The 56,457-nt window shown below is 67.2% G+C and carries 56 protein-coding genes and 1 tRNA gene (1 of these 57 only partly in view); 21 read left to right on the top strand and 36 right to left on the bottom strand.

Features of this window, described 5'->3' with window-relative positions; translation table 11 throughout:
• Positions 1-35 carry the start of an alpha/beta hydrolase gene (locus ACFWUR_RS25905; protein ID WP_378910228.1) on the bottom strand. It extends 1,696 nt beyond the left edge of the window, so the window shows 35 of its 1,731 coding nt (coding positions 1-35); the start codon lies at positions 33-35; its stop codon lies off the left edge, out of view.
• Positions 36-163: 128 nt separating this feature from the next.
• Here ACFWUR_RS25905 and ACFWUR_RS25900 point away from each other — a divergent pair, with 128 nt between their 5' ends.
• On the top strand, positions 164-451 hold the full coding sequence (locus ACFWUR_RS25900; RefSeq protein ID WP_056818759.1) for a YiaA/YiaB family inner membrane protein: 288 nt from the start codon (positions 164-166) through the stop codon (positions 449-451).
• Between the two features lie 47 nt (positions 452-498).
• Here the strand turns inward: ACFWUR_RS25900 and ACFWUR_RS25895 are convergent, their stop codons facing one another.
• Both ACFWUR_RS25895 and purL read right to left on the bottom strand, forming a co-directional pair.
• The gene (locus ACFWUR_RS25895) at positions 499-2,283 is read right to left on the bottom strand and encodes an alpha/beta hydrolase (protein WP_378910227.1); all 1,785 of its coding nucleotides are present in this window, start codon (positions 2,281-2,283) and stop codon (positions 499-501) included.
• A gap of 23 nt (positions 2,284-2,306) precedes the next feature.
• Positions 2,307-4,601 (bottom strand): phosphoribosylformylglycinamidine synthase subunit PurL, encoded by a 2,295-nt coding sequence (purL, locus tag ACFWUR_RS25890; RefSeq protein ID WP_378910226.1) that lies wholly within the window; start codon positions 4,599-4,601, stop codon positions 2,307-2,309.
• A 163-nt stretch (positions 4,602-4,764) separates the two neighbouring features.
• Between purL and ACFWUR_RS25885 the strand changes: the two genes are divergently transcribed.
• A complete protein-coding gene (locus tag ACFWUR_RS25885) occupies positions 4,765-6,054 on the top strand; it encodes a glycosyltransferase 87 family protein (RefSeq protein WP_378910225.1) in 1,290 nt (429 codons plus the stop codon).
• A 123-nt stretch (positions 6,055-6,177) separates the two neighbouring features.
• Here ACFWUR_RS25885 and ACFWUR_RS25880 read toward each other — a convergent pair whose 3' ends face one another.
• Together ACFWUR_RS25880 and ACFWUR_RS25875 are read right to left on the bottom strand one after the other, a co-directional pair.
• Positions 6,178-7,470, bottom strand: a complete 1,293-nt coding sequence (locus ACFWUR_RS25880) for a M18 family aminopeptidase (protein ID WP_378910224.1) — start codon at positions 7,468-7,470, stop codon at positions 6,178-6,180.
• Positions 7,471-7,531: 61 nt separating this feature from the next.
• Complete coding sequence (locus ACFWUR_RS25875) at positions 7,532-7,969, bottom strand: MarR family winged helix-turn-helix transcriptional regulator (protein WP_378910300.1); 438 nt, start codon at positions 7,967-7,969, stop codon at positions 7,532-7,534.
• Positions 7,970-8,029: 60 nt separating this feature from the next.
• On the opposite strand from ACFWUR_RS25875, the gene ACFWUR_RS25870 reads away from it, so the two are divergent.
• Positions 8,030-9,103, top strand: coding sequence for a substrate-binding domain-containing protein (locus ACFWUR_RS25870; protein WP_378910223.1), 1,074 nt, complete (start codon positions 8,030-8,032; stop codon positions 9,101-9,103).
• Between the two features lie 25 nt (positions 9,104-9,128).
• Here ACFWUR_RS25870 and purQ read toward each other — a convergent pair whose 3' ends face one another.
• Together purQ and purS are read right to left on the bottom strand one after the other, a co-directional pair.
• On the bottom strand, positions 9,129-9,806 hold the full coding sequence (gene purQ, locus ACFWUR_RS25865; RefSeq protein WP_378910222.1) for a phosphoribosylformylglycinamidine synthase subunit PurQ: 678 nt from the start codon (positions 9,804-9,806) through the stop codon (positions 9,129-9,131).
• A gap of 76 nt (positions 9,807-9,882) precedes the next feature.
• Positions 9,883-10,119 (bottom strand): phosphoribosylformylglycinamidine synthase subunit PurS, encoded by a 237-nt coding sequence (gene purS, locus ACFWUR_RS25860; protein ID WP_056818769.1) that lies wholly within the window; start codon positions 10,117-10,119, stop codon positions 9,883-9,885.
• A 97-nt stretch (positions 10,120-10,216) separates the two neighbouring features.
• Here purS and ACFWUR_RS25855 point away from each other — a divergent pair, with 97 nt between their 5' ends.
• A complete protein-coding gene (locus ACFWUR_RS25855) occupies positions 10,217-10,861 on the top strand; it encodes an MBL fold metallo-hydrolase (protein ID WP_378910221.1) in 645 nt (214 codons plus the stop codon).
• A 1-nt stretch (position 10,862) separates the two neighbouring features.
• Here ACFWUR_RS25855 and ACFWUR_RS25850 read toward each other — a convergent pair whose 3' ends face one another.
• From ACFWUR_RS25850 to ACFWUR_RS25830, 5 genes are all read right to left on the bottom strand, one after another.
• The gene (locus ACFWUR_RS25850) at positions 10,863-12,209 is read right to left on the bottom strand and encodes a dipeptidase (RefSeq protein ID WP_378910220.1); all 1,347 of its coding nucleotides are present in this window, start codon (positions 12,207-12,209) and stop codon (positions 10,863-10,865) included.
• A gap of 11 nt (positions 12,210-12,220) precedes the next feature.
• Positions 12,221-12,658: a hypothetical protein gene (locus tag ACFWUR_RS25845; RefSeq protein WP_378910219.1), complete on the bottom strand. Its 438-nt coding sequence runs from the start codon at positions 12,656-12,658 to the stop codon at positions 12,221-12,223.
• Positions 12,655-14,079: an APC family permease gene (locus ACFWUR_RS25840; RefSeq protein WP_378910218.1), complete on the bottom strand. Its 1,425-nt coding sequence runs from the start codon at positions 14,077-14,079 to the stop codon at positions 12,655-12,657. Before ACFWUR_RS25840 ends, ACFWUR_RS25845 begins: the two co-directional genes overlap by 4 nt.
• Positions 14,080-14,272: 193 nt before the next feature.
• Complete coding sequence (locus ACFWUR_RS25835; RefSeq protein ID WP_378910217.1) at positions 14,273-14,974, bottom strand: DUF2334 domain-containing protein; 702 nt, start codon at positions 14,972-14,974, stop codon at positions 14,273-14,275.
• A gap of 310 nt (positions 14,975-15,284) precedes the next feature.
• Positions 15,285-17,510, bottom strand: a complete 2,226-nt coding sequence (locus ACFWUR_RS25830) for a S9 family peptidase (RefSeq protein ID WP_378910216.1) — start codon at positions 17,508-17,510, stop codon at positions 15,285-15,287.
• Between the two features lie 146 nt (positions 17,511-17,656).
• Here ACFWUR_RS25830 and ACFWUR_RS25825 point away from each other — a divergent pair, with 146 nt between their 5' ends.
• Positions 17,657-18,694: a DUF2330 domain-containing protein gene (locus ACFWUR_RS25825; protein WP_378910215.1), complete on the top strand. Its 1,038-nt coding sequence runs from the start codon at positions 17,657-17,659 to the stop codon at positions 18,692-18,694.
• A 128-nt stretch (positions 18,695-18,822) separates the two neighbouring features.
• On the opposite strand, the gene ACFWUR_RS25820 is transcribed toward ACFWUR_RS25825, so the two are convergent.
• The 5 genes from ACFWUR_RS25820 to ACFWUR_RS25800 form a co-directional block, all read right to left on the bottom strand.
• Positions 18,823-19,782 (bottom strand): alpha/beta hydrolase, encoded by a 960-nt coding sequence (locus ACFWUR_RS25820; RefSeq protein WP_378910214.1) that lies wholly within the window; start codon positions 19,780-19,782, stop codon positions 18,823-18,825.
• Between the two features lie 136 nt (positions 19,783-19,918).
• Positions 19,919-20,341, bottom strand: a complete 423-nt coding sequence (locus ACFWUR_RS25815) for an HIT family protein (protein ID WP_056818792.1) — start codon at positions 20,339-20,341, stop codon at positions 19,919-19,921.
• An 81-nt stretch (positions 20,342-20,422) separates the two neighbouring features.
• Complete coding sequence (gene purB / locus ACFWUR_RS25810; RefSeq protein ID WP_378910213.1) at positions 20,423-21,844, bottom strand: adenylosuccinate lyase; 1,422 nt, start codon at positions 21,842-21,844, stop codon at positions 20,423-20,425.
• Between the two features lie 6 nt (positions 21,845-21,850).
• On the bottom strand, positions 21,851-22,504 hold the full coding sequence (locus ACFWUR_RS25805; protein ID WP_378910212.1) for a TetR/AcrR family transcriptional regulator: 654 nt from the start codon (positions 22,502-22,504) through the stop codon (positions 21,851-21,853).
• A 157-nt stretch (positions 22,505-22,661) separates the two neighbouring features.
• Complete coding sequence (locus ACFWUR_RS25800) at positions 22,662-23,825, bottom strand: pyridoxal phosphate-dependent aminotransferase (protein ID WP_378910211.1); 1,164 nt, start codon at positions 23,823-23,825, stop codon at positions 22,662-22,664.
• 127 nt (positions 23,826-23,952) lie between these two features.
• Between ACFWUR_RS25800 and ACFWUR_RS25795 the strand changes: the two genes are divergently transcribed.
• Positions 23,953-25,092 (top strand): M23 family metallopeptidase, encoded by a 1,140-nt coding sequence (locus ACFWUR_RS25795; protein ID WP_378910210.1) that lies wholly within the window; start codon positions 23,953-23,955, stop codon positions 25,090-25,092.
• A 34-nt stretch (positions 25,093-25,126) separates the two neighbouring features.
• Here the strand turns inward: ACFWUR_RS25795 and purD are convergent, their stop codons facing one another.
• The gene (purD, locus tag ACFWUR_RS25790) at positions 25,127-26,410 is read right to left on the bottom strand and encodes a phosphoribosylamine--glycine ligase (RefSeq protein WP_378910209.1); all 1,284 of its coding nucleotides are present in this window, start codon (positions 26,408-26,410) and stop codon (positions 25,127-25,129) included.
• A gap of 200 nt (positions 26,411-26,610) precedes the next feature.
• Here purD and ACFWUR_RS25785 point away from each other — a divergent pair, with 200 nt between their 5' ends.
• The 6 genes from ACFWUR_RS25785 (at position 26,611) to ACFWUR_RS25760 (ending at position 30,625) form a co-directional block, all read left to right on the top strand.
• Complete coding sequence (locus tag ACFWUR_RS25785; protein ID WP_378910208.1) at positions 26,611-26,988, top strand: PH domain-containing protein; 378 nt, start codon at positions 26,611-26,613, stop codon at positions 26,986-26,988.
• A 13-nt stretch (positions 26,989-27,001) separates the two neighbouring features.
• Positions 27,002-27,427 (top strand): HIT family protein, encoded by a 426-nt coding sequence (locus ACFWUR_RS25780; protein WP_378910207.1) that lies wholly within the window; start codon positions 27,002-27,004, stop codon positions 27,425-27,427.
• A gap of 80 nt (positions 27,428-27,507) precedes the next feature.
• Positions 27,508-28,029 (top strand): DUF3558 domain-containing protein, encoded by a 522-nt coding sequence (locus ACFWUR_RS25775; protein ID WP_378910206.1) that lies wholly within the window; start codon positions 27,508-27,510, stop codon positions 28,027-28,029.
• 32 nt (positions 28,030-28,061) lie between these two features.
• On the top strand, positions 28,062-28,451 hold the full coding sequence (locus tag ACFWUR_RS25770; RefSeq protein ID WP_378910205.1) for a hypothetical protein: 390 nt from the start codon (positions 28,062-28,064) through the stop codon (positions 28,449-28,451).
• Positions 28,452-28,466: 15 nt separating this feature from the next.
• Positions 28,467-29,873: a hypothetical protein gene (locus tag ACFWUR_RS25765; protein ID WP_378910204.1), complete on the top strand. Its 1,407-nt coding sequence runs from the start codon at positions 28,467-28,469 to the stop codon at positions 29,871-29,873.
• Entirely contained in the window at positions 29,870-30,625 is a 756-nt protein-coding gene (locus ACFWUR_RS25760; protein WP_378910203.1) for an ESX secretion-associated protein EspG, read from the top strand. Before ACFWUR_RS25765 ends, ACFWUR_RS25760 begins: the two co-directional genes overlap by 4 nt.
• Before the next feature lie 182 nt (positions 30,626-30,807).
• Here the strand turns inward: ACFWUR_RS25760 and ACFWUR_RS25755 are convergent, their stop codons facing one another.
• The 5 genes from ACFWUR_RS25755 to ACFWUR_RS25735 form a co-directional block, all read right to left on the bottom strand.
• Positions 30,808-32,070 carry an RNA polymerase sigma factor gene (locus ACFWUR_RS25755; protein WP_378910202.1) on the bottom strand — a complete coding sequence of 421 codons (1,263 nt, stop codon included), beginning with the start codon at positions 32,068-32,070 and terminating at the stop codon, positions 30,808-30,810.
• Entirely contained in the window at positions 32,067-32,414 is a 348-nt protein-coding gene (locus tag ACFWUR_RS25750; protein WP_378910201.1) for a YciI family protein, read from the bottom strand. Before ACFWUR_RS25750 ends, ACFWUR_RS25755 begins: the two co-directional genes overlap by 4 nt.
• Before the next feature lie 207 nt (positions 32,415-32,621).
• Positions 32,622-32,693, bottom strand: a tRNA-Thr gene (locus ACFWUR_RS25745).
• A 76-nt stretch (positions 32,694-32,769) separates the two neighbouring features.
• The gene (locus ACFWUR_RS25740; protein ID WP_022565839.1) at positions 32,770-33,006 is read right to left on the bottom strand and encodes an MbtH family protein; all 237 of its coding nucleotides are present in this window, start codon (positions 33,004-33,006) and stop codon (positions 32,770-32,772) included.
• A 130-nt stretch (positions 33,007-33,136) separates the two neighbouring features.
• Complete coding sequence (locus ACFWUR_RS25735; RefSeq protein ID WP_378910200.1) at positions 33,137-33,970, bottom strand: alpha/beta fold hydrolase; 834 nt, start codon at positions 33,968-33,970, stop codon at positions 33,137-33,139.
• Positions 33,971-34,144: 174 nt separating this feature from the next.
• Here ACFWUR_RS25735 and ACFWUR_RS25730 point away from each other — a divergent pair, with 174 nt between their 5' ends.
• The 4 genes from ACFWUR_RS25730 (at position 34,145) to ACFWUR_RS25715 (ending at position 38,138) form a co-directional block, all read left to right on the top strand.
• Positions 34,145-34,303 (top strand): hypothetical protein, encoded by a 159-nt coding sequence (locus ACFWUR_RS25730; RefSeq protein WP_165610244.1) that lies wholly within the window; start codon positions 34,145-34,147, stop codon positions 34,301-34,303.
• A 45-nt stretch (positions 34,304-34,348) separates the two neighbouring features.
• The gene (locus tag ACFWUR_RS25725; protein ID WP_378910299.1) at positions 34,349-35,881 is read left to right on the top strand and encodes a trehalose-6-phosphate synthase; all 1,533 of its coding nucleotides are present in this window, start codon (positions 34,349-34,351) and stop codon (positions 35,879-35,881) included.
• 134 nt (positions 35,882-36,015) lie between these two features.
• Positions 36,016-36,717, top strand: a complete 702-nt coding sequence (locus tag ACFWUR_RS25720) for a response regulator transcription factor (RefSeq protein WP_378910199.1) — start codon at positions 36,016-36,018, stop codon at positions 36,715-36,717.
• 32 nt (positions 36,718-36,749) lie between these two features.
• Positions 36,750-38,138: a sensor histidine kinase gene (locus ACFWUR_RS25715; protein ID WP_378910297.1), complete on the top strand. Its 1,389-nt coding sequence runs from the start codon at positions 36,750-36,752 to the stop codon at positions 38,136-38,138.
• Between the two features lie 113 nt (positions 38,139-38,251).
• Here ACFWUR_RS25715 and ACFWUR_RS25710 read toward each other — a convergent pair whose 3' ends face one another.
• The 12 genes from ACFWUR_RS25710 to ACFWUR_RS25655 form a co-directional block, all read right to left on the bottom strand.
• A complete protein-coding gene (locus ACFWUR_RS25710) occupies positions 38,252-38,737 on the bottom strand; it encodes a h domain protein (RefSeq protein ID WP_378910197.1) in 486 nt (161 codons plus the stop codon).
• Positions 38,734-39,618 (bottom strand): hypothetical protein, encoded by an 885-nt coding sequence (locus ACFWUR_RS25705; RefSeq protein ID WP_378910196.1) that lies wholly within the window; start codon positions 39,616-39,618, stop codon positions 38,734-38,736. Before ACFWUR_RS25705 ends, ACFWUR_RS25710 begins: the two co-directional genes overlap by 4 nt.
• Positions 39,615-41,018, bottom strand: coding sequence for an MCE family protein (locus ACFWUR_RS25700; RefSeq protein ID WP_378910194.1), 1,404 nt, complete (start codon positions 41,016-41,018; stop codon positions 39,615-39,617). Before ACFWUR_RS25700 ends, ACFWUR_RS25705 begins: the two co-directional genes overlap by 4 nt.
• Positions 41,015-42,247, bottom strand: coding sequence for an MCE family protein (locus tag ACFWUR_RS25695; protein ID WP_378910193.1), 1,233 nt, complete (start codon positions 42,245-42,247; stop codon positions 41,015-41,017). The genes ACFWUR_RS25700 and ACFWUR_RS25695 overlap by 4 nt, the downstream gene beginning before the upstream one ends.
• Positions 42,248-42,297: 50 nt before the next feature.
• Positions 42,298-43,560, bottom strand: coding sequence for an MCE family protein (locus tag ACFWUR_RS25690; RefSeq protein WP_378910191.1), 1,263 nt, complete (start codon positions 43,558-43,560; stop codon positions 42,298-42,300).
• Positions 43,557-44,624, bottom strand: a complete 1,068-nt coding sequence (locus ACFWUR_RS25685; protein WP_378910190.1) for an MCE family protein — start codon at positions 44,622-44,624, stop codon at positions 43,557-43,559. Before ACFWUR_RS25685 ends, ACFWUR_RS25690 begins: the two co-directional genes overlap by 4 nt.
• Positions 44,617-45,645 carry an MCE family protein gene (locus ACFWUR_RS25680; RefSeq protein ID WP_378910189.1) on the bottom strand — a complete coding sequence of 343 codons (1,029 nt, stop codon included), beginning with the start codon at positions 45,643-45,645 and terminating at the stop codon, positions 44,617-44,619. Before ACFWUR_RS25680 ends, ACFWUR_RS25685 begins: the two co-directional genes overlap by 8 nt.
• Complete coding sequence (locus ACFWUR_RS25675; RefSeq protein WP_378910188.1) at positions 45,642-46,841, bottom strand: MCE family protein; 1,200 nt, start codon at positions 46,839-46,841, stop codon at positions 45,642-45,644. Before ACFWUR_RS25675 ends, ACFWUR_RS25680 begins: the two co-directional genes overlap by 4 nt.
• A 4-nt stretch (positions 46,842-46,845) precedes the next feature.
• Positions 46,846-47,643: an MlaE family ABC transporter permease gene (locus ACFWUR_RS25670; RefSeq protein ID WP_378910296.1), complete on the bottom strand. Its 798-nt coding sequence runs from the start codon at positions 47,641-47,643 to the stop codon at positions 46,846-46,848.
• Between the two features lie 58 nt (positions 47,644-47,701).
• Positions 47,702-48,466 (bottom strand): MlaE family ABC transporter permease, encoded by a 765-nt coding sequence (locus ACFWUR_RS25665; protein ID WP_378910187.1) that lies wholly within the window; start codon positions 48,464-48,466, stop codon positions 47,702-47,704.
• Positions 48,467-48,790: 324 nt separating this feature from the next.
• Positions 48,791-49,693, bottom strand: coding sequence for a 3-oxoacyl-ACP reductase (locus ACFWUR_RS25660; RefSeq protein ID WP_378910184.1), 903 nt, complete (start codon positions 49,691-49,693; stop codon positions 48,791-48,793).
• A gap of 43 nt (positions 49,694-49,736) precedes the next feature.
• The gene (locus ACFWUR_RS25655; protein WP_056819344.1) at positions 49,737-49,925 is read right to left on the bottom strand and encodes a ferredoxin; all 189 of its coding nucleotides are present in this window, start codon (positions 49,923-49,925) and stop codon (positions 49,737-49,739) included.
• 186 nt (positions 49,926-50,111) lie between these two features.
• Between ACFWUR_RS25655 and ACFWUR_RS25650 the strand changes: the two genes are divergently transcribed.
• The 4 genes from ACFWUR_RS25650 (at position 50,112) to ACFWUR_RS25635 (ending at position 53,158) form a co-directional block, all read left to right on the top strand.
• Positions 50,112-51,305: an acyl-CoA dehydrogenase family protein gene (locus tag ACFWUR_RS25650; RefSeq protein WP_378910183.1), complete on the top strand. Its 1,194-nt coding sequence runs from the start codon at positions 50,112-50,114 to the stop codon at positions 51,303-51,305.
• A 21-nt stretch (positions 51,306-51,326) separates the two neighbouring features.
• A complete protein-coding gene (locus ACFWUR_RS25645; protein ID WP_378910180.1) occupies positions 51,327-52,424 on the top strand; it encodes an acyl-CoA dehydrogenase family protein in 1,098 nt (365 codons plus the stop codon).
• Positions 52,425-52,538: 114 nt separating this feature from the next.
• Positions 52,539-52,778: a type II toxin-antitoxin system Phd/YefM family antitoxin gene (locus ACFWUR_RS25640; RefSeq protein ID WP_378910179.1), complete on the top strand. Its 240-nt coding sequence runs from the start codon at positions 52,539-52,541 to the stop codon at positions 52,776-52,778.
• Positions 52,775-53,158 carry a type II toxin-antitoxin system death-on-curing family toxin gene (locus tag ACFWUR_RS25635; RefSeq protein ID WP_378910178.1) on the top strand — a complete coding sequence of 128 codons (384 nt, stop codon included), beginning with the start codon at positions 52,775-52,777 and terminating at the stop codon, positions 53,156-53,158. The genes ACFWUR_RS25640 and ACFWUR_RS25635 overlap by 4 nt, the downstream gene beginning before the upstream one ends.
• Before the next feature lie 543 nt (positions 53,159-53,701).
• Here the strand turns inward: ACFWUR_RS25635 and ACFWUR_RS25630 are convergent.
• Entirely contained in the window at positions 53,702-55,345 is a 1,644-nt protein-coding gene (locus ACFWUR_RS25630; RefSeq protein WP_378910177.1) for an acyl-CoA synthetase, read from the bottom strand.
• A 61-nt stretch (positions 55,346-55,406) separates the two neighbouring features.
• Between ACFWUR_RS25630 and ACFWUR_RS25625 the strand changes: the two genes are divergently transcribed.
• Entirely contained in the window at positions 55,407-56,189 is a 783-nt protein-coding gene (locus ACFWUR_RS25625; RefSeq protein ID WP_378910176.1) for a crotonase/enoyl-CoA hydratase family protein, read from the top strand.
• The last annotated feature ends 268 nt before the right edge of the window (positions 56,190-56,457 follow it).

Here is a 56,457-nt window from a genome sequence, read left to right as displayed (position 1 = left end):
CGCAGCGTCGCCACGGTAAAAGCGCGCTCCGACATCGCCCCAGTATGGCCGCCGGGTCCGACAATCACCGGATTTGCGACTGCGGCACCGCTCACAAACTACGTACCGCACTCGAGTAGTTGTACGCGCGATCACGACGCCGCAGATCAGCACACTGAGAACCATGAGCACAAACACCAAGCCGAAGAACACCTCGGCCTACATGGCCCAGGCCGCGATCGCGTTCGCTGTCAGCCTGTTCGGGACCGGCGCCGGAATCGCCTACCTGCCGTTGGACGGCTGGCAGCGCGCGTTCCTGGCGATGTCGGGCCTGTTCCTGGTGACCAGCTGCTTCACCCTCGCCAAGGTCGTGCGCGACCAGCAGGAGACCCAGTCACTGATCGGCCGGATCGACGAGGCGCGGCTGGAACAGCTGATCGCCGAACACAATCCGTTCAAATCGGTGTCGTGAGCCGGACCGTTCGGCGCCGATCGAGGGGTTCGGCGCCGGACGGTTCGTCACTTCAACTGGCGCTCGGTGGCCATCGACTCTTCGAGGAACACCGCGATCCGGGCGGCCAATTCCGGCGTGTAGTCGGGTGGTCGGGCCACCGCGGCCCACGCCTCGGGCACCAGGTTGCCGTAGTTGTGGCCGTGTCCGTCCGAAACTGTCTGCGCGCGGGGAAGATCCGCGGCGACCTGCCAGAACGTCACGATCGGATACCACGCCATCGTCGGTGACACGTCGGGTCCACGCTTCTCCCGCAACCAATCCGGTTTGCCGAACAGCAGATCCGGCGACCACCACACCACCGGGTCGGAGGCGTGCTGCAGGTAGACGATGCGTGGGTCGTTCCACATCGGCGACGGCTCGGTGAGTTGTTCGGCGTTCGCGGCGAACCGCACCGACATTCCGTCGGCGTAGATCGGGGTGATCTCCTCGGTACCGGGGTCGCGCCTGGCCACGAACTCCGCCCACAGCCGGTTGGAGTTGGGCGGTCCCACCCACAGCACGCCGTCGGTGCGGTTGCGGATATCGGCCAGCCCGGAGAACGCGCCCTCCGATCCTTGCGAACCGAGGCTCTCGCCGTACACCAGCAGCTTCGGCCTGGCGTCTTCGGGCAGCGCCGACCAGCGGTCGTACACCTTGTCGAACAGCGTGCGCCCCATGGCCGTCGACTTGTCCCGGTCGGACAGGAACGACAGCGCGCTGGGCAGATACGAGTACTGCGTGGCCACCAGCGCGGTGTCTCCGCCGAACATCAACTCGATCGCCTCGGCACTGGTCGTATCGACCCAGCCGGTGCCGGTGGTACTGATCACCACGAGCACCTTGCGCTCGAAAGCCTTGGTGCGCTCGAGTTCGGCGATGGCCACGTCGGTCTGCGCCTCGACTCCGTCGGCTGATTCCAACCCCGCGTAGACCCGAATCGGTTCACGCGCAGGCTTGCCGGTGACCTGACCGATCGCCAGTGCCGTCGGCGCGTTCGACACGAACCACCGGCCTTCCGACCCCAGTGTGTCCCACGCGGCCAAAGAGCCGGGGCTACCGGAACGTTCGGGCAGCGTCGGCTGGATCGCGTTCGGCGAGGTATGGCTGTTGCGCGCGCTGAACGCCGAATTGGCCACGGCGAAGAAGCCTTTGGCCAGCACACCGTTGAACAGCAGCGCCGCCGCCACGACCACCACGATCACCCCGAGCGGCCGGGCGAAGGCAGTCGGAATCCGCACCCACTGGTTCAGCGCACGAGTCACCGCGCGCACCACCCGAACCACCAGCCGGGAGATCCAGATCAGCAGGCCGACCACCACCGCGCCGAGCACCACCGTGCGCGGATATCCCGCGTCGGACACCGGTTCCATCCCCATCAGATCGGTGATCTCGCGCTGCCAGGTCGAGGACTTGATGCTCATCAGCACCGCGAAGACCAGGCACGCGGCCACGATCGCGCTCTTCACCGCCACCAGCAGCCAGCCGGGCCGCCGCGCCCAGGCCGAGGCCACCTGGTCGGGCCAGGTGATCCGGGGTGCGACCCACTTGCGCCAGGCCCAGGCCAGCGCACAGCCGAGCCCGTAGCCGATCGTCGCGTTGATCCCGCTGACCAATCCTTGGAAGAACCAGTCACGGGGCAGCAGCGAGGGTGTCAGCGACAGCCCGAAGAACATCGTCGCCACGACCAGGCCGACGTAATTGGGATGAAAAAACCTCTCCACCAGGTGCATTCCCCGGACGAAGAGGTTGTTGTGCGCGTCGTTCTCGCGCACCGCGGACAGAGAAGTCGAGCCCGTTTCCTCGGTGGTCAAGCTCGACTCCTCATCCGGTCAGATCACGCGGTGTGTGCTCCGAACAGCTTAGGCAGCGTGGCTTCGAACGCCTCGCGCAATTCGGCGAGTGTCACCGAGAACTGTCCCTGCACCTCGACCGAATCCGAACCCTGGTCGACCACGCCGATGCGCACCCACGGCAGCTGCCGCGCGTCGCACATCTTGGTGAAACGGGTCTCCTCCGAGCGCGGCACCGCCACGAGCACGCGCCCGGCCGACTCGGAGAACAACTGCACGAACGGGTCCGAACCCTCGGGAAGCACGATGCGGCAACCGGTTTCGCCTGCCAGTGCCGCCTCGATGACGGTCTGTGCCAGACCGCCCTCCGACAGGTCGTGCGCAGCCGAGATCATGCCGTCACGCGAACCCGAGGTGAGCACCTCCGAGAGCAGCTGCTCGCGGGCGAAGTCGACCCGCGGCGGCACGCCACCGAGGTGATCGTGGACCACCTGCGACCAGATCGAGCCGTCCAGCTCGTCGTGGGTCTCGCCGAGCAGGATCAGCGACTCACCCGGCTCGAGGCCCAGACCGGTCGGGATGCGGCGGTGCACATCGTCGATCACGCCGAGCACGCCGACCACCGGGGTGGGCAGGATGGCGTCCTTGCCGGTCTGGTTGTAGAAGCTCACGTTGCCGCCGGTGACGGGAATGCCGAGGGCGGCGCAACCGTCCGCGAGACCGCGCACGGCCTGCTGGAACTGCCACATCACGCCCGGATCCTCCGGCGAACCGAAGTTCAGGCAGTTGGTGACGGCCTTGGGGGTGGCGCCGGTGGTGGCGACATTGCGGAAGGCCTCGGCCAGCGCCAGCTGCGCACCGGTGTACGGGTCGAGCAAGGTGTAGCGCCCCGACGCGTCGGTGGCCAGGGCGATACCGCGGCCCGAGGACTCGTCGATGCGCACGACACCGGCGTCGGCGTGTTCGGCCAGCACGGTGTTGCCGCGCACGTAGCGGTCGTACTGCTCGGTGATCCACTTGCGGCTGCACAGCTGCGGGCTGGCGATCATCGTCAGCAGGGTTTCGCGCAGCTCGTCGCCGGTCTTGGGCCGGTTCAGGGCGGCGGTGGTGTCGGCGATCAGCGCGTCCTGGGTGTCGGGACGCTGCACCGGGCGCTCGTACACCGGACCCTCGTGGGCGACGGTGCGCGGCGGCACGTCCACCACGGTCTCGCCGTGCCAGGTGATGACCAGGTGGTCGCCGTCGGTGACCTCACCGATGTCGGTGGCCAGCACGTCCCACTTCTTGCACACGGCCATGAACGCGTCCACGTTCTCCGGCGTGACGACCGCGCACATGCGCTCCTGCGATTCGCTCGACAGGATCTCCGCGGGGGTCATGTGCGCTGCGCGCAGCGGGACCTTGGTCAGGTCGATGTGCATGCCGCCGTCGCCCGCCGCGGCGAGTTCGGAGGTGGCACAGGACAGCCCGGCACCGCCGAGGTCCTGGATGCCGACGACCAGCCCGGCCGCGTACAGGTCGAGGCAGCACTCGATGAGCACCTTCTCGGTGAACGGGTCGCCCACCTGCACGGCGGGCAGCTTCTTGCGGCCGGTGCCGGATTCGTCACCGGAGAAGGAGTCCGAGGCGAGCACCGAGACGCCGCCGATGCCGTCGAGGCCGGTGCGCGCACCGAACAGGATGATCCGGTTGCCGTTGCCCGAGGCGAAGGCCAGGTGCAGGTCTTCCACGCGCATCGCGCCCGCGCACAGCGCGTTCACGAGGGGGTTGCCCTGGTAGGAAGCGTCGAAGACGGTCTCGCCGCCGACATTGGGCAGGCCGAGCGAGTTGCCGTAACCGCCGACGCCGCGCACCACACCGTCGACCACGCGACGGGTGTCGGGGGCGTCCGCCGCGCCGAAGCGCAGCTGGTCCATCACCGCGATCGGGCGCGCGCCCATGGCCATGATGTCGCGCACGATGCCGCCGACGCCGGTGGCCGCGCCCTGGTACGGCTCCACGTACGAGGGGTGGTTGTGGCTTTCCACCTTGAAGGTGACGGCCCAGCCGTCGCCGATGTCGACCACGCCGGCGTTCTCGCCGATGCCCGCCAGCATCGAGGCCTTCATCTCGTCGGTGGTGGTTTCACCGAAGTAGCGAAGGTGCACCTTGGAGGACTTGTAGGAGCAGTGCTCGCTCCACATCACCGAGTACATCGCCAGCTCGGCGTCGGTGGGCCGACGGCCCAGAATTTCCTTGATGCGGGCGTACTCGTCGTCTTTGAGACCGAGTTCCTTGTACGGCTGCGGAGCATCCGGGGTGGCTGCGGCGGTAGCGACGGTGTCGACCTGCAGTGTCACGGGAGACCAGGGTCCTTTCGGCCGGGGGGAACTTAGTCTGCAGAGTCTAATGGTTGCGGGCAGGCGGCCCGCCGCCCGTCCTGCCTCACGCTGGGGAGGTGGCCGGATTCGGTCTGGTCACACTTGCGGTTGGGCCACCGGGGTACCCGTTACTCTGACGGCCGTGAACGAAAGTCAGGGGGTTACCGAGCAACCGAGCGTTCCCGCGCGGGACGCGAAACCGAGCTCCACCTCGCTCGAACAGAATGCCGGCCACTCGGACCGCCAACGGCGATGGTTGACCATCGCCGTCGGATTGTTCGTGGTCTCCGCCGCGGTCGCGCTGCTCGCGCACTGGTGGCACGGGTTCATCGACCTGCAGGTCTACCGCAACGGCGCGCGCGTGTGGCTCGACGGCGGCGACCTGTACGGCCCGATGCCGCCGGTCTACGGGCTCGGCCTGCCGTTCACCTATCCCCCGCTGGCCGCGATGTTCTTCGTGCCGCTGGCCTTGATGCCGCTGGTGGTGGCCGAGGTCGTCGTGCTCTTGTCCTCGCTGGCGAGCCTGGGAATCGTGCTGTGGCTGGTGCTGGTTCGGGTGCGCCCTGAGCTCGACCGCATCTCGGTACTGACGGTGGTGATCGCCGGGCTCGGCCTGGCCCAGTTCCTCGAACCGGTTCGCCAGACCTTCAACTTCGGCCAGATCAACCTGATCCTGATGGCCGCGGTCACCATCGACATTCTCGCGCGCAAGCCGTTCTGGCCGCGCGGGATGCTGATCGGCATCACGGTGTCGATCAAGCTGATCCCGGCCGGGTATCTGCTGTACTTCCTGCTGCGCCGGGACTGGAAGGGCGCGGCCACCATGGTGGTCTCGGCCGCGGGCGCGGTGGGCGTGGGCTTCCTGCTGTTCCCGAACGACTCGGTCGAGTACTGGTTCCACACCGTTTCCGACACCGGCCGCATCGGCACGCCGTACTTCGCGGGCAACCAGTCGATCAAGGGCACGCTGTTCCGTCTCGGCATGGACGAATCGCTGGCGACGGGCCTGTGGATCGGGCTGTCGGTGCTGACGATCGCGCTGGCCTCGGTGTGGATGTACCGCTTGATCGGTGCGGGCAACGATGTCGGCGCGCTGCTGGTGAACGCGGCGGCGGTGTTGTTGATCTCACCGGTGTCGTGGTCGCATCACTGGGTTTGGGTGGCGCCCGCCCTGGTCGTCGCCGTCAGTCTGGCCGACCGCCGCCGCTCCCTGGCCTTCAGCGCTGTCGTCGCCTTGTTCACGGTGATGTTCATCGTGGGCCCGCAGTGGGTGCTGCCGCATTCGGGCGACAAGGAACTCGCCTGGGCGTGGTGGCAGCAGATCATCGGCAGCAGTTATGTGTGGGCCACGTTCGCTGTGATCACCTATGCCGCGATCACCTACCGACCGGCCCGAAAGTCCTCGGCTACGCCGGAACTCGCGAGCACCTGAGCACCGCGATCGGCGAGGAGCGCGGACCGCGCGACTTCGCGGTCGACCCACAGCCCGGACTTCGGCCCGGAACAGCGTTCCCGCCGAACTGAGCACCCCGGTCGTCGACGCCGCCGAATCGGGTCAGTCCGTGCTTTCCGGGGTCAGGAAGGCCGCGAGGGCCGAGGCGTAGGCGGGCACGTCGGCGGCGCCCATCAGTTCACGGCACGAGTGCATGGCGAGCTGGGGCGCGCCGACGTCGACGGTCGACATCCCCGTGCGGGCGGCCGTCATCGGGCCGATGGTCGATCCACACGGCAGGTCGGCGCGGTGGACGTAGCGCTGCAGCGGTACCTCCGCCTGCGCGCACGCCAGCGCGAACGCGCCCGCGCCCGCCGCGTCGGTGGCGTAGCGCAGATTCTGATTCACCTTGAGCACCGGTCCACCGCCGACCTCGATGCGGTGCGCGGGCTCGTGGCGGTCCGGGTAGTTCGGGTGCGTCGCGTGCGCCATGTCACCGGAGGCGACCACCGAACCGGCGAGGGCGGCAAGGTAGTCCGCACGCCCGCCGCCGCGGGCCAGCACGATCCGTTCCAGCACCGCGGGCAGCAGATCCGATTGCGCTCCCCGATCGGACTGGCTCCCGACCTCCTCGTGATCGAACATCACCAGCACCGCCGTCGCGGCCCCCGGCTCGTCGGCGGCGGCGAGGAACGCCTGCAGCCCGGCGTAGCAGGTGCCCTGGTTGTCGAGTCGCGGCGCGCTCACCAGATCGAGATCGCGGCCGACGATCGTGCTCGCCGCGAGGTCGTGGGTCATGAGTTCCCAGCCGAGCACATCGGCGCCGTCGACCTCGGCCCGCTCGGCGACGAAGTCGAGGAACGAGCCAGGCGCGTCACCGATTCCCCAGACCGCGTTGACGTGCCGCTGCGGGTCGAGGGTGACGCCGCGCCGGTCCTCGGACAGGTGGATCGCCAACTGCGGCACCCGCAGGATCGGCTCGTCGATCCGCACCAGAACCTCGCGCATCCGCGCGCCCTCACGCACACTGAGTCGCCCCGACAGACCCAGCTCACGGTCGAGCCAGGAGTTCAGCCACGCCCCGCCGTACGGCTCCAGCCCGACCAGCTGCCACCCGGCCCCCGCCAGATCGGGATGCTGCTTCACGCGCAGGTTGGGACTGTCGGTGTGCGCGCCGACCACCCGGAACGGAGCGGCGGGCACCGCGTCGTAATCAGCCCACGCGATCAGCGAACCACCGCGCACCACATAGTGTTTCCCGCCCGCGTCGTCCCACGCCGACGCCTCGGTCAACGGCGTGAACCCGTTGCCGTCGAGCTCGGCCGCCACCGTCGCACACACATGGAACGGGGAGGGTGAGGCATCGATGAAGGCACATAATCCGCTGGCCGTGGCCGCTGTCAGAGAAACCGGCATCCTGCGATCCTAGGCACGATGGATCGGCCCGGCACTCCGCCCCGGAATACCGGTGCCCGGATCAGTCGTCTCGTTCGGCGATCACCGCGAGCGCGGCCAGCAGGTCGCCGTAGCGGCGGATCCCGAGGCGCGATCGCAGTTCTTCCTCCGCGAGCTTCTCCTGCGCGCGGATTCGCGCGGCCAGCTTGGACCCGAGGCTGCTCAAGCCGATCAGGATCCGACGACGATCGTCGGTGGCGGCGACCCGGAAGATCAGCCCGCGTTCGGCCAGGTTGTCCGCGTGGCGGGTGGCCGAGGACGGTGCCAGCCGCGCCTGGGCGGCCAGTTCCGACATCGTCATCCCGTCGTCGGTGGACAACTGCGACAGGATCGCCCAGTGGTCGGCCGTGAGGTTGTCAGCCGACAGCGCCGATTCGAGCCGACCTACCCAGTTGCGCTCCGCGGAGCGCAGGGCGCCGTGCAGCGTGGAATACCCACTTGTGATGGCCACCGATTGCATTCCCACCTGCCGAGAAATTCATTCGAACAATCCTGTTCGCACTGGGCGATAGAGTACAGAATGCCTTTATACGGCCAGAGCCGGGATGAAACGATCGAGATTCTTTCGATCGTTCCCACGCAGGGCCCTGGTGGCATCTTCGCACCATCGTGTACCGCCGCCATTTCCCTGGCCGTAGACGAAATCAATAGCGGCACAGGAATTCTCGGCCGCGAAATCAAGCTCACCACCATCGACGGCGGCCGCGAGCCGGGCGAAGTCGCCACCGAAGTAGCGGCCTTCCTGGCCACCGGGATGGTCGGCGCGATCACCGGGTGGCACACCTCGGCCGTGCGCCGAGCGGTCGCCGAAGCGGTGGACGCCCGCGTCCCCTACCTCTATGCCACCGACCACGAGGGACTTCGCGACGAACGCCCCGGCGTGCTGTTGGTCGGCGAACATCCCGACCATCAAACGGTGCCCGCGGCCGCCTGGATGGGCCGCGAACTGGGCGTGCGCCGCTGGGCGATCATCGGCAACGACTACATCTGGCCCCGCCGAACGGCCCACGCCCTGCGGCGTTCGCTGCCCGACCGGGCCGATATCGTCGTCGAGCACTACGTGCCCCTCGGCACCACCGTCTTCGACGACTTCCTGCGCAACCCGGCGCTGCTGCTGGCCGACGCGGTCCTGATCCTGATGGTCGGCGCCGACACCGCCCGCTTCAATCGGCAATTCGCCGCCACCGGCCTGCCCGCCGTGATGGCACGCCTGAGCCCGGCGGTCGACGAAAACGTGCTGCTCAGCGCGGGCCCGGCCGCCAACACCAACCTCTACGTGGCCTCGAGTTTCTTCATCGACAGCCACACCGCGGAGGGCCGATCCCGGCGTGCCCGCTACCAGCAACACCAGGGCCGATTCGCCCCGGCGCTCACCACTTTCAGCAACTCCACCTACGAGGCGATCCACCTGTTGAACGCCCTGGCCGATGCCACCGGCACCCTCGACGTGAAAACCATCACCGCCGCCGCGGAAACCGGGCTGGTGCTCGACGGCCCGGCCACCCGCCGGGGTTTCCTGGGCAATCAAGCAGTCGGCCCCGCCCACCTGGCACAGGCGAACGGGGTCGACTTCGAGATCATCGACGCTCTCTGAGCGCCGGGACGGTGCTATCGGATGATCAGGCCTTGACGAAACTGTCGATCACCGAGAAGAACATGCCGAGACCGTCATCGCTGGGGCCCGTCAGTGCCTCGGTGGCGTGCTCGGGGTGCGGCATCAGGCCGACGACCCGCCCGTTGGCCGAGGAGATCCCGGCGATCCCGCGCTGCGAACCGTTCGGGTTCTCGCCCGCGTAGCGGAAAACCACACGACCTTCGCCTTCGAGTTCGTCGAGCACCTTCTCCGAAGCCTGGAAACGCCCTTCGCCCGACTTCAGCGGAACAAGAATCTGCGCGCCCGGCTCATACCGCGAACTCCACGCGGTATCGGTCGCTTCGACCTTCAACCACTCGTCGCGGCAGATGAAGTGCAGTCCCTCGTTGCGGGTCAGCGCGCCCGGCAGCAGACCGGCCTCGCACAGAACCTGGAATCCGTTGCAGATTCCGAGCACCGGCAGGCCCTGCCCGGCCGCCCGCACGACCTCACCCATCACCGGCGCGAAGCGAGCGATAGCCCCGCACCGCAAGTAATCCCCGTAAGAGAACCCGCCGGGCACGATCACCGCGTCGACACCTTTGATGTCGGCATCGGCGTGCCACAGGCTCACAGCCTCGGCGCCGGCCAACCGCACCGCCCGAGCGGCGTCGACATCGTCGAGCGTCCCGGGAAACGTAATTACGCCGATGCGCGCGCTCATGCCTGCGCCTCGCCGGCGCTCGGCTCCGACATGACCGCAGAGGCGGCTGTGCCTGTTGTGAGCTCGCTACGCTCCCTCATGAGACCCGAACGACCTTCCAGTCCTCGATCACCGTGTTCGCCAGCAGCGCCTCGGCGATCTGCTCGAGCTGGGCGTCCGACACACTGTCGTCCACCTCGAGCTCGAATCGCTTGCCCTGCCGCACATCCGAGATTCCAGCGAACCCCAGACGCGGGAGCGCGCCGACCACGGCCTGTCCCTGGGGGTCCAGAATCTCGGCCTTCGGCATGACCTCGACCACGACTCGTGCCACGCGTTGCTCCTCATGTGGTGTGTGGGTTACCTCAGAAATCCTAGTTGACCCGGCCGTCGCGCCCGCGTTCCGGGGTCGGGGCGGCTTAGCATCGGGTATGCGCATCGCCCACTTCGGACATTCCTGCATCCTCGTGGAACTGCACGGCGTGACAGTGCTGTTCGACCCCGGCACCTTCGCCCACGGGTTCGAGGGCATCACCGGCTTGGACGCGATCGCGGTGACACATCAGCACCCCGACCACATCGACCCGAACCGGATCGGCGACCTCATCGAGAACAATCCCGGCGCCCGCCTGCTGTCCGACCCCCAGACAGCGCAGCAGCGCAGCGAGGGATGGGAGCCGGTTTCAGCTGGTCAGGTACTGGATATCGGCGACTTACAGATCACCGGCGGCGGTGGCAGGCACGCGGTGATCCACCCGGAGATCCCGGTGATCGACAACACGGTCTTCCAACTCGGCACCGAGACGGACCCGGCTCAGCTCGTTCATCCCGGCGACTCGCTGTGGGTGCCGCCGGTCCCGGTCGGCGTGCTCGCCATCCCGGCCGTCGCGCCGTGGATGCGCATCTGGGACACCGTCGACTACCTGCGCGCCGTCAATCCCCGCACCGCGGTCCCCATCCACCACGGCATCATCGACGCCTCGGCCCACGGCATCTATTTCGGCAGGCTGACCGAAATGGCCCCGGCCGGCACCGAGTTCCGCGTCATCGAGCCCGAGGACCAGGGCCAGTTCTGACTCAGCGGTAATTGGTCAGGAACAACGCCTCGGCCAGCGCCATGTGCTCGATCTCGCTGGGGTCCACGCTCTCGTTGGGCGCGTGGATCAAGCATTTCGGCTCTTCGACGCCGATCAGCATGATCTCGGCGTTCGGGTAGGTGTCGGCGAAGACATTGCACAGCGGGATCGATCCGCCCTGCCCCTCGGTGGTGACGGGCCGCCCGTAGGCGGTCTGCATGGCCTCGGCCAGCGCGTCGCGGGCGGGCCCGTGTTCGGAGGCGACGAACGGCTCGCCGAGTGCCTCGAGTTCGATGTCGAGGTGGGCGTTGCACGGCAGGTGCGCCCGCAAGTGCTTTTCCAGCAGGTCGTAGGCCGATTTCGGCTCGGTGCCCGGCGGGATGCGCAGATTGAGCCGGGCGCGGGTACTCGGCTGGATCGCCGCCGACGACCCGATCACCGCGGGCACGTCCATCCCGAGCACCGTGAGCGCGGGTCGCGCCCACAGCATGTCCGACACGGTGCCGCTGCCGAGCAGGTCGACCCCGTCGAGCACACCCGCGTCGGACCGGAAGTCCGCGGCCGGGTACTGCACGCCGGTCCACGTCTGGTCGTCGGTGAGACCGTCGATCGTGGTGTTGCCGTCCGCGTCCCGCAACGACGCCAGCAACTGGATCATCGCGGCGAGAGCGTCCGGGGCCGGTCCGCCGAACATTCCCGAATGCATCGGCCCTTCGAGGGTTTTCACCGTCACCACCACATTCACCATCCCGCGCAGCGTCTGCGTGAACGTCGGCACCCCCACCGCGAAGTTGCCGCAGTCGGCGACCAGGATCGCATCCGATCGCAGCAGAGCGGGTTCGGCGACGACGAGCTTCTCGAGACCGCCGGTGCCCTGTTCCTCCGAACCCTCCGCCACCACCTTGATCCCGATCGGGAAGTCGGGTCCGATCGCGCGCAGGGCCGTCAGATGCGTGACGATATTGCCCTTGCAGTCGGCGGCTCCGCGCCCGTACCAGCGCCCGTCCTTGTCGGTCAACGTCCAGACCGGCGTCTCCCACGCGGCATCGTCGAGCGGGGGCTGGACGTCGTAGTGGCAGTACAGCAGCACCGTGGGGGTACCGGGCGGTCCCGGCTTCGACGCGATGACGGCCTTGCTGCCGTCCGGTGTCTCGTGCAGGCCGACCTCGGTCAGTCCCGCCGCGGCGAACGCGTCGGCCACCCACTGTGCCGCCTCCTCGCAGCCCGCGGCTGGGAACTGTCGCGGGTCGGCGACGGATTTCATCGAAACGAGCTGGGCCAGATCCTTTTTCGCCTGCCCCATCAGTCCGGAGACCTTGCCGCGCAGCGCCGTCACATCGTCGGTCATCTCGTCGGGCCTCATTTCGTCGTGTCGTCCAGCTTCAGGGTGTCGAGATGGGAGAGATAGTCCGGCAGGCGGTCCGGGCAGTACACGGCGATCGCGAGCGCCACCGCGTGGGTGGCGTCGCGCGGACCGATCACCGGACGCTGTCCCGGCCCGGCCGCACCGTTGGTGATCGAGGCCTGGTATTTCGCCTTGATCATCGGCGAGTTCGGATCGTGGCAGACCGATCCGCCGTCGTCGCCGAGCGCGGCGGCGATCACGCTCGCCTCCGGCGCGGGCAGGCCGGCGGCAGCCAGATCGTTGTGCAGCTGTTCGGCTTTCGCGGCGGCCTGGGTGTTGTCGCGGATCGCGGTGAAGGTGAAGAGCCCGGTCAGGGCGAACACCACGAGCAGCACACCGGTCGTGACGTAGATCCAGCGCCGGGTGCGGTCGGGAGCGTCTCCGGTCGTCATGGCTTCTCCTGCTCCGCTACGGCGAGTTTCCAGCTGTCCCTGCGATTTCGGTAGAACAGGTACGGGATGAGCAGCCCGACGATGCCCATGCCGCCGCCCACGATGAGCACGTACACCCACGGACTGCCCGCGCCGAATTGCGAGGGCGGCACGAAGCCGATCGTGAACGCGGCGATCGAGGAGGCGGCGCCGAGCCCGCACAGCGCCATCAGGGCGGGCGCCCGGTAGCCACGCGGGTGGTCGGGATCGTTTCTGCGCAGCTTGGCGGCCGCAGCGAACATCAGCACGTACATGATCAGGTACACCTGCGTGGTGATCACCGACAGAATCCAGTACGCGCTGGAGACATTGGGGATGAACGCGTAGAGCAGCGCGATGAACGTGGTGAACACGCCCTGGGCCACCAACATGTTCTGCTGCACGCCGTGCCGGTTGAGCCGGGTCAGGATCGGCGGCAGGTATCCCTCGCTGCGTCCGATCAGCAACAGCCCCTTGGACGGTCCGGCCAGCCAGGTGAGCATGCCGCCGAGCGCGGCGGCCACCAGCGCGATGCCGACGATCGGGGTGAGGAAGCTGATCCCGAAATGGCCGAAGAAGGCGTCGAAGGCCTGCATCACACCCGCGGTGAGACTCAGCCCGGCCGAGGGAACCACCCAGCTGATCGCCAGCGCGGGCAGGATGAAGATCACCAGCACCAGGCCCATGGCCAGAAACATCGCCTTCGGGAATTCCTTGGCCGGATTCCTCAGCGACGACACGTGCACCGCGTTCATCTCCATCCCGGCGTAGGACAGGAAGTTGTTCACGATCAGCACCAGGCTCGCCAACCCGGCCCAGGCGGGCAGCAGGTGCGACGAGTCCATCGGGGCCGAGGACGGATTGCCCTGCGCGAGGAATACCAGCCCGAGGACCACCAGCACTGTGCCGGGAATCAGCGTGCCGATGACCAGCCCCATACTCGACAGCCCGGCCACCGTTTTGGTGCCCTGCGAGGACACGTACACACCCGCCCAGTACACGGTGATGATCACGATCGCCACATACAGGCCGTTGGACGCCAGCGACGGATGAATGATGTAGGCGAAAGTACTCGCGACATAAGCGAGCAAGCTCGGATAGTAGAAGATCGTCATGGCGAACTGGCACCAGACGGCAAGAAATCCGAGCGGTTTACTCAAGCCCTCACTGACCCATTGATACACCCCGCCCGACCATCCCGACGCGAGTTCCGCGGCGACCAGCGAGGTCGGCATCAGGAACAGGATCGCGGGAATGACATAGAGGAATACACAGGCCAATCCGTAGACGGCCATCGTGGGCGCCGACCGCAGACTGGCCACCGAACTCGTGGTCATCAGCGCCAAGGTCAGCCAGGACATATATTTCGTCGTTGTCGCGACTTTCGTCGCGGTGCCTGTCATCAGCGCTGCCTCCTGCTGTGCTCACACAACTAACGGAAACCACTCGTCAACCGCTGAATGGTAACCGCCGCATGTCTGGCAGGAAGGCTCGAAACTCCGCCGAAATCGGACCGGTCACGGGTGCGTTCGTGGCCGGCGGCCCGGGGCCACCGCCGCGCGCTGATCGCCGGTACGCGCGGCGGCGGTGGCCGGGTCAGGCAGCTCTGGCCGTCGGGTGTGACTCCCAGCGGTACACATCGCTGTGGGCGCCGTGATAGAGGGCGAGATCGACCGCGTCGAGCATCGCCTGGCGCGGACCCGAGCGCTGCAACTGCGCCGCCGACACCGCCAACCGCAGCACCCCACCGCGCCGAGCGGTGCGCGCGGCGCCCATCACCAGCGCCCGGCACCACCACGGTTCGGCTCGGAAACCCTCGCCGATCCCGTACACCCGAGCACGTTGGGCCACATCACGTTCCAGGTCGAGCATGCTGGTGAGCCCGAACGCCATCCGAAAGCCCACATCGGGCAGCGCGGCCAGCGCACCCGCCGAGGCATCCCAGCGCGGCGCGGCGAACAGCCGGGTGCGCAGTTGCACCCGCTCCATCACCCGATCGGCGGCCGCGAGCCGCAGCGTCGCCTCGTGTCGCGGCAGGTCGGCGAACTCCGCGCGCCGCGCCTTGGTGGCCGCCTGGTCGTAGCCGTGCAGCACGATCGCATCGCCTTCGAGCCTGCGCCCGCGCAGCCAGGACTGCGTCGCCGGGTCCTCGACCAACCGGTACTTGCCCTTCAATCGGGGCGCGACCAGCAACGACAGACGCACGCCCCGCTCGTCCATCTCTCCGGCGAACTCGATCGCGGCATCGCGAGTCGTATCCCGGATCCCCGACACCGAAACGATCAACTCAGCGTTCATGCACCTGATGGTGACAGCCCGAGGTGACACCCGCGTGCTGCGCCGATGACGCCCGAACGAATTTCGGCGCACTCCTCACCACCACCGCCGGTGCAGTCGCACCACACAGTGGTCGACTGCCATCGATCGGTCCGCGAACGGTGCGCGCAGGACTCAGCGCCAACGACCCGACACCGCGGCGGAAACAGTCAGCGGCCCAGCGCGTTTGGTCCGGCGGCGGATCAGATCCGTCTCGATGCGGGTCACCGAGGCCAGCGCGGCGACAAGAAATGGGCCCTGGCTGTACACAGCCAGGGCCCACCCGTCACGATCAGGCGTCCGCGAGGCCGACCCGGTCGAGGACCCAGGCGTACTCGAAGCCGACTTCCTTCCACTTCTCGTAACGCCCGCTCACACCGCCGTGGCCGGCGGTCATCTCCGTTTTCAGGAGAACCTCGTTGTCGCCGGTCTTGGTGGCGCGCAGCTTGGCGACCCACTTGGCCGGTTCCACGTAGAGCACGCGGGTGTCGTTGAGGCTGGTGATCGCCAGGATCGCCGGGTAGTCCTTGGCCTCGACGTTCTCGTACGGCGAGTACGACTTCATGTACTCGTAGACGTCCTTGTCGGCCAACGGGTTTCCCCACTCGTCCCATTCGATCACTGTCAGGGGCAGCGACGGATCCAGGATGGAGGTGAGCGGGTCGACGAACGGCACATTGGCGAGGATGCCGGTGAACAGTTCCGGCGCCAGGTTCGCCACCGCGCCCATCAGCAGCCCGCCCGCGCTGCCCCCGTCGGCGATCAACCGGTCCGGTGCGGTGGCACCGGTGTCGATGAGATGGCTCGCGCAGGAGACGAAGTCGGTGAAGGTGTTCTTCTTCAGCAAGGTCTTGCCGTGCTCGTACCAGAGCCGACCCATCTCGCCGCCGCCGCGCACATGCGCCACCGCGAACACCATGCCACGATCGAGCAGCGACAGTCGCGACACCGAGAACGACGGATCGATGCTGGCCTCGTAGGAGCCGTATCCGTAGAGCAGAGTGGGTTTCGGGCCGTCGGGCAGCCCGCTGCGCTTGATGATCGAGATCGGAATCCGGGTGCCGTCGGTGGCAATGGCCCAATCACGGTGCTGTTCATAATCATTGGCGTCGTAGCCGCCGAGTACCGGCTGTTCTTTGCGCAACAGCAGCTCACCGGTGGCCGGCACGTAATCGAACACCTGCATCGGCGTGATGAACGAGGTGACCCCGACTCGCAGCGTCGGCTGTTCCCACTCCGGGCTCGAACCCGCACCGGCGGAGAACAATTCGAGGCCGAAATCGAGTTCGGTCAGCTCGCCGAAGCCCGCCGGGGTGAGCGGCCACACCGACAGGCGCGGCAGCGCGTCGCGCCGGTAGCTGAGCACCAGGTGGTTGGCGAAGGCGTCGATGTCCTCGAGCCGCACGTCCTCGCGATGCCCGACCAGCGTCGTCATGTCCGACGGATCGGTGGCGGGCGCGACGGCGAGGACGAAATTCTCCGCCTTCACCCCGTCGACCACGTCGTTGTGCAGGATCAGGAACTTGTCCTCGCCCGCGATCACCGCGTGCTCGGCCGAGTACTCCACGCCCTCGCGACGCGGCAGCAGCACTCGGAACTCCCCCTCGGGGTTGTCCGATTCCAGGATCCAGCCCTCGGTGGTGATCTTGGAACCGAGCCAGACCATCAGGTACTTCTCGGAGCGGGTCGCGCCGACGCTCACCCAGTAGCGCTCGTCGGGCTCGTGGAACACCGTCACATCGGCGTCGGAACCGGTGCCGACGCGGTGGCGCCACACGGTGTCGGGTCGCCAGGACTCGTCGACCGTCTGATAGAAGATGTGCGTGCCGTCCAGCGACCAGGTCGCCCCCGGCGCCGCACCCGCCACCTCGTCGGGCAGCAGCTCACCGGTGCGCAGATCCTTGATCCGCAGCGTGTAGCGCTCGTCGCCGGAGCTGTCGACGGAATAGGCGAGCAGGTTGCCGTCGTGGCTCAGCGAGAACGCGCCGAGGGCGAAGAAGTCCAGCCCCTCGGCGAGGATGTTGCTGTCGAGCAGCACCTGCTCGCCCTCGATCGCCGCGTCGAACTGCGAGGTTGTCGAGGGCCCTGCGTGGTCACGCTCCGCTACCGCGTCCGGGCCCGCCGACAACCTCGCGGAGCCCACCTCGAGCTGCGGCGGCGTCCACGCGTCGATGCCCTCGGCCTTCGCGTCGACGGGACAGCGGCAGTGCACGCCGTATTGCTTGCCCTCGAAACTGCGCGAGTAGTACCAGTAGTCGCCCAGCCGCGTCGGCACCGAGAGATCGGTTTCCTGCGTCCTGGCCTTGATCTCGTCGAAGATCTTGTCCCGAAGGGGCTGCAGCTGGTCGGTCTGCGCCGCCGTGTAGGCGTTCTCCGCCTCCAGGTACGCGATGACCTCGGGGTCTTCCTTGTCCCGCAGCCATTCGTAGTCGTCTACGAACGTGTCACCGTGGTGGACCCGCTCGAAGGGCGCCCTCTTCGCGATCGGCGCCGACACAATCTCATTCTCGCCAGCCATCCGTCCACCGTAGTCGCCCCGCTCCCACCGGGCCCGCCAACTCACCCCGGCAGCGTTCGGCGGCAGTGCGCTCACGTCGGGCGGCACGCCGACGACTGAGTAGTTCTGCGCATCTGCCGGGGGCTCGCTGTCCGTAGCCTGACCGCATGGGGATGCGGTACGCAATGCGAGCGTTGGTCGTGACTGCCGGGGTGGTGCTGGCCGCGGGGCCCGGGGTGGTGATGTCGGCGAACGCGTGCGCGTGCGGCGGTGTCGTCAGCGGGGACAGTTCGGCACGGGTGGACAGCGAGACGGCGGTCCTGGGCTGGGACGGACAGCGCGAGACCGTGCTGATGCGGTTGGGGATGCAGTTCGCCGGTGCCGACGCGGCGCTGATCGTGCCGACGCCGACCCCAGCGACAGTCTCGGCCGGGAGTCCGGATTCGTTCAGCGAGCTCTCGCGGATGACCGCACCCGAGCGGGTCACCGAATACGACTGGTTCGGCAGCGGCTCGCTGGGCAGCGACGCATCCGGCGCCGCCCCTGGCTCCGGCCCCGACGTGCTCGGCCAGGTGCAGTTGGGCCCGCTGGAGGCAACCACCTTGCGCGGCGGCGACCTCATCGGCATCCGAGAGTGGCTGGACACCAACGGTTATCACCTCCGACCCGAGGTGAGCGCCACCCTCGACCCCTATCTGCGCGAGGGCTGGTCCTTCGTGGCCATGCGCCTCACCAGCGCGAAGCCCCTCTCCGGCGCCCTCGACCCGGTCCGGCTCACCTTCGACTCCGACCGCCTCGTCTACCCGATGCGCATGTCGGCCGCCGCTACCGCACCCCAAAGGGTCCGCCTCTACGTCTTCGGTGACCACCGGGTGTCACGCGTCGACCCCGACACGGCTTCGCACACGATCACCACCGAATTCGCCGCTCCCGTCTGCGAACCCAGCGACGCGGACCTGAAAGCGCTTGCCGCGGGCGACAACTACCTCACCGAACTCTCGATCTACATCCCTGATCCCCGGACCATCACCAGCGATTTTCTCCTCGGTCCGGCCGCCGAGGACATCGGCGTGCGCGACCGGGTGGTGAGCAAGGAATACGTGGAGATCCTCGGCCTGCCCGCGGGTTACGTCCTGATCGTCGCCGGACTCTCGCTGGTGGGCGTGATCGCGGGCGCCACCGTGCGCCGCCGGTCAGCGAAGTAGCCACGATCGAACGCGATCGAATCGGCGGCCCGCTCGCCGTCGGCGGTCCCGCACGAGGGGGTCGAACACGCAGCGACCCGGCTCGTCGGCCGCAGAAACCGTCGAACCGGGTCGGGTACTGGAGGCTCTCAGGCCCCGAGCGCGGGACCGATCACCGGCCACGAGTGATGCAGGGCGTCCTGCCAGTAGGACCAGGAGTGCGTGCCCACCGGGTGGTAGTCGATCTTGGCGCCGATACCCGCGGCGCGCAGGCGCTGGTCGAAGGACACCATGCAGGTGTTCACGCCGAGCTCGATGGGTCCGCCGAGGAAGATGTTCTCGGCCAGCGTGGGCTTGAGTTCGGCCTCGTGGGGGCCGGGGATGCCGGTGCCGGTGGACAGGTACAGCGCCTTGCCGCGCAGCCCTTCGATCATCAGGGCCGGGTCGTGCGCGGCCCATTCGGGGCTGCCGGGCGCACCCCACATGTTGGCGGGGTTGCCGCCGCGGTTGACGATGGAGAACATCATCGCGCCTGCCGCCATCGCGATGTCCGGGCAGGCGCTGTAACCGGCTACGGCGCGATAGAGACCGGGGTGGCGGGCGGCCAGGATGTAGGCCGCGTTGCCGCCCATCGACAGCCCGCCGATGCCGTTCACCCCGTTGCCGTTGAAATGCCCGTCGATCAAGCCGGGCAGCTCCTGGGTGAGGAACGTTTCCCACTTGTACCGACCGAATCGCGGATCATCGGCGATCCAGTCGGTGTAGTAGCTGGCCTGGCCACCCATCGGCAGCACCACGTTGACGTTCTTGCCGCGGAAGAAGGCTTCGGCGTCGGTGGCGTTGGTCCAGGTGCTCTGGCCGATGCCGGGGTCGAGCCCGTCGAGCAGGTAGTACGTGCCGCGCGCGCCGCCGCCCGCCGGATGCAGCACCTGGAGGTCGATATTGCGGCCCATCGCGGGCGAGGTGACGGTGATGGCCGTCCGATGCGGAGTCATCTCGTTGACCCCGATGATCTGTGCGGCGGACGCCGTCGCGGGATGCACCACCGCAGGTCCGATCACAGCAAGAGCAAGAGCCAGCACTGCAGCAGCAACACCTGTACGACGCACGACCTACCCTCCATAACCGCATGCCAATGACAGTCCAAGGTAACCCACAGGTGAACGAACTCTGAGCATTCGACATTCACGGCGTTTCCTCAGCAAACTCGCTGGTACGCAATGACCGCTTCGCCCGGAATTCGGTTCAGCGGGTGAGCGCGCCCCGGATCGAACCGGCCAGGTAGTCGAGATCCGCCCGCGCGGGCGAGGTCGGCCGCGCACGCAGGCCGAAGCCGTCGCCGGGCGTCCGCGGGATCACGTGCAGGTGCACATGGAACACTTCCTGCCCGGCCGTGACCCCGTCGGCGAGAAAGAAATTCACCCCGTCGGCGGCCACTTCACTGCTGCGCAACGCGGCGGCGATCTGCTGGCCCACCTGAAAGAGCTTGCCGCCCAAGGCGGGATCGAGATCGGCCAGACTCGGCGCGGGCACCTTGGGCACCACGAGCACATGCCCCGGCGTCACGGGACGAATGTCCATGAAGGCGAGCACCTCGTCGTCCTCGTAAACCTTCGAGGACGGGGCGGCCCCGGCGATGATGTCGGCGAAGATCGTGTACGGATTCACCCGCGTACGGTATCGACCTCGACGCGCGAAAGCCCGCCGGCTGCGCCCGAGAAGCGACAGTGGCGGGCTGATTCGCACGAGTCAGAGAATCGGCGACGGCGTGTAGCGCGCGGCGTCCGGATTCGCCTCGACCAGCTTCTGCACCTGCGCGACCACCTCGGACACCTGGTCCGACGCCGCTCCGATGAACGCCGCCTTGTCGGCCAGCGCCGCGTCCAAGCCCGCGCGGTCCAGCGGCATCCGGTCGTCGGCAGCCAGACGATCCAGCAGATCGGGTTCGCGCCCCTGCTCGCGCATGGCCAGCGCCACCGCCACCGCGTGCTCCTTGATGACCTCGTGCGCGGTCTCGCGACCCACGCCCGCGCGCACCGCCGCCATCAGGATGCGGGTGGTCGCCAGGAACGGCAGGTAGCGATCGAGCTCACGCGAGACCACCGCCGGGTAGGCGCCGAACTCGGCGAGCACGGTCAGGAAGGTCTCCATCTGCCCGTCGATGGCGAAGAACGCGTCCGGCAGCGCGACCCGGCGCACCACCGAGCAGAACACGTCGCCCTCGTTCCACTGCGCGCCCGCGAGCTCGGCGGCCATCGAACCGTAGCCGCGCAGGATCACCTGCAGGCCGTTCACCCGCTCACACGAGCGGGTGTTCATCTTGTGCGGCATCGCCGACGACCCGACCTGGCCCGGCTGGAAACCCTCGGTGACCAGCTCGTGCCCGGCCATCAGCCGAATCGTGTGCGCGAACGACGACGGCCCGGCACCCAGCTGCACCAGCGCGGAGAGCACATCGTGGTCCAGCGACCGCGGATACACCTGGCCCACGCTGGTGAACACCGTCGCGAAGCCGAGGTGGGTGGCGACCTGCCGCTCGAGGGCGGCGAGCTTGCCCGCGTCACCGTCGAGCAGGTCGAGCATGTCCTGGGCGGTGCCCATCGGGCCCTTGATCCCGCGCAGCGGGTAGCGGTCGATCAGATCGCGCATCCGGGCGAGGCCGACCAGCATCTCGTCGGCGGCGGAGGCGAAACGTTTGCCCAGCGTGGTGGCCTGGGCGGCGACATTGTGCGAGCGCCCGGCCATCACCAGCGTCTGGTACTCGGCGGCCCGCTCCGCCAGCCGCGCCACGATGGCGATGCCGTGGTTGTAGACGTGTTCGAGGGAGAGCCGGATCTGCAGCTGCTCGACGTTCTCGGTGAGGTCACGGCTGGTCATGCCCTTGTGCACGTGTTCGTGCCCGGCGAGGGCGTTGAATTCCTCGATGCGCGCCTTCACGTCGTGGCGGGTGACCCGCTCACGCTCGGCGATCGAGGCCAGGTCGACGTGGTCGATGACGCGTTCGTAATCGTCGACAACCCCTGCGGGGACATCGATTCCGAGTTCGGCCTGCGCACGCAGCACCTCCAGCCACAGCCTGCGCTCGAGCACGATCTTGTTCTCGGGCGACCAGAGCGCGACGAGCTCCGGGCTGGCGTATCGGGTGGCGAGGACATTCGGGACGAGGCTCACGAGCACTCAGTCTAATTGCCGCACCCGTTCGGGCTGCTGGGGCATCATGTTGGGCACCACGGGCGGGGCGACGATGTCGATCATTTCCAGCAGGCCTGCCCGGGCGGGGCGGCGTGGTTCGGGGTGGCCCTCGATCAGCGCGGCGACCACCGCACCGTCGACGACGGCCACCATTCTGCGTAGCTGCTCGGGGCGCACCACTCGGTCGGAGCGGCGCAGCACGTCGGCGAGCAGTTCTTCGAGCTGCGTGCGTAGTCGGAGCTGGACCTCACGTAACTCGGGATGACGGGCCGAGGCCACGGAGCGCTCGTAGCGGGCGATCAGCTGGCCGCGCGCGTCCAGGTCGCCGTCGTCGGGGCCGACGAGTACGTCGAGAACCAGCTCGACCGTCGCTTCGGTGCCCCGCCTGCGGTGACTGACCTCGCCGACCCGGCGGCGCATCGCGTCGAGTTCGATGGCTCCGCTGAACTCGACGGCGCGGGCGATCAGATCTTCCAGAGACTCGAAGTAGTAGGTGGTCGACGCGAGTGGAAGATCGGCTCGCGAGGCCACCGAACGATGTCGAACGGCGTCGAAACCGCCTTCGAGCAACAGCTCAGCCGCCGCCGCCACCAGAGCCTGTCGGCGTCGTTCACCTTTCGGGGTCGTTGCGGTGGTCACCGTGCAACAGTGCCAGTCATCATCAGTTCAACCGTGCGCAATCGTCATCGGGGAAACACTGGGAATTCGGGATAACTGAGTTTTACCGTATCCCGGCACAGATGTGTTCGTACTACGCAAAGTTGTTGTCGCACATCACTGTTGACAAGGGGTCGGATCAACCCTTCAAGAACCGTCCCAGACGCTCCAGTGCTGCGGCGATGTCGTTTGTGGAGCCTGCGAAGGAAAAACGGACCGTGTGGTTTCCATTTGCGGTGTCGAAATCGAGTCCGGGCGCCAGTGCGACCCCGGTTTCGGCGAGCACCTCGGCGCACCAGGCGCGGGAATTGTCGGTCAAATGACCAATATCGGCATAGGCGTAGAAGGCGCCGTCGGCGGGCGCGAGATCGGTGATTCCGATCGCGGGCAAGCCCTCCAGCAACAACGCCCGGTTGCGCGCGTACCGGCGCACATGCCCGTCCAGTTCATCCTTGGCTTCCGGTCCGAAAGCGTGCACGGCCGCGTACTGGGAGATCGCGGGCGGGCACACCGTCATATTCGACGCCAGCCGTTGCAGCGCCGGACGCAGATCCGCCGGGGCCAACATCCAGCCCAGTCGCCAGCCGGTCATCGAGAAGTACTTCGACACCGAACCGATCACCACCGAATCGCGGGAGAACTCCCACGCCGAGGAGGTCGGCGTGCTCGCGCCCGCGTAGGTGATGCCGTGATAGATCTCGTCGGAGATCAACAGGGTGCCGTGCCGCTCGCACCAGCGGGCCAGCGCGGCGAGTTCGGCGGGGTCGATCATGGTGCCGGTCGGGTTGGCCGGACTGGCCACCACCAGCCCCGCTGGCGGTTCGGGCAGGGCTTCGAGCATCGCGACCGTCGGCTGGAATCTGGTCTGTGGGCCGCAGTCCAGCTCCACGACCGCGCAGCCGAGTGCCGAGAGCGTGTTGCGGTAGGCCGGATAGCCGGGGCGCGCCACCACCACGGTGTCGCCCGCGTCGAAGGCGGCCAGGAAGATCAGCGTGAACGCCCCCGACGAGCCGGTCGTCACCACCACGTCGTCCGGGTGCACGTCGTAGCCGTAGGTCTCGCTGTGATGACCCGCGATGGCCTCACGCAGCGGCAGAATGCCGAATGTCTCGGTGTAACCGAGCAATTCGTGGTCGATGGCGGCCCTGGTCGCCCGCAGCACCGGCGCCGGCGCCTGCGTCGAGGGCTGACCCGCCGCGAGCACCAGCACATCCGCATGCGACCTGGCGCGCTCAGCTGCCGCTTTCCACACATCCATCACGTAGAAAGGAGCAATGGCCGACCGGCGCGATTCTCTGGACACCCGAGAGACGGTAGAGCACCCGATTGCCGGCGTTCACGGATATGGTCGGCACAATGGCTCCGACAGCGAATACGCAGCCACCGACGCGACCTCCATGGTCACGTCGGGGCCGGGGCGCGGGGGCGGGATGAAGCGGACAGCAACAGCGCGCGACGTGCGGGCGGGCACCCGGGCGGGCACCGAATCCGAGGTGGCCGAACAGCCCACCGATTCCGGCATCTCGCGAGCGGTGCCCGCCGTCGCGGACAGCGGATCGACACGATCCGGCAGTGCGGGCAAGCGTCGTCCGGTCAGCGTCAACGGCCGTATCCTGCAGGCGAATTGGCGTGAGCAGTTGCCTTCGAAGGTCCGGGCCCGCGATCGGATGGCCGAGTGGGCGGCTCGGTATCCGGTGGTCGGCGAGATCGCGGGCGAGCTTCGCAAAGGTGAGGTTCGCCAGGTCTTCTGGCGTCGGCCCAAGGCGCGGGCCGAGGATCTGTGGTCACGCAGGCCGAGCCGCGAGCGCGCGCGCGAGGTGCTGGTCGAACGGCGAGTGCTGCTCGCCGGAGTGCTCGCGGTCGCGGTGTTCGTCGCGGCCGACAGCCAGTTCGGCGCCGCCGCCGACGGGCCCCCACTCGCGCCGGGCGAAGCGTTGCACGTGGCCATCGCCTATCCCCCGCAACTGCTCCCCAACCCCCAGTCGGCGACCCGCATGCTCGCCGCCATCGACGCAGGTGAGAAGCGTCGCGAAGCACACGTGGTCGCCGCGGCGGCCCGCGCCACCCTCGAACGCGCGAAGGCGGAGGCGGCGGCCGCGGCGTCCGGCGAATGGCAGGACTGGATGGGACAGCGCGCCCCGGTGGTTCCCGGCGCGATGGTGCCGGGCTCGACGCCGTCCGGCGGCGGTTTCAGCCTGCCCGCCAAGGGCGCGTTCACCTCCGGTTTCGGCTCCCGCTGGGGCACCATGCACCGCGGCATCGACATCGCGGGCCCGATCGGCAGCCCCATCTACGCCGTGGCCGACGGCACCGTGGTCGAAGCGGGACCGGCCCAGGGTTTCGGCCTGTGGGTCCGCATCCGCCACGACGACGGCACCATCAGCATCTACGGCCACATGTACGACTTCTTCGTCTCCCAGGGCGAACGCGTCCCCGCGGGCATGCAGATCGCGCGCATCGGCAACCGCGGCGATTCCACCGGCCCGCACCTGCACTTCGAAATCGTGCAGAACGGTCAACATGTGGACCCACAGGCCTGGCTGGCGATGCACGGACTACGCCTGAACTGACCGCACGTCCGGCCTCGCCGCCGGCGGGCTCGAATTACTTCGCGACGCTGTTGCGCTCCGGAACGACGACATCGGTCGCGCCGATATCGGTTCGGAAATGGCTGCCGGTGAGCTTGATGCCCGCGAGCCGCGCGTAAGCCCGCTCGCGCGCCTGCGCGAGGTCCGCGCCGACACCCACCACGTTGAGCACCCGCCCACCCGCCGACACCAGCGCCTTGTCCTCGCGCTGGCTCGTCCCGGCGTGCAGCACCAGCGTTTCGCCCTCCAGCGCGCCGTCGTCGGCGCCGGTGATCACATCGCCGGTGCGCGGGCGCGCCGGGTAGTTCTCGGCGGCGAGCACGACGGTGATCGCGGACCCGTCCTTCCAGCGCGGTGCGTCGACCTCGGCGAGGCGTCCGGTCGCGGTGGCGTGCAGGAGTTCGGCAAACGGGCTGTCCAGCAGCGCGAGCACCGCCTGGGTCTCTGGATCGCCGAAGCGACAATTGAATTCGACGACGGCGGGGCCGTCGCTGCCGATCGCCAGACCCGCGTACAGCAGGCCGGAGAACGAACTGCCGCGCGCGACGAGCTCGGCCGCCACCGGCTTCACCACGTCGTCGACGATCTCGGTGAGCGTCTGCTCGGGCAGCCACGGCAGCGGGGTGTAGGCACCCATGCCGCCGGTGTTCGGGCCGGAATCGCCGTCGCCGACGCGCTTGTGGTCCTGCGCGGGCAGCAGCGGAATCACGGTTTCGCCGTCGACCAGGCAGAACAGTGACACTTCCGGCCCGTCGAGGAACGACTCCAGCAGTACCGGGTGGCCCTGCTCGAGCAGTTCGGCGCCGTGATCGCGCGCCGCGCGCCGGTCGGCGGTCACCACCACGCCCTTGCCCGCGGCCAGGCCGTCGTCCTTGACCACCCAGGTCGGGCCGAAGCGGTCGAGGGCCGCGTCCAGCTCGGCCGGGCTGTCGACGATCTCGCTGTGCGCGGTCCGCACACCGGCCACCGCCATCACGTCTTTCGCGAACGCCTTGGACCCTTCGATCCGGGCCGCGTCGGCCGACGGGCCGAACACCGGGAACCCGGCCGCGCGCACGGCATCGGCGACGCCGAGCACCAGCGGCACCTCGGGGCCGATCACCACCAGGTCGGCGGCCACCTCACCGGCCAGCGCGGCGACGTCGCCGGTGGAGCAGGGATCGACCGGACGTAGCTCGGCATGCTGGCCGATGCCGGGGTTGCCCGGGGCAGCGATCACCGCCGTCACCGACGGATCCCGGCGCAGCGCCAGGACGAGGGCATGTTCACGGGCTCCGGAACCGATGACGAGTACGCGCACGGCCCTAGATTAGTCGCGCACGTCGCCCGCACTTCGCAGGCCCCGTGCCGATCCAGGGTTCCGCCGTCCGTCAGCGATACCCGGTGGCGTCCCCCGGTCCGTGCGCGCGTTTCGAGCCTGGCCCTCGCGGCTCGGGTTCGATTGCGCCACAATGAAACCAGGTGTGGCACAGCAGCCGCCACCGAAACGGGGAGCACATCATGGGCCTGCTCGACGGAATGATGGGCAATGCCGGTCGCATAGATCCGGCCACCGCCCAGCAGGAATACGCGAAGCTGTTCGGGCAGGGCGAGCAGGTGTATGCCGCGTTCCTGCTGGTCCGCGATGCGATGCTGTTCACCAACCGCCGCCTGATCATGGTCGACAAGCAGGGCGTCACCGGCCGCAAGGTCAGCTACCACAGCATCCCCTACCGCTCGATCAGCCACTTCGCCGTCGAAACAGCGGGCACCTTCGACCTCGACGCCGAGCTCTACATCTGGATCGGCAGCGACAACGAGCCGCTCAAGCAGCGTTTCAACCGCCAGGTCGACATCTACGAGGTGCAGGGCATCCTGTCGCATTTCGTGTCGATCTAGCTACGCTCGCCGTATGGCATCCGTTTTCAGCGCGATCATCGCAGGTCAGATCCCCGGCCGCTTCGTCTGGGAAGACGACGAGTTCGTCGCCTTCCTCACCATCGCCCCCGTCACCCAGGGACACACCCTCGTCGTGCCGCGCGCGGAGATCGACCAGTGGCAAGACGTGGATCCCGCCGTGATGGCTCGGATGATGGGCGTCGCCCAGAAGATCGGCCAGGCCGTGCGCGTCGCCTTCGACGCCCCGCGCGCCGGCCTGCTCATCGCCGGCCTCGAGGTCCCCCACCTGCACACTCACGTCTTCCCCGCCTTCACCATGGGCAATTTCGACATCTCCGGCGCCGACCCCGAACCGGCCCCCGAATCCCTCGACGAGGCCCACACCAAGATCAAGACCGCCCTGCGCGACCTCGGCCACGGAGCCCACGTCCCCGCTTGATTTTGCCCTGGATGGAACCGAAGCGACCGGTCTCGCGTCTAAGAGATCGAGTGGTTGTTGCGTGCGAATGAGGAGAGACAATGCGACTGGTTGGCTTTGCCGCCGGGGTGTGCGCTGTAGTGGCGCTCGCCGGATGCTCTGAAACTGTCGACGGGCAGCCCGAGGTCAGCGGGGCTCCGCTGACCAAGGAGCAGCTGTTCGATCCGTGTGCTGTGCCGGATGGGGTATTGCAGGCGGCCGGTCTCGACCCGGCGTCGAAGGACGACAACCCGTTTTCGGTTGCTCGCGAGCAGTGGAAGGGGTGTGGCTGGAGGGGTGATGGGCACTTCGTGTACCTCAAATCCACTACCTACACTCTCGACGAGATTCGCGCGAATGACTACTTCCACGATTTCCAAGACATCACCGTTGGCGACAGGAAAGCAGTGCAGTATCTACTCGGCACCAGAACGCCACCGAATCAATGCGAAATCACCTTCGATACCAGCAAGGGCAGGGTAGCGGTAACAGCAACAAAATTCATCGATAGCAAATCGACCACCGACCCTTGCTTGCTGGCGAACACCGCAGCGCCGAACTTCTTGGATGTTCTTCCAAAATAGGCACAACGGAAACGACCGAGGGGATCTGAGCGATGGCGCCGAACGATATGGCCAAGGAATTTCAAACGATGGCGGGCGAGGCTGCGGCTGGCCGACTCATTATCGAATACGATGCGGCCGAACGGTGCGCGAAATGGTGCGATGAATATATCAAAGACTTGCAAAATTTAGCTGGACGCACCCAACAGATGGTCGCGGTCGATTCGTTCGGAATCCTCAACTCCGCAAAAACCCTCGCCAAAAAATTCGCAGACCTGGCCGAAGGGGGTGCCGGCTCCGGCTCCTATGCCGACGCCGCCACTCAGCACATCGAAATCCTCACCGCCATGGCCGACATGTACCGCAAAGCCGGTGCCGCCTACAAGAACTGCGACGAGGCCACTCAGCTGGCCATCAAGCAGCAGACCAACAAGCTCGACTGATTTCAGGGGGATACTATGTCGTTCGGAGAATTTCTTTCCGGCCTTTCCAATCCGAGCACCTTCTTACCCACGGTCGCCGATCGGGTGGGTTCGCTGTTCGATTACGACATCGAGCCGACGCAGTCCGAGCTGGATGCGCAATCGGATGGCAACAAAGAACGCGCGCAGATTTATGGCGACAACAGGGCATTGGCCTCTGGCTTCTCCGGCGAATACACCCCCCTCGTTGTACCTGGAGTGATGGAGAACTTCACCAATATGTCGCACTCCGACATCATGAAGTTTGTCGAATCGATCGACATCACGACGATGAGCACGAGCATTCAGGGCTGGACGCAGCTCGCCGACGACACGACCACCAAAGCAACCGGCTTCCACGACAACATCGCCAAGGAAATGGAACGCGGCTGGGCAGGCAGCGCCGCGAGCCAGGCCCTCGCGAGCACCAAGAGCTATCTCACGGAAATCCACAAGGTAGATCAGGCCGCGCGGCTGATCGCCAACAAGATGGCCGAGGCCCGTTCCGGTTTCCAGCAGGTGAAGTACTCGGTACCCCACGAGTCCGACAATCAGAGCGGCACCGTAGCCGGAATCGTCGCTACCACGCTGTCGAACGTGGCAGTACCCGGCCTCGGCAGTGCCACCGGCCTCCTCATGGACAGCACCAGCGCGGGCCGCGCCGATGCCGCCCAAGCCGCGGCGCGCCAGGTGATGACCACGGTCTACAAGCCGGTCGCCGAACAGTCGGACGAATTCGTCCCGAAGGTCCCCACGCCGGCAAAACCTCAGTCCGACAAGCCGACCGGTGACACCACGAGGGACAAGCCGACCGGCACCACCACCGATAAGCCCACCGGCAACAACACCACCACCACCGACCCGGGCGACGACGACACCACCCCCGTCACCACGGAACCGGAAACCCCGACCACCACGGAACAACCGGGCGACGACGACACCACCGGTGACGACGACACCACCAGCGGTGACGACACCACCCCCGCCTCGACAACTCCCGAAACCCCCACCACCACGACTCCGGCGGGCACCACTCCGGGCACCACCCCAGCGGGCACGTCCCCCGGCGGCCTCGGCTCCGGCGGCGGAGCGGGCGCGGGAGCGGGATCAGGTGCGGGCGCAGGCGCGGGAGCCGGTGCGGGCACCCCCGGCGCAGCTGTCCCCGGTACCCCCGGCCAGAAGCAGGGCGTGGCGGTGGGAGCGGGAGCGGGCGCTGGCACCGGCGCATCGTCGGGTCGCGCGGGCATGTCCGGCATGGGCGGGATGGGCGCACCCGGCGCGCGCGGCGGCGGCAAGGACGACGAGGACGAGCACCAGGCCCCGGACTATCTGCGCGGCGTCCACGAGGAACTGCTCGGCCCCGAGCGTCTGCACGTCCCGCCGGTGATCGGCGGCGACGCATGACCGACACCTGGGAGCTGACCCCGTTCGAATTCTGGGTCGCCTGGGAAACGCTCGGCCGCGACCGCATGCCCTGGCCGCTCACCTTCACCGCCGGTGTCGAAACCCAGGTCGAATTCGACCGGGAGTGTCGTCGCGCGGCGGATTCGCTGATCGCCACCATGGGCACCGACGAATCCCTCTACCACGCCTTGCACGCCCTCGCGCACCCCGAGATCCGCGTCGAACTGTTCGGCCACCGATTCGACGGCCGCACCCGCATGGTCCGCGCCTGTGCCACGACCGAGGCGGGCAACGGTGTCATCGCCGCCCAACTCCCCGGCCCCGAATACGGCCAGGGCGGCAACATCCTGATCTCGCTGCGCTCGGCTCATGCCATCGCGGGCCGCCTGATCGCTATCCTTCCGAAGGTCCCCCCGGGCAGCACCGGCGGTTTCAACGTCCACCGAGACGACTTCACCGCCACCCCCGACCCCTACGCCCGGCACCGCACCCCCGCCGAGCAAGCCCTGTCCTTCCTCAAACGCCCCTTTCGCACCTACGCGGAATTTCGTGTAGCCACCGGGCCTGCGCTGGACGGCTGGCAAGAAGGCGGCACCACCATCCAGTTGGTCGACTACACCGACGACGGTCGCTACCTCATCCACGAGGGCGAACGAATAGAAGCCACCCCGGCGACCACCGACCGGATCGAGGCCCATCTCCAACGCCTCATCGAGCAGGCTACGGCTAGCACTCGCCAATCCGCCTGGTAGTCGCCACCATTCGCTCGACGGGGGTGATCGTGTACAGCTCGGGGAGTCTGCACACGATCACCCCTTCGTCGCCCTGGGCGGGCGCCACTTGATCACCGAACCGCACGGCGCCCCGATCGCGGCGCAACCAGTGGAACGGTTCGCCTCACCGGCGCGGTCGACACCTCCGGCCTGACCATGAACTACTCCGGCACCGACCTGTACGTGCCTCGAGCACCCGGGTCGACTAGGTGGTCGCGTCGTCGCGTCAGATAAGCGCGTTCGGCCGGATTCTGGGTGGCGGCGATCGCGGCGTCGTAGGCGGAGCGCGCCTCTGCGCCGCGCCCCATCCTGCGTAGCAGATCGGCGCGGGCGGCGTGCCAGGCGTGGTAGCCGTCGAGCGGCAGCGAATCGATTTGTGCCAGAGCCACATTGGGCCCGTCCAGTTCGGCGATGGCGACGGCCCGGTTGAGTGCGACTATCGGGGTCGGGGTCACGGCGTAGAGCTGGTCGTAGAGAGCGACGATCTGGTTCCAGTCGGTGTCGCGGGCCTCGGCCGCGTCGGTGTGGACCGCGTTGATCGCCGCCATGATCTGATAGCGACCAGGTGGGTCGCCGCCTGCCGCGACTCGCCGCAAGCATTCGCGCACCAACGCGTGCCCCTCGGCGATGAGGGCGCGGTCCCAACCTCCCCGGTCCTGCTCGTCGAGCGTCACCAGCTGCCCACCCGCGAAACGCGCCGCCCGGCGGGCGTCGATGAGCAGCATCAGTGCCAGCAAGCCGGCGACCTCACCGTCGTCGGGCAGCAGATCGCGCATGATGCGGCCGAGCCGAACGGCCTCCGCCGTCAAGTCGGCCCGAATCGATTGCGCGCCGGCCAGATACCCCTCGTTGAAGACGAGATAGATGACGGCCAGCACACCGCCGAGCCGGTCGGTGACGTCATCGCGATCGGGCACGCGAAACGGGATGTGCGCGGCTTTGATCTTGGCCTTGGCGCGGGTGATGCGTTGGGCCATGGTCGTTTCGGCAACGAGAAACGCACGAGCGATCTCGCCGACCGTGAGCCCGCCGAGCAGGCGCAGTGTCAGCGCGACTCGCGCCTCCGGCGCCAATGCCGGATGGCAACAGGTGAATACGAGCCGGAGACGGTCGTCGTTGATCGGTCCGGTCGGTTCGTGCGGTGTGTGATCGTCGATGATCATGGCTGCCTGGTGTTTCGCGTCGCGCAGTGATTCCCGGCGGAGCCGGTCGATCGCGCGGTTGCCCGCGGTCTTCGTCAGCCAGCCGCCCGGGTTGGGCGGTATGCCCTCGACCGGCCAGCGTTCGATGGCGGTGAGCAGGGCCTCGCCCGCGGCGTCCTCGGCGATGTCGAGATCGCCGAAACGTCGAGCGAGCGAGGCGACCACCCGGCCGTACTCCTCGCGGTAGATCCGATCGATCCGCGCGCGAGTGTCGTCGCTCATGCGCCGTCGAATGTCCTGATCTCGATCTTCTGCTCGCAAACCGTCGACGCCCTGGCGGCGATCTTCAGCACGGCATCGAGGTCGGGGGCCTGTACGACCCAGAACCCACCGAGGTATTCCTTGGTCTCGGCATACGGCCCGTCGGTGACGACCACATCGGCACCGGTGTTGTCGACCGTGGTCGCCTCATCGGGCCGACCGAGCCCACCCGCGAACACCCACGCCCCTTCGGCCTTGAGTTCGTCGTTGAACCGCTCCGTCGCGTCGTACTGCGGCTGGGCCTCCTCCTGCGGAATGTCGTACACGCTCGGGTCCACAACAACGGAAAGCAGGTACTTCGTCATGGCGATTTCCCTTCGTCGGTGGCAACCGATCGGCCGCCTCTACCCTCACCACGAACGGCTGATCACGAATACGACAGCTCTCGACAAGATTGCTCGAATTCTCCCGAAATGGGCGGACCGATCCACCAGCGCTCGAGTCCGCACAGACACCGGCTGGACAGCCTCGGGTACGAAAAAGCGCCCCGGACGGATCCGGGGCGCTTGTCGAGCCCCCTGTCAGGATTGAACTGACGACCTTCGCTTTACAAGAGCGGTGCTCTACCACTGAGCTAAGGAGGCGGGTGGTGCGCGACCATCTTAGCCGCGCGCGCCAACCGCGTGACACCGGATCGGTGTCACGCGGAGGCGGAGGAGTTCAGGACTGGGCGCGGGCCGCGTCGTCGGCGGCCATCGCGTCACGCAGGCTCTTGGGCCGCATGTCGGTCCAGTTCTTCTCGACGTACTCGACGCACGCTGCCCGGCTTTCTTCGCCGAACACGACACGCCAGCCCGCCGGGACCTCCGCGAACGCGGGCCACAGGGAGTGCTGCTCTTCATCGTTGACCAGAACGAAGAAGCGGCCGTCCTCGTCGTCGAAGGGGTTGGTGCTCATTTCACCTCACTGGATACTGGCGCTGTGTACAGGATCACTGCGCGGCCGCGAAGCCACGAGCGTTGTGTCGACCCTAGCAAGGCATACGTTACTGGTAGGGAGTTACCCGATGCTGCGCCGGTCAGGGTGGTCAGGCGGCGAAGAAGTCCAGCAGGATCTTGTTGACCGCCTCGGGACGCTCCAGGTAGCCGTAGTGGCCCGTGTCCGGGATCTCCTGGTAGCGGGCCCCGGGGATCGCCTCGGCCACCTCGCGCGACAGGTACGGCGGAATCATCCGATCGTCGGCGAACCCAATTGCCAAGCAGGGCACCGTAATCGAACGATACGCGGCAACGCGATCGAATTCGTGATCCATCGCCCGCTGGGCACGGACACCCGGCGAGGGAGTCCCCACGGTGAACTCGAACAGATCGAGCCAGTCGCGCGCGGCGTTGGTGTCGGCCATCGTCGCGGGCGACAGATTCATCACCGCGCTCAATGCCGCCTCGAATTTCGCGGGCAGCGTCACCGCCGAGGCGTCGAGATCCTGCTCGCCGGCCGACAGTGTCTTCTGGAACTGGTCCAACCTGCCGTGACCGGCCATGAACACGGCCTTGCGAACCAGATCCGGCCGGGCCAGCGCCAGCTCCTGCGCCACCCGCGCACCCATCGACGTACCGGCGACCAGCGCGGGGCCTTCGCCGAGGAACTCGATCAGCGCGGCGGTGTCGGCGACCAAATCCTCGATCCGCATACCGCCCGCGGCTTCGAAGGAGGGCGCGATTCCGCGATTGTCGAACACACAGACCCGATAACCCGCCGCGACCAGCGCGGGAACCTGGTGCAGCTCCCATACCCGGCCCGGCGACCCGGTCCCCATGATCAACACCACCAGCGGACCACCGCCCCTGACGTCGGTGCCCTTGGTACGGTCGCCCTTGACCTGATAATTCAGTGCGATGCCGTTCACCGTGGCCAGTGGCATGAAGAAACCTCTCTGCGGGGTCGATCGTGTACTACCGACACGGTAACGGGACCGCCACGACACGGCACCGGGGCGGGGTGTTACGCGTCGCTAGTTCATCGGCGGTGCGCCGGCGCCCGATAGTATTGGTCACTCGCAGGTAGAGCGCAGGGAAACCGGGAGGACGAACCCATTATGGCCGCGAAGAGCACCGCCAACGACATCGCCGACGACGAACTCGAGCCGCTTGCCGACGAAACCGCCCGCCAGGCACAGAAGGTCGTCGCGGCACACGCCGAAGACGCCGACGAGTGCCGCATGCTGCTGTCCATGCTCGGCATCGCTCCCGCCTGAACACAGCGCACCCCTGCGACGCATAAGGATGCGTGAGTGGACCAAATGATCGATCAACCGTCCAATGACCGTCCGTCCGAAAACAGTGAAACCCTCGTGCCGACCGGCGCGGGTTCTGGATTTGTCGTCGTCGCCAACCGGCTTCCGGTCGACCTCGAACGCCTGCCCGACGGCACCACCAGGTGGAAGCGCAGCCCCGGTGGGCTGGTCACCGCACTGGAACCGGTGCTGCGCACCAACAAGGGCGCATGGGTCGGCTGGTGCGGCGTGCCCGACGTCGAGGTCGAACCGATCATCGAAGACGGGCTCGAGCTGTATCCGGTGCCGCTGACGGCGCAGGAGGTGGAGGACTACTACGAAGGGTTCTCCAACGGCACGCTCTGGCCGCTGTATCACGATGTGATCGTGCGCCCTGTGTACGACAGGGACTGGTGGGCAGCCTATGTCGAGGTCAACCGGCGTTTCGCCGAGGAGACCGCGAAGGTGGCCGCCGAGGGCGCGACGGTCTGGGTGCAGGACTACCAACTGCAGCTGGTGCCCAAGATGCTGCGCATGCTGCGCCCCGACCTGACCATCGGCTTCTTCCTGCACATCCCGTTCCCGCCGGTCGAGCTGTTCATGCAGATGCCGTGGCGCACCGAGATCGTCGAGGGCCTGCTCGGCGCCGACCTGATCGGTTTCCACCTGCCCGGCGGTGCCCAGAACTTCCTCTACCTGGCCCGCAGACTGGCCGGTCAGCCCACCTCGCGCGGCACGATCGGGGTTCGCTCGAAGCTCGGTGTCGTGCAGGTCGGTTTCCGCACGGTGCGCGTCGGGGCGTTTCCCATCTCGATCGATTCCGCCGAACTCGACGAGTCGTCACGTCGGCGTTCGGTGCGCGAGCGAGCCGCGCAGATCCGTGCCGAGCTGGGCAATCCCAAGAACATCATGCTCGGCGTCGACCGCCTCGACTACACCAAGGGCATCGACATCCGGCTCAACGCGCTGCAGGAACTGCTCGAGGAGGGCCGCGTCGACCCGTCCGAGACAGTGATGGTGCAGCTGGCCACCCCCAGCCGTGAACGCGTGCAGAGCTATATCCAGATGCGCGGCGACATCGAACGTCAGGTTGGCCGGATCAACGGCGAATTCGCCCGCGTCGGCTACCCGGTAGTGCACTACCTGCACCGCCCGATCCCCCGCGACGAACTGATCGCCTTCTTCATCGCCGCCGACGCCATGCTGGTCACGCCCCTGCGCGACGGCATGAACCTGGTGGCCAAGGAGTACGTGGCCTGCCACAGCGATCTCAACGGCGCCCTGGTGCTGAGCGAGTTCACCGGCGCCGCGGCCGAGCTGCGCCAGTCCTACCTGTGCAACCCGCACGATCTGGACAGTGTGAAGGACGCGATCATCGGCGCGCTCGACGACGATCGCGACACCAAGCGCCGCCGGATGCGCTCGCTGCGCCGTCAGGTGCTCACCCACGATGTCGAACGGTGGGCGCGTGCGTTCCTCGACGCCCTGTCGCACGGCAGTGTGGCGGGTTCGGCGCTGATGAGCGACGAGCAGACGTACCCCGCCGACGACGCTCGCTGAGCACACAGCGACCTCACAGCGTGGGTCCAGCCACTTCCCAGCGGGGTGGTGAAGCATAGAGGCATGGACGATCAGCGCCAGGAGACGGCTCGCGTGGTCACGCGGTGTGCCCGAGCATGCCGAACGGGCCGCGCATGAGCCTGCCGGAGGCGCGGGTGCTGGTCGTGGACGACGAACCGATGATCGTCGAACTGCTGGCGGTGAGCCTGCGCTACCAAGGGTTCGAGGTGGCAACGGCCGCCGACGGCGCCGAGGCGCTGGATCGGGCACGGGCGTTCCGCCCGCAGGCACTGATCGTCGACGTGATGATGCCCGGCATGGACGGCTTCGGCCTGCTGCGCCGGTTGCGCGCCGACGGATTCGACGCGCCGGTGCTGTTCCTGACCGCGCGCGACGAGGTGGACGACAAGATCACCGGGCTCACCCTCGGCGCCGACGACTATGTCACCAAGCCGTTCAGCCTGGAGGAGGTGGTGGCGCGGCTGCGGGTGATCCTGCGTCGCGCCGGCCACGCCGAACCCGAGCAGGCGAGCACCCGGTTGCGCTTCGCCGACATCGAACTGGACGACGACACGCACGAGGTGTGGAAGGCGGGCGAGCCGGTTGCCCTGTCCCCCACCGAGTTCACGCTGCTGCGCTATTTCATGGTGAACGCGGGCAGCGTGCTGAGCAAACCGCGCATCCTCGATCACGTGTGGCGCTACGACTTCGGTGGTGAAGTCGGCGTGGTGGAAACCTATGTGTCCTACCTGCGCAAGAAGGTCGACACCGGCGAACAACGGTTGATCCACACACTGCGCGGCGTCGGCTATGTGATGCGTGAGCCGAAGCGGTGAGCAGGCTCCCCCTGCGGGTGACGCTGGTACTGATGCTGGTCGCGTTGGCCGGATTCGGTTTGGTCGCTTCGAGTTTCGTGGTCACCAAGGCGATGGAGAACTCGCTGCGCAACCGTACCGATCAACAGTTGCAGGACGCGGCGCAGGAGTGGGAGCGGCGGGTGGGCCTGCCCGTGCCGAATCTGCCCCCGCCCTCGTCGTATGCCGGGCAGCCGCCGGGACGCTACTTCGTGACGGCCGAGAGCGCGGACGGCACCCGAACAGTGCGCCTGGACAATGTCTTCGGCACCACCTCCGAGCCCGACCTCCCCGATTCCCCCGCGCTACAGCCGGTCACGGTCGGTTCGCTGGGCGACTCGGGCGATCAGTGGCGGGTACTGACGGTCAACGGCCATCGCGCGACGGCAACGGTCGCGTGGCCGCTGACCGACAACATCGAGACGCTGCGCAATCTCGTGGTGCTGCAATTGATCGTCGGTGCGATAGTGCTGCTCGCGCTGGCCGTCGCGGCCTATTTCGTCGTGCGCGGCAGCCTGCGACCACTACACCGGGTCGAGGCGACAGCGGCGGCGATCGCGGGCGGCGAGCTGCATCATCGAATCCCGGTGCACGGCAACGCCACCGAGGTCGACCGACTGTCTCGATCGCTGAACAGCATGCTGACCCAGATCCAGCAGGCCTTCGCCGCCACCGAGGCCTCCGAGACGGCCGCGCGCGAGTCCGAGGCGAAGATGCGACGTTTCGTCGCCGACGCCAGCCACGAACTGCGCACTCCCCTCACCACGATCCGCGGGTTCGCCGAGCTGTACCGCCAGGGCGCGACCACCGACCCCGCGATGTTCATGAACCGCATCGAACACGAGGCCCAGCGCATGGGCCTGCTGGTGGAAGACCTGCTCATGCTGGCCCGCCTCGACGCCCAGCGCCCCGTGGAGCAGGGCCCGGTGGACCTGCTGGCATTGGCGGGCGACGCCGTCCACAGCGCACGCGCGGTCGAAGCCGCCGCGGGACAACACCGTCCGATCACCCTCGACATCGCCGCGGGCACCGGCACCCTGGAAGTCCTCGGCGACGAGCACCGCCTCCGCCAGGTCCTCACCAACCTGCTCGACAACGCCCGCACCCACACACCCGACGGCACCTCGATCACCGTCCGCCTGACCCCCGCCGACGACGAGGTACAGATCGAGGTCGTCGACACCGGCCCCGGCCTCGACCAGGCTGCCGCCGACCACGTCTTCGAACGCTTCTACCGAGCGGACACCTCGCGCACCCGCAGCAGCGGCGGCACCGGCCTCGGACTGTCCATCGTGCAAGCCCTGGTAGCCGCCCACCGCGGCACCGTCGAAGTCGCCGGCACCCAGGGCACAGGGACGACGTTCACCGTCCGCCTCCCCCGCGGCAGAACACTGGACGCATGATCACCAGGCCACCACGGTGACATCGCCCGAGAAGGAAAAACCACCATGTCCTGGTGATCAACCGACCAGCTGTAGTACGACGGCGACGTGGTGTGGGGTGGCGCTATTTGGGGTCAGACCGGGGTTACCTGGGCTACCAGCCAGCGGTTGTCGGACTTGTCCAGGGTGACTCGCACCCGGCTGCCGGAGGTCGCGCCGTCGGGGGTGTCCTTGCTGGTGGTCAGCTGGTTCAGGTAGAGCAGCACCACGGCGTGCTCGGGCTCTGCGGAGACGACGCCCTCGGCCTGGGTGGTGGCCTTGACGGTGAGCTGCTTCTCCTTGGCGCCCGGCGCGATAGCTTCCTTGATGAGCTTCAGGTAGTCGTTGCGGAAGGACTCGGTCAGGCCCTCGGCCGCCTTCGGCAGTTCGGTGTCGACGGTGGCAGGCTCGTAGGTGAACATGGCGCTGACCGTGCGGCCGGCCGTGCTCATCGCGTCGACGCGGGCCTGCTCGGTCCGGTCGTGCTGCCAGAGCTGATAGCCGCTCACACCGAGCACGATCGCGGCGATCAGGCCGAGTGCGGCGAGGCTGCCGAAGACGATCTTCATACGCTGGCTCATCCCACGAACTCCACCTTCGACACGGTCATTCCGGTGTCGCCGTTCGACACCGTGACCCGGAACCGGTACTGCCGCGACTGCGGGTCGGGCGAACCGTTGTTGCTCACCATCTGCTTGGCGGCGACGAGTATTTGTGCGGATTCGCCGTCAGCGGTGACGATGCCCGACTCGACCACCTCGCCGGTGGAGACCACGTTCGCCTGCTTGACGACCTCCATGAACGGATCGACGCGACCGTCGAATTCGGTCTTGAAGTCACCGGAGGCCACCGACAGGATCCGGTCGATGTCCTCCTTGGCCGACTCGGCGCGAATGGTGGTGAGGTTCAGCACGGCCTGGCGGGCGGTTTCGGTGTACTGCGCGCGCAGGTCCTCGTCCTTGTTCGCCGAGTAGGCGGTGAAGGCGGCGAAACCGGCACCGACGACCAGGGCGAGCACGAGCACGCTCGCCGCGGCGAGCGCCAGGATGCGCCCGCCCGAGCCAGGCGCCTTGTCGTCGGCGGTCTTGTTCAGGTCGACCGGCTCGCTCCCGGCGGGCTTCGCGGTGGCGTCCTCAGACTTCGCGACGGTCGCGGCGGACTTCGAGGTGACTTCCGGAGCCTTCATGGAAGTGTCGACGGAATCCGAGGTGACACCCGCAGCCTTCGCGGAGGTGTCGGCGAGCTTCACCGTGGCGTCCTCGGACTTCGCGGGGGCGTCGGCGGACGTAGGGTCCGCGGCCTTCGAGGGATTCTCGGCGAGCTTCGCAGTGACCTCGGCGTCCACCGGTGATGTGGATTCGCTCTTACCGATGGTGACCGTCCGGACCGCCGCGTCCTCGACCGGTGGCCCGGCCGTGCGTGCGGCCCGCCTACGCGGGCGGCGGTTGTCGTTGTCGTTCATCGTTGCTGCTCCTCCAACATCGCCTGCCAGCTGGCCGGCACGGTGCCCGACCCGTCCTCGGCGATGTCACCTTGGCGGTACGTGCGTCCGTCCGTGCCCAGATAGCTGCCCGTCGACGGATCATAGGGGCGCGCTGCGGCGGGCGTCACAGCGCCCGTCGATGCGCCTGCCGGTGCCGACGCCGGAGCGACCGGCTCAACCGGTCCGAACGGTGGGTTGTTGCCTTCCGGCACGAACCCGGTCCGGCACAGTTCGGGTGTGGGTGCCCGGACACCGGGGAACTCCATGCACGGCGTGTTGCGAATGCCGCGTACCTCGATATTCGAGTCCTGCGGCACCTTGCAGTACAGCCCGGGTGGAGTATCCATCGGGGTCAGGTCGCTCGGTTCCCGCCGCTGATCCGCGGGCAGGAAGCCGGTGGTGCAGGCGGGCGGGTCGTGGACAACGGTCATGAAGTCGACCATCACGCCGTACTTCGTCGGCCCACGGATCGCGGTTCGCAGCGCCGCGATCAGCGGCGGGAAGACGACCATGAGCTGTTCCACGCTCGCGTTGTAGATCACGCCGACCTGCCCGATACTCACCAGATTGCCGGCCAACAGCGGCAGGGTGGGGCGCAGGGACTGGAACTGCTCGGTTACCGTCTCCATCGCGGAAGGCCCGTTGTTCAACAGGCTCCGCAGCGCGGGATCGTGCTCGCGCAGCTGGTCGGTGACGGTGGCCAGATCTGCTGTCCAGGAACGGATATCGTCGGCGGAGCGGGTCTGGGTGTCCAGCAGCGGACCGATTTGGTCGAGCAGTTTCTTGGTCGGCTCGATGTCGCTCTCGGCCTGCTGTACCAACAGCGCGGCCGAGTCGATGAACCGCTGCAGATCGGGCCCGGCACCGTTGAACGCGAGAAACGCCTCGTCGATCACCTGGCGCAGCCGGGTGTCGGCGACCGTCGCGAGCAACTTGTCGGCCTGGTCGAGCATCGCACCGACATCCTGCGGCAGGTGCGTGCGCGATTCGGGGATGACCGAGCCGTCGCGCAGATTCCCGTCGGCCGGTTGATCGGTGGGGACCAGGTCTACGTACTGCTCGCCGATGGCCGAGACACTGCGTACCCACGCGCTCGAATCGGCGGGCACCTTGTAGTCGCTGTCGATCGACAGATCGGCTTCGACCCCGGCGGTCGTCAAGCGCACCGCCTCGACCTTGCCGATGTTCTGCCCGCGGTAGGAGACATTGGCGGTGGGATAGAGCCCGCCGGTGGCGGCGAGCTGCACGGTCACCGCGTACCGGCCGATCCCGAACATCGCGGGCACCTGCACGTAGGCACCGCCCATCACGACGAGACCGATCACGGTGAGCACCGCGAAGATCGCGAGCTGGACTCGCACGAACCGGGTGAGTGTCATCGACCCGCCCCTTCCTGGCCGGGCAGCGGCGCGGTGATGCCGGGGATAGCGGGCAGACCGGGAATGGACGGTAGCCCCGGAATGGTGGGCAGGGGTCCGGGGACCGGCGGCGCCGCGAACGGCGCGGTGGCCGGGTCGGCGGCATCGGTGGCGGTCGACGGCGCGAACGAGCCGACGACCCCCTCGACCCCACCGAAGCGACCGCCGAGTGGCGTGCCGGTGAGCCAGTTGCTGTCGAGACGACTACCGGTCAGGTCGAACGTGATGAACAAGTTCATGTAGTCGCCCATGATCGCGTTGTCGATGTTCCTGATCGGGAACGGGAACGTCGGCAAGATACCCAGCGCCTGGATCAGGTTGTTTCCGGTGTCGGCCAGTGTCTTCAGCACGGGACCGAGACTGCGGAGGTTGGCCACCAGATCGTCGCCGCTGGTCTTGATGAGCCGTTCGCTGACATCACCGAGCTCACCGAGCCCGGTGATCGCCGAGGTGATATTCGCCGATCGATCGGCCAGGGCGGTGAGCGCGGGATGGATCTGCTCGATCGCCTCGGCGATCACGTCCTTCTGGCCGGCCAGTTTCACCGAGAGCCGGTCCAGGCCCTCCATCGCGGCGATGATGCTGCCGGTCTGCCGCTCCAAGCCGGTGGTCAGCTCGTTGAGCTGCGGCAGCAGGTCGGCGATCTCGGCCTCGCGGCCGTTCAGCATCGCGTTCAGTTCGGTGGTGATCGTCTCGAGCTGCGCGATACCGCCGCCGTTGAGCACCACCGACAGCGAGGACAGGACCTGCTCGGTGGTCGGATAGGCGCCTGCCCGCTCGAGCGGGATGACGTCGCCCTCGCGCAACTGCCCCTGCGGTGCGCCGGTCGTCGGCGGCGCCAGCTCGACGTGGTTGCTGCCGAGGAGACTGGTCTGGCCGATCTTGGCGAATGCGTTGGCGGGCAGGCGGACATCGGGGTTGAGCGAGACCGTCACCAGCGCGTGCCAGCCCTCGACCTCGATCCCGGTGACATTGCCGACCTCGACGTCGTCCACCCGCACCGGCGAATTCCGGGTCAGGGTGGTGACATTGGGCATCTGGATCCGCACGGTGTAGGAGCCGGCCATGCGTCCCTCGGAGCCGGGCATGGGCAGGGAGTTGAGCCCGTCCCATTGACAACCGGTGGTGCCGAGCGCGACGGCGACGCCGACGGCCAGCCCGGCGAGTGTGCGTTGCCGCCTCTGGCTCACGGCCGCCTCGATTCTGGAAGGACTGGAGGGTGCGACGAAGGAGCGAATGTTCACCGCTGTCCTCCTGGAACGGCGAGCCCGGCAAGACCTTCGGGCACGGTGACCGGAGCGGCGGTGGGCGCCGCGGTCGGCTGGCCCGCACCGGCCAGGCTCGGGTCGCTGTACACCAGCTGGTCGGGGAACGCTTGGACGCCGCCGACGGGGTTTGTCATGATCGGCGCGTAATTCATTGCCAGCGAACTGATCACCGGTGCAAGGAACTCCGCGCACAGATCGGCGGACTTGTCAGAGTTGTTGTGCTCGAGTGCCCGGATCGAACCACACAGGAAACTCAGCGGACTGGCCGTATTGTTCAGCGCGACCGAGCCGGTGAGCGAGCCCTGAGCGGGCTTGTAGAGCTGGTAGAAGTTCACCATCGCGGTCGGGCCGGAGTGCAGCACCTGTTCGAGCTGGGGCCGCTTGTCGACCAGCGTCTGGGTGACATCGGCGAGCTTCTCTACGCCCTCGGTCAGTTCACCCCCGGTGCCGTCGAGGAACCGTTTCACATCGGCCAGTGCAACATCGAGGCTGTCCAGCCCGGAGCCGAGATCTTCCGACGCACCGGCCAGCACCGAGGACACCGAAGCCAGCCGGCCACTGAACTGCACGATCTGCTCGTTGCTCGCCGAGAGCACCTCGACGAACTTCTGCAGATTGCGGATGGTGCCGAACAGGTCGTTTCGCCCGTCGGACAGGGTCGTCAGGGTCGCGGACAGTTCACGCAGGGTGTCGCGGAACTTCTGGCCGTTGCCGTCGAGGTTGTCGGCCGCGGTGTCGACGAAGCGGCCGAAGGAGCCCTTCTCGTCGTCACCGACCGGACCGAGCGCCGCCGACAGCTTGGTCAGTTCGGACTTGATCTCGTCCCACTCCACGGGCACCGCCGTGCGGTCTAGCGGAATCTGCGCACCGTCGGCCAGCTTGGGTCCGCCGCTGTAGGCGGGCGCGATCTGCACGAAGCGCGCCGACACCAGCGACGGCGCGATGATCACCGCGCGTGCGTCCGCGGGCAGGTCGACGCTGCTGTCGATGCTCATCTTCACTCGCGTCTGGCCCTGGCTCGGTTCGATCGAGTCGATGCTGCCGACGGTGACGCCGAGTACCCGGACCTCATCGCCTTCGTACAGGCCAGTGGTGGAGGTGAACGCGGCGGTCACCGTATTCTTCGCGCCGCCGATAACCAAGTAGACGGCCACGGCGACCAACGCCGCGACAACTACAACCGCTACGGCGATCGTCCAGCGCGGCAACCCGCGTACCTGCTGAGTCGAGCTCATCGCGGGGGATCCTCCTCAGTAGGAGCGATGTACGGCGTCCTCGGATGGGTGAAGATATCGATCAGGTCCTGTGGCACCTGTTCCGGCCAGACCAGCGCGTCGACGAGCGGGCGCAATTCGGTACTGGTCGCGTTCACCACGTAGGCGTTGAACCAGGGCCCGTTGCCGACCTGCTCACCGAGCGCGGCGGCGTAAGGGCCGAGTCCGTCGAGGGCTCCGTTGAGGTTCTGTTCGTTGCGCTGAAGCAGGGCGAGTACCGAATTCAGTCGGTCCAGCGTCGGCCGCATCTGGGGCTCGTTGTCGGCGACCAGGCCCGAGAGCTGCCTGGCCACATCGTCGATGTAGACAATGAGCTGGTTGATCGCGGCCCGGCGCCGGTCCAGCTCGCCGAGCAGCTCGTTGCCGTCGAGGAGCAGCGTATTGAGCTGGGTGCTGCGGTCGGCCAGGATCTTGGTGACGTTCTGTGCCCTTGCCAGCAGATCGGTCAGCGCCTGGTCGCGCACATTGATGCTGCGCGACAGGGCGGTGACGCCGTCGAGCGCGTTGCGTAGCGGGCCCGGCGTGTCGGCGAAGGCCGCCGACAGGGTATCCAGGGTCTGGTCGACCTGATCCAGATCGAGATCACGTACGGTCCCACCGAGATCGCTCAGCGCTTCGTTGAGCGAGTAGGGCGAGGTGGTGCGGTCGAGGGGGATGGTGTCACCGGTACCGATCGCGCCGGGGCCGGTCGGCACCACATCCAGCGACTTGCGGCCGAGGACCGTGTTCGTCTTGATCGCGGCGGTGGTCTTGTCCCCCAGCACGATCGACTCGTCGAGGTCGAACTTCACCAGGACCTTGTCACCGTCGAGGCTGACCTGGCGCACCTCGCCGGATCGCACACCCGCCACATGCACCGGGTCGCCCTGTACCAGGCCGCCCGCGTCGAGGAAGTTGGCGGTGAAGGTCGCTCCGGAGCGGATGAAGGGCAGCTCGGTGAATTGCAGCGTCGCGAGCGAGATCGTCACCACCAGCACCACGCCGACGATGCCGATCGTCGCCGCCGACGACTTGTTCTCATTCATTGGGCGTGCACCTTCCGGTCGCCTGCAGACCCGGCATGTGAACTTCCATCGGCTTGCCGTCGGGGCCGGTGATCAGAATGTTGGTACCGCAGATGTACAGCTGCAGGAAGGAGCCGTAGGCACCGATCCGGATGAGCTTCTTATATGTATCCGGCAGTTTTCCGAGCACCCATTCGATGTGGTCGGAACCCTCGTCCAGGTTCGTGGCGAGCCTGCCGGTCTGTTCGATGGTGTTGCGCAGGTCAGGACGGGCCTGCACCAGCAGGTCGTTGATTTCCTGGGTCGCGCCCGCGATCCGCGGCAACGCGTTGCCGATCGGGTCGCGCTGCGCGGACAGGTCGCTGACCAGGCGCTGCAGTTCCTCGATGGTGGTGGCGAACTGGTCACCGCGATCATCGATGGTGGCGAGGACGGTATTCAGGTTGTCGATCACGCTGCCGATCAGCGCGTCCCGGTCCGCCAGGGTCTTGGCGAAGCTCCCACCGCTGTTCAGTAGTGAGACCAGGGTGCCGCCCTGGCCCTGGAAGATCTGCAACAGCGCCGCGGTGAGATCGTTGACCTGCGCTGGGTCGAGCCCGCGCAGCAGCGGCTTGAATCCGCCGAGCAGCAGATCCAGATCGAGTGCGGGCGTGGTCTGCTCGCGGCCGATGGTGTCGCCGCCGGAGAGTCGCCGAGCCGAGCCCGGCCCCTCCAGCAGTTCCAGGTAGCGGTCGCCGACGAGGTTCTCGTACTTGATCGCCGCCCGGGTGCTGGCCAGCACCGCGTACTTGGTGTCGACATCGAACGCGACGTGGGCGAGATCGTCGTCGCCGACCTTCACCGAGGTCACCGAACCCACCGGGACACCGGCGATGCGCACCTTGGCACCGGGCAGCATGCCCGATGAGCTGGTGAACACCGCGTGATAGCCGGTCTCACTGGAGAACCGCGCCTGACTCAAGACGATCGCCAGGCCGGCGAACACCAGCGTCATCACCACGGTGAAGATCGCCAGTTTGATCGTCGTCCCCGTGTTCCTCACCGCGTCACTCCCGGCAGTCCGTCCAGCAGCAGCTGGAATACCTTTGGCACACCGTGGAATTCGTACTGGGTATTCGGCGTGTACGGCGCACCCTGGTTGGTATCGGTCACCAGATAGTTCGAATGGCTTTCCGGTACCCGGTCCACCACACCTTCGCAGCGCGGGCCACCGGTGGCGTTCACCTTGGGCAGGTCGTTCGGGTAGGTGTAGGGCTGGGAACCGGGCATCAAGCTCGCGTTCATGCCGACACCCGGCAGTAGCCCGCCCATCATCTCCTCGGCGATCGGCACCAGCGGGCCGAGGCCGTTGATGACGCAGCTCAATGCGGGCGCGTACTCGAACAGCAGGGCGGTCGTCGGCCGCAGCAGGTCGAGCGCGGTCACCAGATCGTGCTCGTTCTCACGCAGTACCGATCCCACCGTGTCGGACAGCCCGATCACATTGACCAGCACGTTGTCGAGCTGGCCCTGCATCTCGGAGATGGTCTGCGAGGTGGCGGTCGCGTTGTCGACGGTGCGCAACAGCGGGTCCGCGACCTCGGTGTAGAGGTCGGTCACCGCGGCGGTCTTGTCCAGATCCGCTTGCAGCGTCGGCAGGTAGGGGTTGAGTTCGCGCAGATAGCGATCCGAGCGCACCAGCAGATCGCCGAACTTGTCGCCACGACCTTCCAGCGCGGTGCCCAACGCGGTCAGCGTGGCGTTGAGCTTCTCCGGCTCCACCTGGGCGAGCACATCGGACAGGTGCTGGAACAGCGTGTTGAACTCCACCGTCACCGCGCTCGCTGCCACCGTGCTGCCGGGTTTCAGCGAGCTCGACGAAGGCTGTTCGGGGACAACGAAATTCACATACTTGGCACCGAACACCGTGGTCGAACGAATATCGACACCCGCGTTCGAGGGCACCAGCTTCAACTGCTCGGGGTCGACCTCGAGCCGTATCTGCGCGCCGTCGTCGCGCAGGTTGATCTCGGCGACCCGGCCGATCTCGACGCCGCGCACCTTCACCTTGGCGTCGGGGTCGAGCACGAGGCCCGCGCGCGGTGTCTCGACCAGTATCTGCGCGGTGGTGGTGAACGCACCTTGGAAGAGGGCGAACGCGAAGGCCACGAGCCCTACGAGCAAGCCGACCATCGTGAGCGCGGCGAGCTTGCGCCCGAGCCCGCCCTGCAATGCGGCAACGATTCGTGAAGTGTTCATCACGCTATCCCGAGAGGTGGAAGTTGCCGGAGGTGCCGTAGATGGCCAGCGAGATCAGCAGCGTCACAGTGACGACCGCGATCAGTGACGACCGCACCGCGTTACCGACCGCGACGCCGACGCCGACCGGACCACCCGCGGCGTGGAAGCCGTAGTAGGTGTGGATCAACATCACGGCCAGTGCCATCACGATCGCCTGCGCGAACGACCAGAGAATGTCGCTCGGGATCAGGAACGTCGAGAAGTAGTGGTCGTAGACGCCGCCCGATTGCCCGTAGATCACCACGGTCGCGAAACGGCTGGCGATGAACGAGGCGATCACCGCGAGTGCGTAGAGCGGCACGATCGCGATCATGCCCGCCAGCACCCGGGTGCCGACCAGGAACGGGATGGGCCGAATCGCCATCGATTCCAGCGCGTCGATCTCCTCGGCCACGCGCATCGCGCCGAGTTGGGCTGTCGCGCCGGCGCCGATCGTGGCGGCCAGGCCGATACCGGAGATCACCGGTGCCGCGATGCGCACATTGATGAGCGCGGCGAAGAAGCCGGTCAGTGCCTCGACGCCGATATTGCCGAGCGAGCTGTAGCCCTGCACCGCGATGGTGCCGCCCGCCATGAGGGTCAGGAAGCCGACGATCACCACCGTGCCGCCGATCACGGCCAACGCACCACTGCCCATGCTGATCTCGGCGATGAGGCGAATGGTCTCGGTGCGGTAGTGCACCAGCGCGCGGGGCACCGAGGCGAGTGCCTTGACGAAGAAGATCGCCTGATCGCCCAGGGAATCAAGCGATTTCGACATCCGCTCGTAACGACGGACCGTGCGCGGAAACTTGCTGCGAACTATGAATGCCACGTGGTCACCGCACCGTGAATTTCAGGCCGATCGCGGTGACGACCACATTCACCACGAACAGCGCCATGAATGCGAATACCACTGTTTGGTTCACCGCGTCACCGACGCTCTTCGGGCCGCCTTTGACGCCGAGCCCGAGATAACAGGCGACCATTCCGGCGATCAGGCCGAACATGCCGGCCTTGATTTCGGAGATGATCAGCTCCGGCAGATTCGTCAGCAGCGGAATGCCGTTGACGAACGCGCCGGGGTTCACGCCCTGCAGGAACACCGAGAACACGAAGCCGCCGACGATGCCGATCGTGCACACCAGGCTGTTGAGCATCAGTGCCACGAACATCGAGGCGAACACGCGTGGCACCACCAGTCGGCTGACCGGGTCGATGCCGAGCACCTTCATCGCGTCGATCTCTTCGCGAATCGTGCGTGCGCCCAGGTCGGCGCAGATCGCGGTGGCGCCCGCGCCTGCCACGATCAGCACCGTGACGATCGGGCCGACCTGTGTGACGGCGCCGAACGCGGCGGCTGCTCCACTGAGGTCAGCGGCGCCGATCTCGCGTAGCAGGATGTTGAGCGTGAAGACCACCAGCACCGTGAACGGGATGGCCACGAGCAGCGTCGGCACGATCGAGACGCGGGCCACGAACCAGGCTTGGTCGATGAATTCGCGCCATTGGAACGGCTTGCGGACGGTGGCACTCGCCACTTCCGCGCCGAGTTCGAAGAATCCGCCGACCGCCCGCAACGGGACAGCAAGGAGGTTGTTCATTCCGAATCCTCCTCAATCGACGGGCGGACCGATTTGTCCGCGTTCCCGTACTTCACCGCCACCCCGATCTGAAGACTGCCCAAAGACTAGAACATGTTCCTGCTAATGTCTGCCATTTTGGGCGACTCAGACCAGGACTTTTTCTTGTAAAACGCTGTCAAAACTGAAACGAAAGCTTATCGGTCTCATCCACCCGCCTGTGAGCCGTCACACACACCGACGCTCATGTCTACCAATACCTGGACCGGTGATCAACACGACAGGCGAGACAACTTCGGCGCGGCGCGCGGTGGGCCAACTTCGAGCAAACTGCGGACGAGGCAGTCAGCCCAGATCGCGTAGGTCGCGGGCCGAGAAGGTGTGGTCGGCGGGACGGTCTGCGAAATAGCCACCGAGGGTGGCGGCCAGGTCGGCCTCGGACCATTCGGCGCCCGCGGCGTCGAATCGCCGCTCGACCGTCGGGGCCGCCATCAGCGCGACCATCGGCCCGTAGACCACGAACACCTGACCGTTGACCGCGTCGGCGGCGGGCGAGGCGAGGTAGGCGACCAGCTTGGCGACGTGCTCGGGCGCCAACGGGTCGACCGCGCCGTCGGGCGCGTCCGCGAAGACCGCCTCGGTCATCGCGGTCCTGGCCCGCGGGCAGATCGCGTTGGCGCGCACGCCGTACCTGGACAGCACGCGCGACGCGGTCAGCGTGAGGGCGGTGATGCCCGCCTTGGCCGCGCCGTAGTTCGCCTGGCCCTCCGGTCCGAGCAGGCCCGCCTCCGAGGAGGTGTTGACCAGCCGGCCGTAGACCGGCGCGCCCGCGGCCTTGGACGCCGCGCGCCAGTAGGCGGCGGCGTTGCGGGAGAGCAGGAAGTGTCCGCGCAGGTGCACCGCGATCACCGCGTCCCAGTCCTCGTCGGACATGTTGAACAGCATGCGGTCGCGGGTGATGCCCGCGTTGTTGACAACGATGTCGAGCCCGCCGAGCGATTCCTGCGCGGTCGAGACGAGCGCGTCGGCTGTCGCGCGCTCGGCGATGGAGCCGCCGACGAATTCCGCCTTGCCGCCGAGCTCGCGGATCGCGGCGATGGTCTCGGCCGCCGCGTCCTCGGTGAGGTCATTGACGACCACCGCCGCACCGGCCGACGCCAGCGCGAGAGCTTCGGCCCTGCCGAGCCCCGCGCCTGCGCCGGTCACGATGGCGACTCGGCCCTCCAATGAAATCTGCGTCACACTCATTCGGCCGACTCTAGAACGTGTTCCACCATCCGACAAGAGGCGATCACGCCAACCTCAGCGCGGCCTTGGGGCACTGCGCCACGGCTTCCTCGGCATCGGCGAGACGATCGGGTGCGACATCGCCCTCGGCCACGGTCAACATGTCGTCGTCGTCAAGTTCGAACATGTCAGGGGCGATTCCTACACAGACGCCGTTCGCTTCGCACCGGTCGAAATCGACGATGATCTTCATGAGAACTTCCTTCCACACGGTCTTGGCGACACTAACCCAGACAGCCCGACCCGCGGAGCGGAACAGGCGACTGATCACCCTCAATACTGGAACATGTTCCAGTTCGTATGCAATGATCGGTTTCGGCGGGGCTCATTCCCTGCGCCCCGCCACCCGCCCCTTCAGCTCGACACCGAGGTAGGAAGCATGCGCGTCGCGTATACGCCGCAGCAGGAAGAATTGCGCGCCGAGCTGCGCCAATATTTCGCGAAGCTGATGACACCGGAACGCCGCGCGGCGCTGAGCATGACGACCGGCGAATACGGCTCCGGCAACGTCTATCGCGAGGTCGTGCGCGAGATGGGCCGCGACGGCTGGCTCACGCTGAGCTGGCCCAAGGAATACGGCGGCCAGGACCGCACCACGATGGACCAGCTGATCTTCGTAGAGGAAGCGGCCATCGCGGGAGCGCCGGTCCCGTTTCTCACGCTCAACTCGGTCGCGCCGACCATCATGCAGTACGGCACCGAGGAGCAGAAGAAGTTCTTCCTGCCCAAGATCGCCTCCGGTGAGCTGCACTTCGCGATCGGCTACTCCGAGCCCGGCGCGGGCACCGACCTGGCCTCGCTGCGGACCTCCGCGGTGCGCGACGGCGACGACTTCGTCATCAACGGCCAGAAGATGTGGACCAGCCTCATCGCCTACGCCGACTACATCTGGCTGGCCGTGCGCACCGATCCCGCCGCCAAGAAGCACAAGGGCATCACGATGCTCATCGTGCCGACCGACGTCGACGGGTTCTCCTGGACGCCGGTGCACACGATGGCCGGGCCCGACACCAGCGCCACCTACTACCAGGACGTGCGGGTGCCCGCCTCGTCGATGGTCGGTCCGGAGAACGGCGGCTGGTCGCTGATCACCAACCAGCTCAACCACGAGCGCGTCGCCCTCACCTCGGCGGGTCCGCTGAGCCTCGCGGTCGCACAGACCGTCGAGTGGGCCAGGCAGACCACCCTGGCCGGCGGCAAGCGCGTGATCGACCAGGAATGGGCCCGGCTCAATCTGGCTCGGGTGCACGCCAAGGTCGAGTACCTCAAACTGCTGAACTGGGAAATCGCCAGCCGCGCCGACCTGGGCGGTGAAGCGGCACCGAAACCGTGGGACGCCTCCGCGTGCAAGGTCTACGGCACCGAGCTGGCCACCGAGGCCTACCGCCTGCTGATGGAAGTCGTCGGGCCGCATGCCTATCTGCGCCAGGACTCCCCCGGCGCAGCCCTGCTCGGCAGGCTCGAGCGGATGCATCGCGCCGCGCTGATTCTCACCTTCGGCGGCGGCACCAACGAGGTGCAGCGCGACATCATCGCCATGACCGCCCTGCGCCAGCCCGCCTCAGCCCGCTGATCTTGAAAGCCGGTACCTCCCATGGATTTCACCCCCACCGAAGCCCAGACCGATCTCGCCCGGCTGACCGGCGAGGTCTGCGCCAAGCTCGTCACCGCCGATCGGCTGCGTGAACTCGACACCGCGGCCCGCTTCGACGAGCAGCTCTGGAAGTCGCTCGCCGAGACCGGCGTGCTGGCCGCAGCGCTGCCGGAAGCCCTGGGCGGCAGCGACTTCGGCATGCTCGAGCAGACCGCGATCCTGCGCGAACTCGGCCGCGTCGTCGCCGCGGTGCCCTATCTGTGGTCGATCGTCATCGGCGCGGGCGCACTGGCGAGGTTCGGCGACGACGACCAGCGACAGCTGGCCGCGCGGGCAGGCGCGGGCGAGCTCGTGCTCACCGCCGCACTCGCCGAGGAACTGCGCGCCACCACCGACGCTCCCGGCATCGTCGCCAAGGCCGCCGGCGCCGCATGGACGCTCACCGGTACCGCGACCACCGTCGCCTACGCCGACCGCGCCGCGCGAATCCTGGTGCCCGCCATCACTTCCAGCGGTGTCGGCGTCTTCGTGATCGATCCGGAGCACGCGTCGGTCACCCGCACCGCCCAGCAGGTCGTCGACCTGACCCCCGAGTTCGCCGTCGAGCTGGCCGACACACCGGCCGAGCTGCTCGGCACCATCGAAGCCGGAGCCGACATCCTCACCTGGCTGCGCGAATACGCCTGGCTCGGCCTGTCGGCCCTGCAACTGGGCACCTTGGAGCGCGCGCTCGAGCTGACCGCCGAGCACACCCGCACCCGCGAACAGTTCGGCAAGCCGATCGGCTCGTTCCAGTCGGTCGCCCAACGCCTGGCCGACGCCTACATCGACATCGGCGGGCTTCGCCTCACGGTCACCCAGGGCGCCTGGCGCCTCTCGGAAAACCTCCCCGCCGCCGAAGCCGTCCACATCGCCAAGTTCTGGGCGGCCGAGGCCGGCCACAAGGTCGCCCACACCGTCGTCCACGTCCACGGCGGCCTCGGCATCGACCGCGACCACATCACCCACAACTACTTCACCGCCGCCAAGCACAACGAATTCGCCCTCGGCGGCGCAACCCCCCACCTCCTCGCCCTCGGCGCGGAGCTCGCGCAGTAGTTGGACCAAACGTGCTCGCACCTCGCCAGGTGTCCACGCGGGGTGCGGGCGTCGCTGTGTGCGCACAGGGCGCGTAGTTCGTACGAAATTTGCGTGAAGATGTACAATTCATACATGACTGCAGCGCCCACGCCTGAGAACTGGGAGCTCCCGGTAAGCGAAGCCAGGGAGCGCCTCGCCGACGTGATTGCGGCCGCTGAGGCCGGTACCGTCGTGCACTTGACCCGCCACGGCCGCCGCGTGGCGGCCGTTGTGCCGGACTCGATGGCCGAGACCGCAGACAGCCAAGTCCGCGCACTATCGCGACAATTCGCCGAGCGTCACAGGAGCCTGCTCGACAGGCTCGCCAAGTGAGCGAAGCGGAAATTTACTACCTCACGGTCGCTGACCTGCGAGCAATCGCCGAGGATGCGGCAGGGCAGTACGTCGTACGCGACGCTGGACTGCTCGCGTCGGCGGCCGCCCGTCCGGCAACCACGGTGTACGGCGCCGACGCTTACCCAGATATCTGGGAGAAGTCCGCAGCGCTCCTGCATTCGACCGCAGCCAACCATCCACTTGTCGACGGCAACAAGCGCCTTGCCATCGCAGGCGCGATCGTCTTCCTGGCCTACAACGGCATCGACACGAGCTCTCTCGACGAAGACCTCGTCTACGACCTCATGATCGACGTCGCCAGTGGCATAGTTGTCGATGTCCCAGAGATCGCATCCCGCCTCGCTACCGCGTTGTAGCACGATCCGACCTCGACCGAATACCGAGCGCTATAGGCCACCCGCGCGCGTCCGGGCAGGTTACCGTCATGCCGACCAGCGATGGCAAAAGTGTTGGCCGGGAGTCGAAACAACCGCCACCGCATAGGCTTCACGGCGACACCTACCCCGCCTCCTTCATCCTGGCTGACGTCCCGCATGAACTGGCCGACCCCACGCACCGAGGTCGCCCTGCACCCCCGATTCCGTCACGTCGTCGCCCACTCCCCGACGACGCCGACAACCGCTGACACCCCGAACAGGTTGGTCGGTTGATCACCTCACCTGGCGCGCAGAGCAGGAGGAGTCGGCGGTGCATGATCAGCAAGGCGGGTTGACTCAACTCGTCACAACGGACCCCGACTGCGAACGAGTCTACGACGACTCGCCATCGACCTGAGCAACGCTGACGCCTGGCAACCAGGCGGGTTTCGGTCAACGGCGCGAAACTCGGACAGCGATGGGCGCCCGCCGATCAACTCGGCCCGCCCAGCACAGTGCTGGACGGGCCGAGTTCGAATGAAATCAGGACGAGCCCGCCTCGGCGTGTTCGTCGGCAGGGCGCTCGTCGGTCTGGGACTTGGCCCAGCGGTAGTCCGGCTTGCCCGCAGGCGAGCGCTTGATCTCGTCGACGAACCACAGGCTGCGTGGCTGCTTGTACGACGCGATCTCCTGGGTGAGGATCGGCTTCAGATCGGCCAGGGTGGGGCGGTTCTCGCCGCGGCACTGGACGACCGCGCAGACCCGCTGGCCCCAGCGTTCGTCCTCGACGCCGACCACCAGTGCGTCGAAGATCTCGGGGTGCGCCTTGAGGGCGCCCTCCACCTCTTCGGGGTAGATCTTCTCGCCGCCGCTGTTGATGCTCACCGAGCCGCGGCCGAGCATGGTGACCGAGCCGTCCTCCTCGACGCGCGCATAGTCGCCGGGGATCGCGAAGCGAACACCGTTGATCTCCTTGAACGTCGCGGCCGACTTCACCTCGTCCTTGTAGTAGCCGAGCGGGATGTGTCCGCTGCGCGCCAGCAGGCCGACGACACCGGAACCCGGTTCGACCGGCTTTCCTTCCTCGTCGAGCACCTGGGTGGCCGCGTCGATCTTCACCCGGGGGCCGCCGGTGTGGGTGGCGCCCTTGGCGACCAGGGAAAGTCCGCCGAACCCGGTCTCCGAGGAGCCGATGGAGTCGGAGATCATCCGGTTGGGCAGCACTTCGAGGAACTTGTCCTTGAGTGTGGGCGAGAACAGCGCCGCACTGCTGGCCAGAACGTACAGGGTCGAAAGATCGTAGGGCTCACCGGTTTCCGGGTTGCCCTCGGCGAGGGCGTCGAGCATCGGACGCGCCATCGCGTCACCGGTGATGAAGATCAGGTTGATGCCGTGTTTGTCGACGGCCTGCCACACACCGTGCCCGCTGAACTCGGGGATCATCACGGCCTTGCCGCCACCGAACAAACTGTGGAAGGTGGCCCACTGCGAGCCACCGTGAATCATCGGCGGGATCGGGTAGCGCACCATCTGCGGGTTGGCCGCGCCGATCTTGGCCAGCTCCCATTCATCCTTGGTGTACTCGCCGGTGACGAAGTTGATGCCGGCGCCGAGGACGCGCCAGACGTCCTCGTGTCGCCACATCACGCCCTTGGGCAGGCCGGTGGTGCCGCCGGTGTAGAGCATGTAGATGTCGTCGGGCGAACGTTCCCCGAAGTCGCGTTCGCCCGAGGAATCGGCCAGCGCGGCTTCGTATTCCACGGTGTCCGCGCCGATGGGGTCGGTGGTGCCGTCCTCGACGACGATCACCGTCTTCAGTGCGGGCACCTTGTCCCGGACCGCCGCCACCTTGTCGGTGTAGCGCCGCTCGTGGATCAGCGCCACCATGTCGGAGTTGTCGAAGATGTGCAGTAACTCGTTCTCGACATAGCGGAAGTTGACATTGATCATCACCGCCCTCGCCTTGAAGACGGCCACCATCGCTTCGACGGCCTCGACGGTGTTCCTGGAATAGATTCCGACTTTGTCGCCGGGACGCACACCCTGTTCCAGCAGGTAGTGGGCCAGTTTGTTGGCCCGCTCCTCTAGTTCGGCGTAGGTCGACTCTCGATGTTCGCCGACCAGCACGATCCGGTCGGGCATCAGGTCGACGGCATGTTCGACGAGATCGGCTATGTTGTAGCTCACAAAGACAAAAATAGAACGTGTTACTGTTTCTGACAAGACCAGATCGTCAGGAGAATTCAAAATGGCCCACTGCTTGGTCGAGAAGCGCGACCATGTCCTCATCGTCACCATGAACCGCCCCGAGGCGCGCAACGCCCTCTCCAGCGAGATGATGGCGATCATGCTCGAAGCCTGGGACCAGGTGGACAGCGATCCCGACATCCGCGTCGCGATTCTCACCGGTGCGGGCGGGGCCTTCTGCGCGGGGATGGATCTGAAGGCGATGAGCTCGCAGCATCCCGGGGACACCGCCTCCAGCGGCAGCTGGGACCCGGCCTACCTCCCCGCGTTGCTGAAGGGGCGGCGACTGTCCAAGCCGCTGATCGCGGCGGTCGAGGGCCCGGCCATCGCCGGTGGCACCGAGATCCTGCAGGGCACCGACCTGCGCGTGGCCGGGGAAAGCGCCAAGTTCGGCGTCTCCGAGGCCCGCTGGGGCCTGTTCCCGCTGGGTGGTTCCGCGGTGCGGCTGGCCCGGCAGATCCCGTACACGGTGGCCGCTGATCTACTGCTGACCGGTCGGCACATCACCGCTGCCGAGGCCAAGGAGATCGGCCTGATCGGCCACGTGGTCCCCGACGGCACCGCCCTCGACAAGGCCATGGCGCTGGCAGGCCAGATCGCCGACAACGGCCCGCTCGCCGTCCAGGCGATGCTGCGCACCCTGCGCGAAACCGAGGCCATGCCGGAGAACGAGGCGTTCCCCATCGAGGCGAAGATCGGCATCGAGGTGTTCAGATCAGCCGACGCCAAGGAAGGCCCGCGAGCCTTCGCCGAAAAGCGCAAGCCCAACTTCTCCGGCACCTAGAACACCACCAAACCCCCGGTCGGAATCTCCCGCCCCCAGCGACACCCACCAAGGCCCGATCCGGATCTCCCGCACCCCCCAGCCACACCCACAACACCCCCGTTCCGGATCTCCCGCTCCCCACACCCACCACACCCGATCCGCCATGACCGCACTCCCGACCCCGCACGACCCGACCTCGAGGAGGGTCCCGCCGCGCAGCGGCGGTAGCGGCCCGGCCGCGAGTTAGCCGCCGTTGCGTCCGCGGCGCAGCCGCCAGCCAGTCTCT

Origin of the sequence: Nocardia sp. NPDC058633, assembly GCF_042717045.1 — a bacterium.
Taxonomy (GTDB): Bacteria; Actinomycetota; Actinomycetes; order Mycobacteriales; family Mycobacteriaceae; genus Nocardia.
The sequence above is the reverse complement of the archived record's forward strand: the minus strand, read 5'-3'. Positions and strand labels throughout refer to the sequence as shown.

Coding starts and splice junctions, on each gene's coding strand:
- ACFWUR_RS25770 (WP_378910205.1), top strand. CDS start 28,062: ATGGCGCCGAACGATATGGCCAAGGAATTTCAAACGATGGCGGGCGAG.
- ACFWUR_RS25720 (WP_378910199.1), top strand. CDS start 36,016: ATGAGCCTGCCGGAGGCGCGGGTGCTGGTCGTGGACGACGAACCGATG.
- ACFWUR_RS25780 (WP_378910207.1), top strand. CDS start 27,002: ATGGCATCCGTTTTCAGCGCGATCATCGCAGGTCAGATCCCCGGCCGC.
- ACFWUR_RS25765 (WP_378910204.1), top strand. CDS start 28,467: ATGTCGTTCGGAGAATTTCTTTCCGGCCTTTCCAATCCGAGCACCTTC.
- ACFWUR_RS25710 (WP_378910197.1), bottom strand. CDS start 38,737: ATGAGCCAGCGTATGAAGATCGTCTTCGGCAGCCTCGCCGCACTCGGC.
- ACFWUR_RS25675 (WP_378910188.1), bottom strand. CDS start 46,841: ATGAACACTTCACGAATCGTTGCCGCATTGCAGGGCGGGCTCGGGCGC.
- ACFWUR_RS25775 (WP_378910206.1), top strand. CDS start 27,508: ATGCGACTGGTTGGCTTTGCCGCCGGGGTGTGCGCTGTAGTGGCGCTC.
- ACFWUR_RS25685 (WP_378910190.1), bottom strand. CDS start 44,624: ATGAATGAGAACAAGTCGTCGGCGGCGACGATCGGCATCGTCGGCGTG.
- ACFWUR_RS25875 (WP_378910300.1), bottom strand. CDS start 7,969: ATGCAATCGGTGGCCATCACAAGTGGGTATTCCACGCTGCACGGCGCC.
- ACFWUR_RS25795 (WP_378910210.1), top strand. CDS start 23,953: ATGAAGCGGACAGCAACAGCGCGCGACGTGCGGGCGGGCACCCGGGCG.
- ACFWUR_RS25840 (WP_378910218.1), bottom strand. CDS start 14,079: ATGACAGGCACCGCGACGAAAGTCGCGACAACGACGAAATATATGTCC.
- ACFWUR_RS25715 (WP_378910297.1), top strand. CDS start 36,750: ATGCTGGTCGCGTTGGCCGGATTCGGTTTGGTCGCTTCGAGTTTCGTG.
- ACFWUR_RS25830 (WP_378910216.1), bottom strand. CDS start 17,510: ATGGCTGGCGAGAATGAGATTGTGTCGGCGCCGATCGCGAAGAGGGCG.
- purQ (WP_378910222.1), bottom strand. CDS start 9,806: ATGAGCGCGCGCATCGGCGTAATTACGTTTCCCGGGACGCTCGACGAT.
- ACFWUR_RS25825 (WP_378910215.1), top strand. CDS start 17,657: ATGGGGATGCGGTACGCAATGCGAGCGTTGGTCGTGACTGCCGGGGTG.
- ACFWUR_RS25855 (WP_378910221.1), top strand. CDS start 10,217: ATGCGCATCGCCCACTTCGGACATTCCTGCATCCTCGTGGAACTGCAC.
- ACFWUR_RS25740 (WP_022565839.1), bottom strand. CDS start 33,006: ATGAGCACCAACCCCTTCGACGACGAGGACGGCCGCTTCTTCGTTCTG.
- ACFWUR_RS25655 (WP_056819344.1), bottom strand. CDS start 49,925: ATGAAGATCATCGTCGATTTCGACCGGTGCGAAGCGAACGGCGTCTGT.
- ACFWUR_RS25880 (WP_378910224.1), bottom strand. CDS start 7,470: ATGCCGGTTTCTCTGACAGCGGCCACGGCCAGCGGATTATGTGCCTTC.
- ACFWUR_RS25700 (WP_378910194.1), bottom strand. CDS start 41,018: ATGACACTCACCCGGTTCGTGCGAGTCCAGCTCGCGATCTTCGCGGTG.
- ACFWUR_RS25845 (WP_378910219.1), bottom strand. CDS start 12,658: ATGACGACCGGAGACGCTCCCGACCGCACCCGGCGCTGGATCTACGTC.
- ACFWUR_RS25640 (WP_378910179.1), top strand. CDS start 52,539: ATGACTGCAGCGCCCACGCCTGAGAACTGGGAGCTCCCGGTAAGCGAA.
- ACFWUR_RS25900 (WP_056818759.1), top strand. CDS start 164: ATGAGCACAAACACCAAGCCGAAGAACACCTCGGCCTACATGGCCCAG.
- ACFWUR_RS25850 (WP_378910220.1), bottom strand. CDS start 12,209: ATGACCGACGATGTGACGGCGCTGCGCGGCAAGGTCTCCGGACTGATG.
- ACFWUR_RS25690 (WP_378910191.1), bottom strand. CDS start 43,560: ATGAGCTCGACTCAGCAGGTACGCGGGTTGCCGCGCTGGACGATCGCC.
- ACFWUR_RS25705 (WP_378910196.1), bottom strand. CDS start 39,618: ATGAACGACAACGACAACCGCCGCCCGCGTAGGCGGGCCGCACGCACG.
- ACFWUR_RS25660 (WP_378910184.1), bottom strand. CDS start 49,693: ATGAGTGTGACGCAGATTTCATTGGAGGGCCGAGTCGCCATCGTGACC.
- ACFWUR_RS25870 (WP_378910223.1), top strand. CDS start 8,030: ATGCCTTTATACGGCCAGAGCCGGGATGAAACGATCGAGATTCTTTCG.
- ACFWUR_RS25735 (WP_378910200.1), bottom strand. CDS start 33,970: ATGCCACTGGCCACGGTGAACGGCATCGCACTGAATTATCAGGTCAAG.
- ACFWUR_RS25725 (WP_378910299.1), top strand. CDS start 34,349: ATGATCGATCAACCGTCCAATGACCGTCCGTCCGAAAACAGTGAAACC.
- ACFWUR_RS25645 (WP_378910180.1), top strand. CDS start 51,327: ATGGATTTCACCCCCACCGAAGCCCAGACCGATCTCGCCCGGCTGACC.
- ACFWUR_RS25750 (WP_378910201.1), bottom strand. CDS start 32,414: ATGACGAAGTACCTGCTTTCCGTTGTTGTGGACCCGAGCGTGTACGAC.
- ACFWUR_RS25835 (WP_378910217.1), bottom strand. CDS start 14,974: ATGAACGCTGAGTTGATCGTTTCGGTGTCGGGGATCCGGGATACGACT.
- ACFWUR_RS25670 (WP_378910296.1), bottom strand. CDS start 47,643: ATGTCGAAATCGCTTGATTCCCTGGGCGATCAGGCGATCTTCTTCGTC.
- ACFWUR_RS25625 (WP_378910176.1), top strand. CDS start 55,407: ATGGCCCACTGCTTGGTCGAGAAGCGCGACCATGTCCTCATCGTCACC.
- ACFWUR_RS25760 (WP_378910203.1), top strand. CDS start 29,870: ATGACCGACACCTGGGAGCTGACCCCGTTCGAATTCTGGGTCGCCTGG.
- ACFWUR_RS25785 (WP_378910208.1), top strand. CDS start 26,611: ATGGGCCTGCTCGACGGAATGATGGGCAATGCCGGTCGCATAGATCCG.
- ACFWUR_RS25755 (WP_378910202.1), bottom strand. CDS start 32,070: ATGAGCGACGACACTCGCGCGCGGATCGATCGGATCTACCGCGAGGAG.
- ACFWUR_RS25650 (WP_378910183.1), top strand. CDS start 50,112: ATGCGCGTCGCGTATACGCCGCAGCAGGAAGAATTGCGCGCCGAGCTG.
- ACFWUR_RS25730 (WP_165610244.1), top strand. CDS start 34,145: ATGGCCGCGAAGAGCACCGCCAACGACATCGCCGACGACGAACTCGAG.
- ACFWUR_RS25665 (WP_378910187.1), bottom strand. CDS start 48,466: ATGAACAACCTCCTTGCTGTCCCGTTGCGGGCGGTCGGCGGATTCTTC.